The 55,317-nt window shown below is 68.0% G+C and carries 57 protein-coding genes and 2 pseudogenes; 34 read left to right on the top strand and 25 right to left on the bottom strand.

Going from position 1 to position 55,317, the window contains the following annotated elements:
• Positions 1-47 precede the first annotated feature (47 nt).
• The 4 genes from ACFQVD_RS00290 to ACFQVD_RS00275 all read right to left on the bottom strand — a co-directional run bounded on the left by ACFQVD_RS00290 (position 48) and on the right by ACFQVD_RS00275 (position 2,578).
• A complete protein-coding gene (locus tag ACFQVD_RS00290; RefSeq protein ID WP_343961937.1) occupies positions 48-674 on the bottom strand; it encodes a dihydrofolate reductase family protein in 627 nt (208 codons plus the stop codon).
• Positions 671-1,147, bottom strand: a complete 477-nt coding sequence (locus ACFQVD_RS00285) for an SRPBCC domain-containing protein (RefSeq protein WP_343961935.1) — start codon at positions 1,145-1,147, stop codon at positions 671-673. The genes ACFQVD_RS00290 and ACFQVD_RS00285 overlap by 4 nt, the downstream gene beginning before the upstream one ends.
• On the bottom strand, positions 1,144-1,482 hold the full coding sequence (locus ACFQVD_RS00280; protein WP_343961933.1) for an ArsR/SmtB family transcription factor: 339 nt from the start codon (positions 1,480-1,482) through the stop codon (positions 1,144-1,146). Before ACFQVD_RS00280 ends, ACFQVD_RS00285 begins: the two co-directional genes overlap by 4 nt.
• A 430-nt stretch (positions 1,483-1,912) precedes the next feature.
• Positions 1,913-2,578 carry a DUF6461 domain-containing protein gene (locus ACFQVD_RS00275; RefSeq protein ID WP_343961931.1) on the bottom strand — a complete coding sequence of 222 codons (666 nt, stop codon included), beginning with the start codon at positions 2,576-2,578 and terminating at the stop codon, positions 1,913-1,915.
• Positions 2,579-2,684: 106 nt separating this feature from the next.
• Here ACFQVD_RS00275 and ACFQVD_RS00270 point away from each other — a divergent pair.
• Positions 2,685-2,888, top strand: a pseudogene (locus tag ACFQVD_RS00270) (zinc-binding dehydrogenase); the annotation flags it as partial.
• A gap of 71 nt (positions 2,889-2,959) precedes the next feature.
• On the opposite strand, the gene ACFQVD_RS00265 reads toward ACFQVD_RS00270, so the two are convergent.
• A complete protein-coding gene (locus ACFQVD_RS00265) occupies positions 2,960-3,904 on the bottom strand; it encodes a haloalkane dehalogenase (protein WP_343961929.1) in 945 nt (314 codons plus the stop codon).
• A 151-nt stretch (positions 3,905-4,055) separates the two neighbouring features.
• Here ACFQVD_RS00265 and ACFQVD_RS00260 point away from each other — a divergent pair, with 151 nt between their 5' ends.
• The 3 genes from ACFQVD_RS00260 to ACFQVD_RS00250 are packed head-to-tail and all read left to right on the top strand — an operon-like array spanning position 4,056 to position 4,821.
• Positions 4,056-4,214, top strand: coding sequence for a Scr1 family TA system antitoxin-like transcriptional regulator (locus tag ACFQVD_RS00260; RefSeq protein ID WP_386368341.1), 159 nt, complete (start codon positions 4,056-4,058; stop codon positions 4,212-4,214).
• A gap of 29 nt (positions 4,215-4,243) precedes the next feature.
• Positions 4,244-4,582, top strand: a complete 339-nt coding sequence (locus tag ACFQVD_RS00255) for a Scr1 family TA system antitoxin-like transcriptional regulator (RefSeq protein WP_386368338.1) — start codon at positions 4,244-4,246, stop codon at positions 4,580-4,582.
• On the top strand, positions 4,573-4,821 hold the full coding sequence (locus ACFQVD_RS00250) for a DUF397 domain-containing protein (RefSeq protein WP_343961927.1): 249 nt from the start codon (positions 4,573-4,575) through the stop codon (positions 4,819-4,821). The genes ACFQVD_RS00255 and ACFQVD_RS00250 overlap by 10 nt, the downstream gene beginning before the upstream one ends.
• Positions 4,822-4,914: 93 nt before the next feature.
• On the opposite strand, the gene ACFQVD_RS00245 is transcribed toward ACFQVD_RS00250, so the two are convergent.
• On the bottom strand, positions 4,915-5,163 hold the full coding sequence (locus ACFQVD_RS00245; protein ID WP_343961925.1) for a hypothetical protein: 249 nt from the start codon (positions 5,161-5,163) through the stop codon (positions 4,915-4,917).
• A 278-nt stretch (positions 5,164-5,441) separates the two neighbouring features.
• Here ACFQVD_RS00245 and ACFQVD_RS00240 point away from each other — a divergent pair, with 278 nt between their 5' ends.
• Positions 5,442-5,741 carry an NIPSNAP family protein gene (locus ACFQVD_RS00240; RefSeq protein WP_343961923.1) on the top strand — a complete coding sequence of 100 codons (300 nt, stop codon included), beginning with the start codon at positions 5,442-5,444 and terminating at the stop codon, positions 5,739-5,741.
• On the opposite strand, the gene ACFQVD_RS00235 is transcribed toward ACFQVD_RS00240, so the two are convergent.
• Entirely contained in the window at positions 5,696-6,070 is a 375-nt protein-coding gene (locus ACFQVD_RS00235) for a WD40 repeat domain-containing protein (RefSeq protein WP_364155767.1), read from the bottom strand. The genes ACFQVD_RS00240 and ACFQVD_RS00235 overlap by 46 nt on opposite strands.
• 9 nt (positions 6,071-6,079) lie before the next feature.
• Complete coding sequence (locus tag ACFQVD_RS00230) at positions 6,080-6,541, bottom strand: WD40 repeat domain-containing protein (RefSeq protein ID WP_364155750.1); 462 nt, start codon at positions 6,539-6,541, stop codon at positions 6,080-6,082.
• A 159-nt stretch (positions 6,542-6,700) separates the two neighbouring features.
• Between ACFQVD_RS00230 and ACFQVD_RS00225 the strand changes: the two genes are divergently transcribed.
• Positions 6,701-7,303 carry an HsdM family class I SAM-dependent methyltransferase gene (locus tag ACFQVD_RS00225; RefSeq protein WP_343962163.1) on the top strand — a complete coding sequence of 201 codons (603 nt, stop codon included), beginning with the start codon at positions 6,701-6,703 and terminating at the stop codon, positions 7,301-7,303.
• Here ACFQVD_RS00225 and ACFQVD_RS44830 read toward each other — a convergent pair.
• On the bottom strand, positions 7,278-7,970 hold the full coding sequence (locus ACFQVD_RS44830) for a response regulator transcription factor (protein ID WP_364155752.1): 693 nt from the start codon (positions 7,968-7,970) through the stop codon (positions 7,278-7,280). The two genes, ACFQVD_RS00225 and ACFQVD_RS44830, sit on opposite strands and share 26 nt — an antisense overlap.
• Before the next feature lie 87 nt (positions 7,971-8,057).
• A pseudogene (locus tag ACFQVD_RS44825) lies at positions 8,058-9,140 on the bottom strand (sensor histidine kinase); the annotation flags it as partial.
• Between the two features lie 313 nt (positions 9,141-9,453).
• Between ACFQVD_RS44825 and ACFQVD_RS00215 the strand changes: the two are divergent.
• Positions 9,454-9,804 carry a hypothetical protein gene (locus ACFQVD_RS00215; protein WP_343961919.1) on the top strand — a complete coding sequence of 117 codons (351 nt, stop codon included), beginning with the start codon at positions 9,454-9,456 and terminating at the stop codon, positions 9,802-9,804.
• On the top strand, positions 9,804-11,012 hold the full coding sequence (locus ACFQVD_RS00210) for an alpha/beta fold hydrolase (RefSeq protein ID WP_343961917.1): 1,209 nt from the start codon (positions 9,804-9,806) through the stop codon (positions 11,010-11,012). Before ACFQVD_RS00215 ends, ACFQVD_RS00210 begins: the two co-directional genes overlap by 1 nt.
• A 192-nt stretch (positions 11,013-11,204) precedes the next feature.
• Here ACFQVD_RS00210 and ACFQVD_RS00205 read toward each other — a convergent pair whose 3' ends face one another.
• Positions 11,205-11,597 carry a DoxX family protein gene (locus tag ACFQVD_RS00205; protein ID WP_343961915.1) on the bottom strand — a complete coding sequence of 131 codons (393 nt, stop codon included), beginning with the start codon at positions 11,595-11,597 and terminating at the stop codon, positions 11,205-11,207.
• A gap of 1,052 nt (positions 11,598-12,649) precedes the next feature.
• Here ACFQVD_RS00205 and ACFQVD_RS00200 point away from each other — a divergent pair.
• Positions 12,650-12,949, top strand: a complete 300-nt coding sequence (locus ACFQVD_RS00200; RefSeq protein WP_343961912.1) for an NIPSNAP family protein — start codon at positions 12,650-12,652, stop codon at positions 12,947-12,949.
• Positions 12,950-13,104: 155 nt separating this feature from the next.
• Here the strand turns inward: ACFQVD_RS00200 and ACFQVD_RS00195 are convergent, their stop codons facing one another.
• Positions 13,105-13,329, bottom strand: coding sequence for a hypothetical protein (locus ACFQVD_RS00195; RefSeq protein WP_343961909.1), 225 nt, complete (start codon positions 13,327-13,329; stop codon positions 13,105-13,107).
• Positions 13,330-13,585: 256 nt separating this feature from the next.
• On the opposite strand from ACFQVD_RS00195, the gene ACFQVD_RS00190 reads away from it, so the two are divergent.
• Both ACFQVD_RS00190 and ACFQVD_RS00185 read left to right on the top strand, forming a co-directional pair.
• A complete protein-coding gene (locus ACFQVD_RS00190; protein ID WP_343961907.1) occupies positions 13,586-14,560 on the top strand; it encodes an RNA-guided endonuclease InsQ/TnpB family protein in 975 nt (324 codons plus the stop codon).
• Between the two features lie 224 nt (positions 14,561-14,784).
• The gene (locus tag ACFQVD_RS00185) at positions 14,785-16,035 is read left to right on the top strand and encodes an amidohydrolase family protein (protein WP_343961905.1); all 1,251 of its coding nucleotides are present in this window, start codon (positions 14,785-14,787) and stop codon (positions 16,033-16,035) included.
• 112 nt (positions 16,036-16,147) lie between these two features.
• Here the strand turns inward: ACFQVD_RS00185 and ACFQVD_RS00180 are convergent, their stop codons facing one another.
• Positions 16,148-16,819 (bottom strand): enoyl-CoA hydratase-related protein, encoded by a 672-nt coding sequence (locus ACFQVD_RS00180; RefSeq protein ID WP_343961903.1) that lies wholly within the window; start codon positions 16,817-16,819, stop codon positions 16,148-16,150.
• Between the two features lie 423 nt (positions 16,820-17,242).
• On the opposite strand from ACFQVD_RS00180, the gene ACFQVD_RS00175 reads away from it, so the two are divergent.
• A complete protein-coding gene (locus tag ACFQVD_RS00175) occupies positions 17,243-17,536 on the top strand; it encodes a hypothetical protein (RefSeq protein ID WP_343961901.1) in 294 nt (97 codons plus the stop codon).
• 144 nt (positions 17,537-17,680) lie between these two features.
• Here the strand turns inward: ACFQVD_RS00175 and ACFQVD_RS00170 are convergent, their stop codons facing one another.
• Positions 17,681-18,025 carry an MmcQ/YjbR family DNA-binding protein gene (locus tag ACFQVD_RS00170; protein WP_343961899.1) on the bottom strand — a complete coding sequence of 115 codons (345 nt, stop codon included), beginning with the start codon at positions 18,023-18,025 and terminating at the stop codon, positions 17,681-17,683.
• Between the two features lie 381 nt (positions 18,026-18,406).
• Between ACFQVD_RS00170 and ACFQVD_RS00165 the strand changes: the two genes are divergently transcribed.
• The 4 genes from ACFQVD_RS00165 (at position 18,407) to ACFQVD_RS00150 (ending at position 21,377) form a co-directional block, all read left to right on the top strand.
• A complete protein-coding gene (locus ACFQVD_RS00165) occupies positions 18,407-18,772 on the top strand; it encodes a hypothetical protein (protein WP_364155002.1) in 366 nt (121 codons plus the stop codon).
• Positions 18,732-19,370, top strand: coding sequence for a tyrosine-type recombinase/integrase (locus ACFQVD_RS00160; RefSeq protein WP_343961895.1), 639 nt, complete (start codon positions 18,732-18,734; stop codon positions 19,368-19,370). Before ACFQVD_RS00165 ends, ACFQVD_RS00160 begins: the two co-directional genes overlap by 41 nt.
• 25 nt (positions 19,371-19,395) lie before the next feature.
• Entirely contained in the window at positions 19,396-19,692 is a 297-nt protein-coding gene (locus ACFQVD_RS00155; protein ID WP_343961893.1) for a helix-turn-helix domain-containing protein, read from the top strand.
• A 362-nt stretch (positions 19,693-20,054) separates the two neighbouring features.
• The gene (locus tag ACFQVD_RS00150; RefSeq protein ID WP_343961891.1) at positions 20,055-21,377 is read left to right on the top strand and encodes a hypothetical protein; all 1,323 of its coding nucleotides are present in this window, start codon (positions 20,055-20,057) and stop codon (positions 21,375-21,377) included.
• A gap of 641 nt (positions 21,378-22,018) precedes the next feature.
• Here ACFQVD_RS00150 and ACFQVD_RS00145 read toward each other — a convergent pair.
• Positions 22,019-22,162, bottom strand: a complete 144-nt coding sequence (locus ACFQVD_RS00145; RefSeq protein WP_343961889.1) for a hypothetical protein — start codon at positions 22,160-22,162, stop codon at positions 22,019-22,021.
• Between the two features lie 64 nt (positions 22,163-22,226).
• Between ACFQVD_RS00145 and ACFQVD_RS00140 the strand changes: the two genes are divergently transcribed.
• The 10 genes from ACFQVD_RS00140 to ACFQVD_RS00095 all read left to right on the top strand — a co-directional run bounded on the left by ACFQVD_RS00140 (position 22,227) and on the right by ACFQVD_RS00095 (position 38,241).
• A complete protein-coding gene (locus ACFQVD_RS00140; RefSeq protein ID WP_343961887.1) occupies positions 22,227-23,894 on the top strand; it encodes a hemopexin repeat-containing protein in 1,668 nt (555 codons plus the stop codon).
• 168 nt (positions 23,895-24,062) lie between these two features.
• Positions 24,063-26,843: a DUF6603 domain-containing protein gene (locus tag ACFQVD_RS00135; RefSeq protein ID WP_343961885.1), complete on the top strand. Its 2,781-nt coding sequence runs from the start codon at positions 24,063-24,065 to the stop codon at positions 26,841-26,843.
• 5 nt (positions 26,844-26,848) lie between these two features.
• On the top strand, positions 26,849-29,113 hold the full coding sequence (locus ACFQVD_RS00130; protein WP_386274056.1) for a hypothetical protein: 2,265 nt from the start codon (positions 26,849-26,851) through the stop codon (positions 29,111-29,113).
• Entirely contained in the window at positions 29,113-32,874 is a 3,762-nt protein-coding gene (locus tag ACFQVD_RS00125; protein ID WP_343980102.1) for a hypothetical protein, read from the top strand. The genes ACFQVD_RS00130 and ACFQVD_RS00125 overlap by 1 nt, the downstream gene beginning before the upstream one ends.
• Positions 32,875-32,887: 13 nt before the next feature.
• Positions 32,888-34,030 carry a hypothetical protein gene (locus ACFQVD_RS00120; RefSeq protein WP_343980099.1) on the top strand — a complete coding sequence of 381 codons (1,143 nt, stop codon included), beginning with the start codon at positions 32,888-32,890 and terminating at the stop codon, positions 34,028-34,030.
• A gap of 21 nt (positions 34,031-34,051) precedes the next feature.
• Complete coding sequence (locus ACFQVD_RS00115) at positions 34,052-35,164, top strand: hypothetical protein (RefSeq protein ID WP_343980096.1); 1,113 nt, start codon at positions 34,052-34,054, stop codon at positions 35,162-35,164.
• Between the two features lie 797 nt (positions 35,165-35,961).
• Positions 35,962-36,453 carry a DUF2975 domain-containing protein gene (locus ACFQVD_RS00110; protein WP_343980094.1) on the top strand — a complete coding sequence of 164 codons (492 nt, stop codon included), beginning with the start codon at positions 35,962-35,964 and terminating at the stop codon, positions 36,451-36,453.
• Entirely contained in the window at positions 36,453-36,674 is a 222-nt protein-coding gene (locus tag ACFQVD_RS00105; RefSeq protein WP_343980091.1) for a helix-turn-helix domain-containing protein, read from the top strand. The genes ACFQVD_RS00110 and ACFQVD_RS00105 overlap by 1 nt, the downstream gene beginning before the upstream one ends.
• Positions 36,675-37,049: 375 nt before the next feature.
• Positions 37,050-37,574, top strand: a complete 525-nt coding sequence (locus tag ACFQVD_RS00100; protein ID WP_343980089.1) for a tyrosine-type recombinase/integrase — start codon at positions 37,050-37,052, stop codon at positions 37,572-37,574.
• 172 nt (positions 37,575-37,746) lie between these two features.
• On the top strand, positions 37,747-38,241 hold the full coding sequence (locus tag ACFQVD_RS00095) for a peroxiredoxin-like family protein (protein WP_343980108.1): 495 nt from the start codon (positions 37,747-37,749) through the stop codon (positions 38,239-38,241).
• On the opposite strand, the gene ACFQVD_RS00090 is transcribed toward ACFQVD_RS00095, so the two are convergent.
• On the bottom strand, positions 38,192-38,986 hold the full coding sequence (locus ACFQVD_RS00090) for an ArsR/SmtB family transcription factor (RefSeq protein ID WP_343980086.1): 795 nt from the start codon (positions 38,984-38,986) through the stop codon (positions 38,192-38,194). The genes ACFQVD_RS00095 and ACFQVD_RS00090 overlap by 50 nt on opposite strands.
• Positions 38,987-39,078: 92 nt before the next feature.
• Entirely contained in the window at positions 39,079-39,273 is a 195-nt protein-coding gene (locus tag ACFQVD_RS00085) for an amidohydrolase family protein (protein WP_343980083.1), read from the bottom strand.
• A gap of 88 nt (positions 39,274-39,361) precedes the next feature.
• Between ACFQVD_RS00085 and ACFQVD_RS00080 the strand changes: the two genes are divergently transcribed.
• Complete coding sequence (locus tag ACFQVD_RS00080) at positions 39,362-40,306, top strand: RNA ligase family protein (protein WP_343980080.1); 945 nt, start codon at positions 39,362-39,364, stop codon at positions 40,304-40,306.
• A gap of 79 nt (positions 40,307-40,385) precedes the next feature.
• Here ACFQVD_RS00080 and ACFQVD_RS00075 read toward each other — a convergent pair whose 3' ends face one another.
• The gene (locus ACFQVD_RS00075) at positions 40,386-41,279 is read right to left on the bottom strand and encodes a slipin family protein (RefSeq protein WP_343980077.1); all 894 of its coding nucleotides are present in this window, start codon (positions 41,277-41,279) and stop codon (positions 40,386-40,388) included.
• A gap of 541 nt (positions 41,280-41,820) precedes the next feature.
• Between ACFQVD_RS00075 and ACFQVD_RS00070 the strand changes: the two genes are divergently transcribed.
• A complete protein-coding gene (locus ACFQVD_RS00070) occupies positions 41,821-42,321 on the top strand; it encodes a MarR family winged helix-turn-helix transcriptional regulator (RefSeq protein ID WP_343980075.1) in 501 nt (166 codons plus the stop codon).
• Positions 42,322-42,415: 94 nt separating this feature from the next.
• On the opposite strand, the gene ACFQVD_RS00065 is transcribed toward ACFQVD_RS00070, so the two are convergent.
• Entirely contained in the window at positions 42,416-43,027 is a 612-nt protein-coding gene (locus ACFQVD_RS00065) for a histidine phosphatase family protein (protein WP_343980072.1), read from the bottom strand.
• An 817-nt stretch (positions 43,028-43,844) separates the two neighbouring features.
• On the opposite strand from ACFQVD_RS00065, the gene ACFQVD_RS00060 reads away from it, so the two are divergent.
• The 4 genes from ACFQVD_RS00060 to ACFQVD_RS00045 all read left to right on the top strand — a co-directional run bounded on the left by ACFQVD_RS00060 (position 43,845) and on the right by ACFQVD_RS00045 (position 47,136).
• The gene (locus ACFQVD_RS00060) at positions 43,845-44,546 is read left to right on the top strand and encodes a hypothetical protein (RefSeq protein WP_343980069.1); all 702 of its coding nucleotides are present in this window, start codon (positions 43,845-43,847) and stop codon (positions 44,544-44,546) included.
• A 250-nt stretch (positions 44,547-44,796) separates the two neighbouring features.
• Positions 44,797-45,495, top strand: coding sequence for a class I SAM-dependent methyltransferase (locus ACFQVD_RS00055; RefSeq protein WP_343980066.1), 699 nt, complete (start codon positions 44,797-44,799; stop codon positions 45,493-45,495).
• A 13-nt stretch (positions 45,496-45,508) separates the two neighbouring features.
• Positions 45,509-46,309, top strand: a complete 801-nt coding sequence (locus ACFQVD_RS00050; protein WP_343980063.1) for a ThiF family adenylyltransferase — start codon at positions 45,509-45,511, stop codon at positions 46,307-46,309.
• On the top strand, positions 46,306-47,136 hold the full coding sequence (locus ACFQVD_RS00045) for a pyridoxal-phosphate dependent enzyme (RefSeq protein ID WP_343980060.1): 831 nt from the start codon (positions 46,306-46,308) through the stop codon (positions 47,134-47,136). Before ACFQVD_RS00050 ends, ACFQVD_RS00045 begins: the two co-directional genes overlap by 4 nt.
• A gap of 252 nt (positions 47,137-47,388) precedes the next feature.
• Here the strand turns inward: ACFQVD_RS00045 and ACFQVD_RS00040 are convergent, their stop codons facing one another.
• Together ACFQVD_RS00040 and ACFQVD_RS00035 are read right to left on the bottom strand one after the other, a co-directional pair.
• Positions 47,389-47,994, bottom strand: coding sequence for a hypothetical protein (locus ACFQVD_RS00040; RefSeq protein ID WP_343980056.1), 606 nt, complete (start codon positions 47,992-47,994; stop codon positions 47,389-47,391).
• 186 nt (positions 47,995-48,180) lie between these two features.
• Positions 48,181-48,969, bottom strand: a complete 789-nt coding sequence (locus ACFQVD_RS00035) for an NPP1 family protein (RefSeq protein ID WP_343980053.1) — start codon at positions 48,967-48,969, stop codon at positions 48,181-48,183.
• 480 nt (positions 48,970-49,449) lie between these two features.
• Here ACFQVD_RS00035 and ACFQVD_RS00030 point away from each other — a divergent pair, with 480 nt between their 5' ends.
• Positions 49,450-49,806: a helix-turn-helix domain-containing protein gene (locus tag ACFQVD_RS00030; protein ID WP_343980050.1), complete on the top strand. Its 357-nt coding sequence runs from the start codon at positions 49,450-49,452 to the stop codon at positions 49,804-49,806.
• Positions 49,807-49,831: 25 nt separating this feature from the next.
• Here the strand turns inward: ACFQVD_RS00030 and ACFQVD_RS00025 are convergent, their stop codons facing one another.
• Complete coding sequence (locus ACFQVD_RS00025) at positions 49,832-50,422, bottom strand: ClpP family protease (protein WP_343980047.1); 591 nt, start codon at positions 50,420-50,422, stop codon at positions 49,832-49,834.
• Entirely contained in the window at positions 50,419-51,045 is a 627-nt protein-coding gene (locus ACFQVD_RS00020; RefSeq protein WP_343980044.1) for a ClpP family protease, read from the bottom strand. Before ACFQVD_RS00020 ends, ACFQVD_RS00025 begins: the two co-directional genes overlap by 4 nt.
• Before the next feature lie 363 nt (positions 51,046-51,408).
• Here ACFQVD_RS00020 and ACFQVD_RS00015 point away from each other — a divergent pair, with 363 nt between their 5' ends.
• Positions 51,409-52,296, top strand: coding sequence for a sulfurtransferase (locus tag ACFQVD_RS00015; RefSeq protein WP_364154975.1), 888 nt, complete (start codon positions 51,409-51,411; stop codon positions 52,294-52,296).
• 497 nt (positions 52,297-52,793) lie between these two features.
• Here the strand turns inward: ACFQVD_RS00015 and istB are convergent, their stop codons facing one another.
• A complete protein-coding gene (gene istB / locus ACFQVD_RS00010) occupies positions 52,794-53,573 on the bottom strand; it encodes an IS21-like element helper ATPase IstB (protein WP_364159275.1) in 780 nt (259 codons plus the stop codon).
• The gene (istA, locus tag ACFQVD_RS00005) at positions 53,570-55,099 is read right to left on the bottom strand and encodes an IS21 family transposase (RefSeq protein ID WP_386274280.1); all 1,530 of its coding nucleotides are present in this window, start codon (positions 55,097-55,099) and stop codon (positions 53,570-53,572) included. Before istA ends, istB begins: the two co-directional genes overlap by 4 nt.
• Positions 55,100-55,317 lie beyond the last annotated feature (218 nt).

Genomic DNA, 55,317 nt, shown 5'->3' with positions numbered 1-55,317 from the left:
TTCGGCATGATCAAACCCGGTGAACGTATCCGGTCCCGGTCACCGCACTAGACGAAGGCCGTGACGCCCTCGTATTCCGCTACCGGGGCAGCGCCGACGGTCTCGTACTCGAGCAGCAGCAGGCCGTTCGCCGTCACCTCGTGGCGGACGAGTCGGAGGCCGGCGGGTGCGCCCGGGTGGTCGAGCAGCCGCCGCCCGGAACCGGTCACGACCGGGGCGACGACGAGCCGGAGTGTGTCGACGAGGCCCGCCGCCAACAGGGCGTTGCCGAGTCGCGCGCTCCCGTGGATCTGGAGTTCCCGTCCTGGCCGCGTCTTGAGTTCCCCGACGGTCTGGATCGGGTCACCGCGCAGCACGGTCGTCGGATGCCAACTCCCTTCGGTGCGGGTGTTGGTCACCAGGTACTTCGGTAGTGAGTTCATCCGCTCGGTGTACGGGTCGTCCGGGTCGGTGATCCGCGGCCAGTCCCGAGCGAACGCTTCGTAGGTTCGCCGCCCGAGCAGCAGACCGTCGGCGAGGTCCAGCCAGTCGGAGGTACGCCGGACGAAGAGTTCGTCCAGGTGGGGCACGAGCCAGCCGCCCCGGGTGAAGCCGCCGCTCGTATCCTCGGTCGGCGAGCCGGGGCCCTGGCTGACCCCGTCGAGGGTGACGAACTCGGTGAGAGCGATCTTCACCGCGTGGTCCGGCTCTCCGCGACCACGGCGAGTTGCTTGGTGACCGAATCCCAGCCTTCGAGGAAGCCGAGTTCCTCGTGGCGGGCGCGGGCGGCCGGATCGCCGTGCCGGACGACGATCCGGTAGTCCGTGCCGTCCGGATGGTCGCTCAGCGTGATCTCGGCTGTCATGGGCACCGGCGCGGGATTCGCGGGGCGCCAGGCGCTGTCGATCGCGTTCGTGAACACGATCCGCTCGGACTCGTCGACGACGAGGAAGGTCGCGTCGATGTGCGGGACGAAGTCCACCCCGTCGTCGCTCAGTCGCGTCACGAACGCGCCGCCGGACCGGACGTCGAGGCGGTCGACGCGGCACACGGCCGGCGCCGGGACCCACCATTTCTCGAACAGGGACGGATCGGTCCACGCGCTCCACACGGCGGCGCGGGGGGCGCGGATGACCCGCTGCAGGGTCAGGTCAAGGTCGGGGTTCACAGTTGTGTCTCCTTCGGGTCGGTGACGAGGTGTTCGAGCCGGTCGGTGCGCTCTTCCCAGATCCGGCGCTGCTCTTCGAGCCAGCCGTCGACGAGAGCGAGACGGTCGCGGTTGAGCACGCAGGTGCGCACCCGGCCGAGCTTGACCGTGCGGATCAGGCCGTTCGCCTCAAGCGTCCGCACGTGCTTCATGAAGGAGGGAAGGGTCATCGGGAACTCGCGGGCGAGATCGCCCACGCTCGTCGGGCCGCGGCCGAGGCGTCGGATGACGCCGCGTCGCGTCGGGTCGGCGAGGGCGACGAACACGCCGTCGAGCTCGGCCGAATACTGTGCCATGCAGCTAAGTATTTCCCGCCGAAACACTTAGCGCAAGGGCAAAGTATTCAGGTCGCCCCAGATCCCCACCCGGCATGCGAGTGTCCGCGCCCGCAGGGCTATGGGCACGGAGCAGGCCGATCAGATGGTTCCAGGTCTCGCGGTCCATGCTGCCCTCGGTCGGCGGAGCGATCGTGATGGGCCATCTGATCATGCTCGTACATAGGCTGCGTCCGGGAGCGGAGGCGGCATGAAGCCGGTGAGGCCGTCGCCGGCAAGTTCTCGCAGCCAGTCGGTGGCACTGGAGGGCACGACCGGCCACCGGGCTGAAAGCGAGGTCGATGGCTGGGGCATCTCGCCATTCTCCTAGGTCGGGGAGATACCCAATCGCAGGTCACATCCAGCGAAGGGGTGTGCGTAAGCCGATGGGTCTCTGGATGACTTTGGGCGTTCAGTACGTAACAGGGCCTGAGAAGGTCAGGTAGGGATGTTCCGCATTCAACCATCTGCGGTCCAGCCGCACCCCGGTAGCCAGCTCGATGCCCGTCAAGAAGCCCGCCTTCCAGTCCCAGTTGTCGTCTCTCCCGATCCAGGCGGTGTCCTCGTAGTCGAGGAAGAACCCGCTGATCGCCGTCAATTCCGGCCACCATGCCAGGTTCGGGTGGTCCTCAGGGCGTCCAGGGAACAGCCCGTCGATCGACAGGAGAACCTCGCCGTCGACGGCGAGGGACAGGTAGTTCACGGAGTTGACGTTCCACCAGGCGTTGTAGACGCGGGCATTTGTGCTCAGGGGCCGAGTCACCGCCGGAGGCACCCCGAGATGGTCGAGTCCGTACAAGACGATCGCCGACCCGGCCCGGTCCACGGCCACCGGAGGCGGATTCAGGCGGTAGTCGGGAAGGTCGACGACGTCAAGGCCGGCCGCTTCGTGGACCTCGTGCCCGGCGCCCCTGCTCAATCGGGTACCGATGTCCTCCACGGTGAGAGGCACCGCGCCGGCGTTGGGGACGACGACCGTCCAGCACAACGCCACATCCAGTGCAGGTGGTACGGGCTCGCCGACAAGCCGCCGATAGTGCCTGTACACCTCATCGGCCGCGGGCCGTCCGTCATCCACGTGATGGTCTCTTTCGTCATTGCCGAGTGGGGCGAGGAAGATCTTCGCGGAGGACGGGACAGCGTGACCACCCGTGCCGATCCGGGGAGTGGGCGGGCTCTTGCGCGGCGTGCCGGCCGGTGACACGGCGGCGGCCGTTGGAGCCGCCGATCCGCTGGCGGTGCACGGCCTCGGCATCGTGGTCGAGCTCGCCGGGCAGGGCCGGCTACGGGTGCCGGTCGCGGCGGCGTTCCCGCTCGCCGAGACCACCGCCGCGCACGAGCTGAGCGAGAGCCGTCACGCCCGCGGGAAGATCGTGCTGGTGAACTGACCACACGCGGCATGGGGCGTGCAGATCACTTCGGCCATTCGTGTACTCGACCTCGGAAACCGACACATGGATCAAGCGTTCGCCCGAGCCGGCGAGAGGAGGTGGTGCCGGTTCAGCCAGCCGGCGATGGCCTGCCCGATGGCGTGCGGCTGGTCCTCAGGGGCCTGGTGTCCGGCGGGCCCGATGCCTTCGATTTCGAGGGCGGCGATGTTCCGGCGGGCCCAGTCCACCATCTCCGGGGAGGCGATACCAACGCCTTCCTCGACCGTGAGGAGCAGTTTGGGCACCTCCGGGCTGGTGGCGAGCCATGCGCCGTAGGCGTCCATGCGTTCGGCCACATCGGCCGGTTCACGGTCGTAGGGGATCTCGCGCGGCCACTGCAGGAGCGGACGGCGCGACGCCGGCTCGCGGTAGGGCGCCCGGTAGACGTCGTGGTCGTGCGGGCTGAGTCCCTTCTTGATGGCGAAGGGGTGGGGCAGGGCGTACTCGATGGCGGCGTTCTCCTCCAGCAGCAGCCGCTCGCCGAGCCCGGGGGTGCGCAGCGCCTGGGAATGGTCGATCACCTCCTGCGGCAGTTCCGCCCACATCTGCGGCCGCAGGAACGTCTCCAGGAGGGCGACGCCGCGCACCAGGCCGGGGTGGCGGGCGGCGCGGTCCATGGCCAGTGCGCCGCCCCAGTCGTGTCCGACCAGGACGACCTCCTCCAACCCCATGGCCTCGAACCACGCGTCCAGGTAGCGGGCATGGTCGGCGAAGCGGTAGCCGATGTCGGGTTTTCCTGAGGCGCCCATCCCGATCAGGTCCGGGGCCAGGATCCTGGCGCGATCGGCGACGTGCGGGATGACATTGCGCCAGATGTAGGACGAGGTGGGGCTGCCGTGCAGGAACACCACCGACGACTCCCCCTCCCCGGCCTCCGTGTAGGCGAGGTGGGAGTCCATGACGGCGACAGTACGCATGATCGTTATGTCCTTCGATGAGTTGTGTGCCAGGACTCTAAATCCACATGTTTCCAACTGTCAACTTCCCAACCAATTCTGATACAACCATCATTGAGACAATCATCAGGGCGCCGGCATCACGCCCGGAGGCGAGACCCGTGCCCGAACAGGCAAGGAACGTCGTCAACGACGAGGCCGGCCCCCACCCCTACGGCCAGGCCGCCAGTTGGAACCAGACCGACTTGCCGTACGGGTTGTCGCCGTCACGCTCCGGACCTACGAGCCACTGATGGTCCCCGGACTGCTCCAGACCGAGGCGTACGCATACGCCCTGCTGGGCGATGACGAGGCGTCGCGGCCCGCCTGGGGCGTCAGAGCATTCTGACCCGCGAGAACCCGCCGACCCTCCGCTGCGTGATCAGCGAGACGGTCCTCAACCTGCTGGTGGGAGGTCCCGATGTCATGCGTGCCCAACTGGAGCACATCGCCGCTATCGCCTGCCCGCGAATCAGCGTGCAGGTCGTTCCCTCCGGTCACGTCCGTTCCGGCCTGCTGGCCGGATTCGCGATCGCGCCCCTGGAAGACGGCGGCGAGGTAGCGTATTTGGAAACGGCCATTCGCGGACTGACGACCGGCCACCGGGACGACATCACAATGGCCGTCCAGCGGTTCGAGGCCATTCGCATCCAGGCCCTGCCGCCGAACATGTCGACGGACCTCATTAAGAGAACGGCGGAGGAGAAATGGACCTGAGCAAGGCACGGTGGCGCAAGTCAAGCCTCAGCGGCAACAACGGCGGAAACTGTGTCGAGGTCGCGGAGCTCGAAAACCTCACCGAAGGCCCCGCCCACAAACCCGGACACCCCCAGCTGATCGCCGTACGCGATTCCAAAAACCCGCACGGCCCCAACCTCTTCTTCACCCCCGCCGAATGGACCACCTTCATCAACGGCATCAAGGCCGACGACTTCGACCTACCCCGCCGAACCTGAGACCTCGGTGTCACCATCCCCCTCGCTGTAATCCGGCAGTGCGCCGTGAGAGCACGGCGAGGGCGATAGGTCCTCTCCCCACCTCTTCATTTGTCACCGGAAGCGCAAGTTCTCCATGTCTCTCATGATCGCTTCTATCTCGGCCCTGTCGGCGGGGTCGTCTGCCAGTCGCTGGGCATCGGCGCTGGCCTGCTCCATCCAGCGAACACGGTCCCGCTCCGCCCTGCGGAGCCCTGCCGCGAGGCGGATCGCCTCGCCGATCACATCGGCGGCGGACCTGTCGTCGGAGGTCAGCTCGGAGAGGATCCACTCCGTGTCCGAGTAGATCTCAACAGTCAACATGCCCACATCCTCGCCACAGGGTGACCCATCCCGCAGGACGACGCCCCAATCAGCCTTGGGAATCATCAAGTCCTAAGCGTCGGCAAGGCCAAGCGTCAGCCAGGTCCCATCGCGCGAGGGGTGGACAGCGCGATCAACACACATCCCTGGTCGAAGCGCCACCGCCTGTCTTCGACCGGCTCAGCCATCTCCTGATCCATCCTCACGGCGGCCTCGACAGCCATACGATCTTCAGCGCACTGTGGCCCCACGTTCACCCCGAGATGAAAGGCGATGACATGGCCGGGACCGTTCAGCATCGCGTCTACACGATCCAGGAGGGCCTGCTGGAGGAGTGGGCGGAGAAATGGCGATCGCAGATCGTGCCGCTCCGCCGTGAGTTCGGGTTCGAGATCCACGGCGCCTGGCTGGACCATGAGCGCAGCCAGTTCATCTGGGTGCTCTCGTACGACGGATCCGAGAGCTTCCAGGAACGGAACCAGCGGTACTGGGACTCTCCCAAGCGCGCCGAAATGGGCTTGGATCCGTCGCTCTACCTGGTGGACCGGGTGGTTCGCGAGGTGACCGCCGTCTCCTGACCGTCGGTGAGGGGCAGCATGTGACCGCGTTGTTCTTCCACCGTCAGGCTCCGGTAGACGCGGCCTCGTGCCAGGGCTTGTAGCCGGTCCAGGTCCGGCTCGGCCTGCCAGATTCGCGCCGTGCCATCGAACGACGCGGTGAGCAACTCCTGCCCGTCAGCGGACCAGGCGATAGAGCTGATCTTTCCGCGATGGACACCGGCGATGGTGATCTCCTCACAGCGCTCGGCATCCCAGACCCGTACGGTGCAGTCATCGGATCCGGTGGCTATCCGGGTGCCGTCCGGCGACCAGGCAACCGCATGGACGCGGCTTTCATGGCCGTACAGGACACCTGTCTACCTGCCGGAGGCGACGTCCCAGATGCGGGCGGTTCGGTCCGCCGAACCTGTGACCACACTGGTCCCATCAGCGGACCAGGAGACGCAGTCGACCCAGCCGTCATGTCCGCGCAGAACCGTGTGCTGCTCTCCGGCGGCAATGTTCCAGATGCGGGCAGTGCGGTCGTCGGAGGTGGAGGCCAGCATTTGTTGCGTCGGGGACCAGGCAAGCGAGATGACCCAGTCCTGGTGAGCGGTCAGGGTGGTGAGTTGTCGTCCGTCGGCCGCGTCCCAGACGCGAATGACCCGGTCGTGACCGTCGGTGACCAGCCTCGTCCCGTCATGTGACCAGGCGACACACTTGAGGTACTCCAGAGATTCCGGACAGATCGCTCGCTGAATCCTCCTGCGAAAACCTCGGCAAGCGATCACCGAAGGCCGGCGGGGAACATGACGGGCCTTTCCCACGGCACTGCGCATTGACCGAGTCGTCCGGGGAGTTTCTGAGCGAGAGGTTCCGGATGATCACATTCTGGACATGCGTGAACAGGCCCTTCTCCGCGGGGTCGCAGGTGTCGCCGCCCCAGACGACCTCCGCAGGGCCCCAGCCGTTGACGTCGAGCCCGATGGGGTAAGCCGATCTTCTGCCGCGCCTGGGGGTACGAGGAGCTGACCGCCGACCCCCGCTGGGAGTACGGCCTGCCGCCCCGGATGGAGTCGGAGCTCGCCTGGATCCAGCACGCCCTCTCCCACCTGAAACCCGGCGGCACCGCCGTCGTACTCATGCCGCCCGCCGTCGCCGGCCGCAGGTCAGGGCGCCGCATCCGCGCCCAGCTGATCCGCCGGGGGGCGCTCAGCGCGGTGATCACACTCCCGCTCGGCAGCATCCCCAACATGGCGGTCGCCCTGACCCTGTGGGTGCTGCGCAGACCGCAGGACTCCGGTACGCCCGGCCATGTCCTGATGGTCGACACCTCCGACCGCCCCGAGGACTTCGCGCGGGTCGCCGCGGATGCCTGGGAACGCTTCGAGGCCGGCGCGGACGCCGACGAGCCCGGCGTCGAACTGCTCGACGACGACGTCGACCTCACCCCCGCCCGATACCTCGCGCCGCCGCCCGCGGACCTGTCGCCCGAGCGCGTCACCGGGCAGCGGAACCGGGTGGCCGACCTCCTCCGCCGCACCGCGGAGCTGGTACCGGCCGTCGGAAAGGTCGTCAGCGGGGTGGTCTTTCCCCTCTGATCAGGTTTGCCTCCCCCGGGCGGATCAGGCCGCACTCGTAGGCGAGGACCACGGCCTGGACACGGTCGCGAAGCCCAAGTTTGGCCAGCACCCGGCTGACGTGGGTCTTGACGGTGCCCTCGGAGAGAAACAGATGGCCGGCGATCTCGGTGTTGGACCTGCCGGTGGCGATAAGGTCGAGCACCTCTCGTTCGCGGTCGGTCAGGATGTCCAGTTCGGTGGCGGAGCCCGGCGGGGGTCCCTCGCCTGTTCCAATGAACCGTTCGAGCAGGCGGCGAGTCACGGTCGGCGCCACAATGGCCTCCCCGCGTGCCACGACCCGGATCGCCGAGAGCAGGTCGGCGGCGAGCGTGTCCTTCAGCAGGAACCCGCTCGCCCCTGACCGCAACGCCGCGTAGACGTATTCGTCGAGGTCGAAGGTCGTGAGTATCAGCACCCGAGGCGCGTCAGGGCCGCGGCGTATCCGGCGGGTGGCCTCGACCCCGTCGACCTCGGGCATCCGCACGTCCATCAGCACGACGTCAGGCCTGCTCTGATCAGCCAGCAGCGCCGCTTGCGCTCCGTCACCGGCCTCGCCGACGACCTCCATGTCGGGCGCGTTCTCCAAGATCATCCTGAAACCGGTCCTGACCAGGGCCTGGTCGTCGGCCAGCAGGACGCGGATCACCTGGCTGCCCCGTCGAACGGCAGTCTGGCTCGCACGATGAACCCACCTCGGCTTCCCGGACCGGCGAAGAGGTCTCCGCCCAGTGTCTCCGCCCAGTGTCTCCACCCGTTCACGCATGCCTCGCAGGCCCTGCCCGGCACCGTCGTTCCCGGCACCGTCGTTCCCCGTGCCGTCGCGGCCGTCGTCGCTGATCTCCAGCTGCACGCTCGACTCGCGGTAGGACACCAGCACTCGCGCCCGGGCCTGCCGACCGGCGTGCTTCATGGTATTGGTCAGCGCCTCCTGCACAATGCGGTAGGCCGACAGGTCCACGGCGGGCGGCAGCGACGTGGGACCGCCCTCGATGCGCAGGGTGACCGAGGTGGCGGCCTCGTTGACCCGGTCGATCAGCCGGGGCAGCTGGGCGAGCCCAGGCTCGGGGTGCAGGGAGGCACCGAGCTGCCCGGTCGTGGTGAGCACCCGGCGCATGTCCGCCAGGGACGCCCGGCCGGTCGTAATGACCGCCTGGAGCGCGCTGCGGGTGTCGTCCGGCCGGTTGTCGAGCGCGGCCTCGCCGCCCTGAGCCTGGACGACCATCACCGACAGGCCGTGCGCCACCACGTCGTGCAACTCGCGGGTGATCCTACTTCGTTCGGCGGCCACCGCCATCTCCGCCCGCTGATCGCGTTCCCTGTCCAGGTCCGCGGCCCTGGCGCGAAGCTGCTGAAGATAGGACCTGCGGTTGCGCGAACTGGATCCGATCGCCCACGCCGCGACCAGGACGGAGGCGATGACGAGCAGGCCGCTCGCCGGGCCCGCGCCGGATTTCCGCTCGATGTTCAGGGTCACCGGATCCGTCGGGGCCGCGCCAGGATCCGCCTCCACCGTGGTGATGGTCTTGAGCGCTCCGGGAAGCCCACCGGCCGGCCGGGCGCTCAGCGCGCCGAACGTGCTCCAGCAGGTCACGATCACCAGCAGCCCGGTCAGCATGAACAGGGAGACCTTGCGGTGAGTGTCGGAGGCGACCGTGTACAGCAGGATCGGCGTCGCCAGGTCGACGACCACCAAGGGCACCACCAGCGCCAGGTGCACCCCGGCGGACACCGCGCAGAGTGCCAGCATGGGCACAGGCCGGCGACGCAGCGCCACGCCCACCACGGCGATCAGCGTGGCGCCCCACCAGACCCACAACTCAGGCGGGCCACGTCACAGCGAACAGGCTGCCGGTGTACTTGCGAACCATCGTGTTCGGATCGTTCAGCAGCACGCAGATCGCCAGCAGCGTGAAGGCCAGGGCGGTATCCCTCACGCCCGGCCTGCTCCACCATGTCCTGAGGGTGTCCGTCGCGCCGCGCCCCATGACAGCTCAGAGTACGGCACGGCCAGCCGCCACCGGATCAGCCTGAAGTCACATCCGCCTGCGACCAGAGACAGACGTCCCCACCGCACGGAACGGGCCCGTAGACAGACGCACGCGCAGCTCGCCCGCCCAGAGGCTGAGCAAATGACTGGACGTAGATCTCTTCTCGGCGTGTGGACGGCGGCGGCCCTGATGGCGATGGCGACGCCGGCCCCCGCGTCCGCCGCCCCCACGCCCTCGATCAACTGGAAACGGTGCCCCTCCTACTCTGAGGCTGTCCTGCGCGCACGCGGGATCGAGGGCGACCGGATGGCGGAGTTCCGCACGCTGATGGCACGCACCGATTGCGGGACCCTCAAGGTCCCCTTGGACTACCGCAGGCCTGGCGGCAGGCAGATCACCATCGCGGTGACCCGGCTAAAGGCCGCCGACAAGGCGAACAGGCTGGGCAGTGTGGCGGTCAACTCCGGCGGCCCCGGGGGGCCGGCTATCTGATGCCGATCGACCACGTGATGATGAACGCGGCGAACGCGCGGTTGAACCAGCGCCATGACCTGATCGGATTCGACCCGCGAGGCGTCGGATACAGCACCAAGGTCGACTGCCCCGAGCCGGACAGCGGCGCGGGTCACGGCAAGGGCAACAAGCGCGGGCCGGGGGCGCTGACGGAGAGCGAAGCCAGGCAGATCTACGACGATCAGGTGCGCGGCAACCGCGCCTGCTCAAGCTTCGACCCGGCCTTCCTGGGCGGGCTCACCACAGTCAACATCGCCAGGGACCTGGATCGCATCCGGGCCGGGCTGGGTGAACGGAAAATCGGCTTCCTGGCCCTGTCCTGGGGCACCTGGCTGGGCGCCGTCTACCGCAGCGAGTTCCCCGACACGGTGGGCCGCATGTGGCTGGACAGCGTCGCCATCCCGCACTTCAGCACCCTCGCCTTCGAAAAGGGGCGCGCCGAGGCCACCGCGCGCAACTGCTCACGCATGGCGGGCTGGATGGCCAAGCGCGACAAGACCTACGGCTTTGGCACCAGCCGTAAGAAGGCCGAGGCCGCGCTGCTGGCGCTGCGGCGCGACTACGACGCCAAGCCCAGGACCTTCACCGACCTCGACTTCCCCGTCGCCGGCGCGACGGTCGGCATGCTGTGCGCGCAAACCGGCCCAGACTGGCCGCTGACCGCCAAGGCGTTGAGCGGGCTGCGGGACGTCACGGGTACAACCGCCCCGCACGAACTCAAGCAGATCTACTCCGGCAAGCCGATCGACATCCCTCCGGGCGCGCCGGAGGACTTCAACCAGACCATGAACCGCGCCACCTTCTGCAATGAGGACACCGGCCCGCGCGACTTCGCCTCAGCGTGGTCCGCGTGGCAGCAGCGGCTCAAGAACCACCCTCTCACCGGCGACTTCGGCAAGTTCTCCGCCGTGGCCGGGTGCGCAGGCTGGACCCTGCCGGTGACCACGACCCAGGTCCGCGACAGCGGAACGTCGTTGCAGCTGTCCGGCCACCGCTACGAGAGCATGTCCCCCTACGAGTGGACGACCCGCATGCAGCAGATCATCGGCGGCGCGGTGCTGACCGTCGACGACGACGTCCACGGATCGGCCCTGATGGATCCCACGTGCGGTGCCAAAGTTGCCACCTACTTCGAGACGGGCCGCCTCAGCAACGGTCACTGCCGGGGCATCCAGCCATCAGCCTGACCGGATGGGCGTAGAGAACGGTCCGCCGGACCGAACGGCCGGCCGTTGACTGGACAGCCCCTGTCCCAGGCGAAGACCACACGCTGTGACAGCCGCCAGATTCAGTTGCATCGAATAGGCGGCACCTGATTACGCGAGGCCGCCGGCGCCGGGACCATACTTGGTCCCGGCGCCGGCGGCCCGACGGGCTCCTCAAGCCAGCCTTCTGTCTACTGGCCTGAAATACCATGACGCTATCGTGAGCGCTAAAAGAAAGAGCGCCGGAAGTAGCTGATACCAGGCATCACCTGAGGCGATATGCGAGAACATCCCTCCCGTGAACAGGAAGAAGAGGCCCGCATACGCCCACTCCTTGAGTAGCGGATATTTAGGGAGAAGAATCGCCGCCACCCCCAAGAGTTTCCACAGGCCAAGCACCGTCAGAATATAGGTAGGGTATCCCAGCTCCACGATGCCCCACGCGTAGGGCGGCGCCAGCGCCCCTTCGCCTTCCGTCCTCAACAATTGCTGAACCCCGGAACCGACCAATCCCGATGCGAGCCCAAGAGTGGAAAACCAGTATATGATCTTATACTTGTTCGCCATATCGCATTAACTCCTTGTCGACTTGATCTCCATGGCCACATACGCTGCCGCTCGTGCTCGGACAGGCGTTTCGCTTGTCTTGATGCGGCGCATTCGTCAAGCTATCGCGAGCTTTTTGGTCCGCGCTTCTCGATTCTTGATCGATCCGACCGCGGCCGACCGGCGCTCGCGGAGGCCGAGCCGTCCAGCGCGTTCGGCCATGTTCCAGCGGTTCCTACGGTCGATGCCGGCCGACGGCCCTGCCTGCCGAAAACTACATCCGTGCGGTTCAAGCGGCATGTGAGCGTCTGCCCTCCGGCCGGGGACAGAAAGGGCGAAGCGTCCGTATGACGGTCGGCCGATGCAGTCACAGCGGAACCCGTCAAACCTGCTGAGACATCAGGCCACTTCTTCTGGGAGCCTCGACCGGCCGATCGCCGAGGAGTGGTCCGTGAGGGAACAGCGACGTCCATTGACATTGGAAGATCGCGAAAAGATCCCGCGATGCCCGGCCCTCAATCCCTCGAACAAGTAGACAGCGCGGCACATCGACCGGAGCGAGTCGATGGTATGCCGGGAAATCCTCCACAACGGTGGCCGTGAAACGTATCGTGCTCACGCGGCGCAAAGACGCGCCGAAGTGGGAAGCCAGCACCCAAAAGATCGGAGGTTAGACGGGCTGTCTTAAACTGGCGGCGGTGTCACGGTTGCGGCATGGGATCGCGGAACCAACAAGAACACGAACGGACTCATTCGGGAGCACCTTCCCGAAGGGACAAAGATTCGGACTTCGAAGGCTCACCCGAGGCCGCGGGAAGTCGCTCCATGGCAGTCGACCCGGCGGGTCCGCCCGTCACGGATCTCGCGAGCGCAATCCTTTCAGGTACTCGCCCGGCCCTTGAGAACGAACCTTGTCCCACATCAGCCCGCACGCTCGGGCCCGGCCTTCATCGCTCCTGACCTCGCATCGAGTCCGGGCCAGGCCGGAGTGGCCAAGCGTGTGATCCGGCCCGGTAGTCGTACGATCTTCATCGCAGGCGGCCCGTATCCGACCCGACACGGAAGGCGACGACATGGCCAGGACCTTTCAGCATCGCACCTACACGATCCAGGAGGGCCTGATGGAGGAATGGGTGGAGAAGTGGCGATCGAAGGTCGCGCCGCTCCGCCGTGAGTTCGGGTTCGAGATCCATGGCGCCTGGGTGGATCACGAGCGGAACCAGTTCATCGTGGTCCTCTCGTACGACGGCCCGGAAAGCTTCAAGGAGCGGAACCAGCAGTACTGGGACTCTCTCAACCGTCTCGAATCGGGCGTGGAGCCCCTGCTCTACCTGGCGGGCCGGGTGATCCGCGAGGTGACCCCCGCCTACTGACAGATAACTTCACCGCCCACTATGTGAGGCGTATCTGCCACTCCGGAACAAGTGAGCGATCCGCTACATTTCCCGGCAATTGCAGCACCACTGCGAAACGTTCGCCGCGTTGTTCATGGCCGACCGTGTCGCGAGCAGCACGCATCCGGTAGACATCACCACGCATCCGAATCACCGAACTCGCGCTGGATCTCCCGGATCTCAGCCAGATCATCCGGATCGTTGGCCAGTCTCTCCGCATCGGCACGGGCCTGTTCCAGCCAGCGCAGTCGTCCTGCGATACGGATCGCCTCGCGGATCACATCGGTGGTGGACCTGCCCTCGGAAGTCAGTTCGAGGAGGATCTTCTCTGTGTCTGAGTCGATCTCAACAGTCAACATACCCATATCTTCACCGGAACCTCCCGAGGATGCTCCGGCCTTCAGGCAGGGGAGGAAACGGGGGCGGGAGGGCCGCCCAGGCCCGAGTGTGCCCTGACCGGTCGGTCATGTCGATCGGCTTCTTTCTGAGTTGTGTAGCGGAAACACGGAACAGAAGAAGCACTGAATGTCATGCTCATTGCGTGCTGGTGACGGAGATGCTGAAGCTCGCCCCGAGCGCTGAGCAGCGCGAGGCGCTGGCGGCGACGATGCGGGCATGCAACGCCGCCGCCAACCGGGCCGCCGAGGTGGCGTTGAGCACCACACCGCCGGCAAGATCGCTGTGCAGAAGCTGGTGTACGCCGACCTGCGGGCCGGGTTCGGCCTGTCGGCGCAGATGGCCATCCGGTCGATCGCCAAGGCATGCGAGGCCTACAGGCGGGACAAGAAGATCAGGCCGGTGTTCCGCGAACTGGATGCGGTCGCCTACGACCAGCGGATTCTCACCTGGAAAGGCCGCGAGGCGGTCAGCGTCCTCACCCTCACCGGCCGCATCATCGTCCCCGTCGTCTACCAGGGCCGTTGGTCGACGACCGGCGGGGCCACCGTGCGGGGACAGGCCGATCTCCTCTACCGCGACGGCATGTTCTTCCTCGCCGTCGTCATCGACGTTCCCGAAGCACCGCGGGGCGATGAGCCGGACGAGTGGCTGGGGGTGGATCTTGGCATCGTGAACCTGGCCACCGACTCCACCGGCGAGGCACATACCGGCAAGGGTGTACGCGCCGTCCGGCGGCGCAACGTCCGTCTGCGGGCACGCCTGCAGGCCAAGGGCACCAAGTCCGCCAAGCGGCTTCTCAAGGCGCGTCGCCGCAAGGAGTCCCGGTTCGCCCGTAACACCAATCACGTCATCTCCAAGCATCTGGTCGGTAAAGCCAAAGACACCCGGACCGGGATCGCCCTCGAAGACCTCGAAGGCATCCGCGAGCGGGTAACGGTTCACAAGGCTCGGCGTGCCGACCTGCACTCGTGGGCGTTCCACCAGCTGCGCACGTTCGTGACCTACAAGGCGGCCATCGCCGGTGTGCCCGTGCGTCTGGTCGATCCCCGTAACACCTCCCGCACCTGTCATCGGTGCGGGCACCGCGACAAGCGCAACCGTCCCAGCCGGGACGACTTCAAAGCCTCGGCTGCGGGTTCGCCGGCCCCGCCGACCACAACGCTGCGATCAACATCGGTCGCAGGGCAGTGAGTCACGCTGCCGACGACGCGGCCTGAACCGTGCACCCCATGCACGGCGAGGAGCTGCAAGCTCGGTCCCTTCAGGACCGAGAAGCTGACTGTACGATCAGGTAGCCCGCAGGACTTCGATCGATTTTGGTGAACGGCCGGATACTCCGGGTAGCCGCTCGTAGTACGCGGCTTGGCAGGTCTGGCCGTCACGGGTCTCGTGGTCGCGCTTCTACCGTGCTTCCCATGGACACTCCAGATCTCCTCATCCGCAACGCCTCCCTCCGCGGTCGTCCCGGCAGATGGTCACTGGCGGCGACGGGCGGGCTGCTCAGCCTCGTCGCCGAGGACGACCCCGACCTCGGCCCGGCGACCGATGTGACCATCGACGCCGACGGCGCCCTGGTCACCGAGCCGTTCGTGGACGCCCACCTGCACCTGTGCAAGGCACACACCCTCGACGCGGCCGGCCCCGCCGCACTGTCGGAGTACACCGGCCGCGCCATGGGGGCCGCGATGGGAGCCATCGAGACGGCCGCCGCCGTCAAGGCCGGTCAGACGCGGGAGGCCGTCCTGGAACGGGCCCGGCCGGTACTGGTCGAGTCCGTGCGGCACGGCGTCCGGGCCGTGCAGGCCTTCGCCGACATCGATCCGGCAGCGGGGCTGACCGGGGTGGAGGCGCTGCTGGCGCTGCGCGAGGAGTTCCGCGGCGTGGTCGACGTGCGGGTGGTGGCGTTCCCGCAGGACGGCCTGCTCCGCGAGCCCGGCACCGAGGAACTGGTCGCCGAGGCCGTACGGCTCGGCGCCGACGTGGTGGGCGGCATCCCGTGGATCGAGTGGACCGACGCCGACGCCGCCGAGCACGTACGGCGCATGGTCGATCTCGCACGGCGGCACGGGCTGCGCGTCGCCATGCTGGTCGACGACGCCGGAGACCCGGGGCTGCGGACGACCGAGATGCTCGCGCGGGAGTTGCTGGAGCGGAACATGATCGGGCGCGGCAGCGCCCAGCACGCGCGGGCGATGGCCCTCTATCCCGAGCCGTACCTGCGGCGCCTGGCCGGACTGTGTCGTGCGGCGGGGCTCGGTTTCGTCAGCGACCCGCACACGGGACCGCTCCATCTACCGGTCTTCGAGCTGGCCCGCGCCGGGGTTCCGGTCGCACTGGGGCAGGACGACGTCGAGGACGCCTACTACCCGTTCGGGCGGCACAACCTCCTGGAGGTGGCGTTCCTGGCCGCGCACCTGCTCGACGCCCGCACCGACGCCGCCCTGGAACGGCTGTACGACATGGTGACCGTCGACGCCGCCCGGGTCGTCGGCCTGCCCGCCCACCGCCTGGAACCCGGGGCTCCCGCAGACCTCGTCGTCCTTGAGGGGCGGACCCTCCGCGAGGCCCTGACCCGGCACGCACCGCCCCGCCATGTCGTCGTCGCGGGCCGGGTCGTGGCCTCGTCCACCCGACACACCGTCTTCGGAGCCGGTGTCCCCCGCTGAAGGACACGCGTGCCCATTGACCCGTCCCCGCAGGCCCGCCCGGGTGAACAAGCGCTGAGAACCGCCGCCCTGGCGGCGATATCCGTGCCAGGCGGGCCTGGACCTCGACCGCTCAGCCGAGCGGGTTGTCCTTCTCCCGCAGCCTCTCCAGGGCGGGCCCGTACATGCGGGCCTTGATGGTGCCGAGGGTGGGGCCGCCCTTGGCCGTCTGGGCGCGAGCGATCTCCATGGCGGTCTGCCGCACGGCGTCCTCGTCCACCGCGCGGTCGACGACGGCGGCGGCCAGGGCGTCATGGCCGCCGTAGCGGCGCGCGGTGGTCATCGCCTCGTGCGCGGTCTGCGGGGCCAGCCGAGCCTGGATCAGCGCGGACATGCCCGGAGTGAACGGGATGTTGATGTCGGCTTCCGGCAGGCACCAGTAGCCCCGGTCGGCGCGCATCACCCGGAAGTCGTGGGCCAGGGAGAACATCGCGCCGGCCGCGAAGGTGTGCCCCTGCAGGGCGGCCACGGTGACCATCGGCAGGGTCAGCACCCGTGCCAGGAGCTCGTGAACGCTGACCACGTAGTCCCGGTGCAGGTCGGCGTGGGCGAACAGCCAGTCCAGGTCCAGGCCGTTGGAGAAGAACTTGCCGGTCGCGACGGTCACCAGGGCACGGGGGCCCTCCGCCTTCTCCACCTCGTCCAGCGCGGCGTTGACGGAGGCGATCCAGTCGGGGTGGAAACGGTTCTCGGTGTCCCCGATGTCGAGGATGAAGACGTCGTCCTGGCGGTCGAGCGTGGGCATGCCTGATTCCTTTCGCGGTTGTCGCTCATGCACACCTGGCCCGGCCGGGATCGGCAGCCGCGCCCACGACGAGCGAGCCGCCGAACATGAGCGCCTTTCTGACGTCGAAGACCGGCAGGAACTTGCGTCGGCAACGATGCTACTAGCGAGTAACTACGGCGAATCGCATATTACATCGAAGTAACTCATTTGTCCGCAGGATCAACTCCGGGCGGCAAGCCCTCCGCGTCCTGTTTGCTACCGGCGGGTCATCGGACCGCCCCAAGGTTTTGAAATCCTGTGGCCGACCACCTCGGGTCCCTTCGCCTACCGTGGGAGCAGGTTCCCTGCCGTGCCGACCGGCCGGCCCGGCACACCGCCGGACACCGTGCCGCGCTTTCCGCCAGAGCCGGAGTTCGAGATCTCCGCCCGCGAGGAGATGTGATGACCAAGGTCAGGAACGCTCTCGTAGCCGGTGCGATGACGGCCTCCGCCCTCCTCGCACCCATGACGACGCCGGCTCCGTCCGCCGTCGCGGACACCGCGGCCTCGAACGCCTCGCCCACTCTCGGCTCCGCCCAGAAGCCCTGCCGCGAGCACAGGCACCCCGAGAGGTGCCGCGCCCGGCGCGGTCACCACGGCATCATCGGCGGTGGCGATGGCGGTGTCGGCATCGGCGGCGGCATCAGCGACAACAGGGCTCCCGGCAACAGAGGCGGGGCGGGGATCGACAACTGACAGGACCGCGGGCGGCTCGCGAGGCACTGCCGCGTTCCTCGGCGCGGGTCACGAACATGCGGCGCCCCGGGCCGGTGTGGACCGGTACTTCCGCCGAGGAACGTCACGACATGATCACGAACCGGCCCCCGGCATGTCGCAGGACTACCGCCCGGCCTCGTGCGCGTCGACCAGCCGCTTGGGGGCCGTCAGGCACCACGCCTCGGTGACCAGCTCGAACAGCTCATCCGGATCGATCTTCGCGAGGTGCACCACGACCCAGCCGAACCGGCCCGCGGTGAACTGGACCTCGAACACCTCCGGCCGCTCCGCCACCAGCGCGATCTGCTCGTCGATCGTCGCCTTGAGACCCACGGTCTCCGTGTCTCCCCACAGGTAGCCGAAACCCTTGCCTCGGACCTTCAGCGAGGTCCAGCTGCCGGAGTCGCTCTGCTGCACCTCGGGAAGCCTGTCGAGCATCTCCAGGAATTCACCAACACTCACACCCATGGGCCACGTCTATCAGAACGCTCCGACAATCCCCGCGAAACCACCCTGCCCTCGAAGGCCACCGCGGGCCCGGCCCGGCCGGTACCTCTCACGCCAGGGGATCTGTAGGAACTCCCGCGAGTTCGTTCTGAGCCTGAGCCTGCACACCATGGTAGGAGTGCCATACCGAGAGTAGTGAACCGCTTGACGCTCCGTCGGGATTCCTGAAGCATTGCCAGCAATTGAGGTGTCCGGTCGGAGGCAGTGAGCTGGGGTGTGCCGATGAGCCTTGGTGTGGTGCGATCACTGGCTACTCCTAGGCGTCTAACGAGCTCGCAGGACTTCGAGGACTACGAGCAGGAGCTCGTCGACCAGTACTTACTGGCTTGCGTCTGCGCTGGAATGAGCGACGATTCGATCACCGATGATAGGCAGGCGATCTTCGAGTTCGTCCGGTTTCTGAGTGGCCCGGTATGGACGGCCGGCCCGGAGGACGCCGATCGGTTTCTGACAGCTCAGCGGAAGCTCGGCAGGGCCAAGAGCACCGTCCAGCACAAGGCCTGGACGATCGCGCAGTTCTTCGACTTCCTGATCATCCGCTACCAGGGCGACGTGCACGCCCTGACCGGGCACGTGCTCTGCCAGCCCCATCGACGAGTTCAACCGGCCGGCCAAGGCCGACTACGGAACCCCGCGGATCCCGCCACCCAGCAGCGAGGTCGAGGCGATGTTCGCCGCCTGGCGGGAGTCGCTGCCCGGAGCCCGTAAGTACCTTCCCGCTGCTCGTGACTACTTCGCCGCGTCACTGTGGCGCCGGGTGGGATTGCGGATCACCGAGACGGTGAAGCTTGACATCCGAGACTGGCGGCCAGACCTCGGCGAGGTCGGCAAGCTTCATGTCCGCTTCGGTAAGGGAAGCCGCGGCCGCGGGCCCAAGCCCCGGCTCGTCCCCGCCATCAACTCCGTGGACATCTTGATCAACTGGTGGCTGACCGATGTGCGACACCAGTTCGGCGACGACTGGAGTGACCTCGATGCCCCGCTGCTGCCTAGCGAGCGGCGCGACACCCATACTGGCCGCAACAGGAGAGCCGGCGACGACACCCTGCGAAACGGGCTGACGGCTGCGGTCCAGGCGTTCTTGCCGTCCTGGAGCGGCAGGATCACCCCACACGTCCTGCGGCATTTCTGCGCCTCGCACTTTTACGAGCAGGGCATGGACCTCAAGGCCATCCAGGAAGTCCTTGGCCATGAATGGCTATCGACCACGACCCAGTACATCCACGTCCACGCCGACCATATCGAGCGAGCCTGGGCAACAGCCAACCAGCGCGTCGCCGGCCGGCTCGGCCCCAGGGGAGGGTGACGACACCATGCGCTGGAATATGCGGATGAAGGCCGCCGAGCGCGGCATCTGGAAGTCGACCGAACTTCGGCGCCTGCTCGCCGAAGCAGGACTGGAGATCAGCGCGGGGAAGATGTCGGCGCTGTGGACCGGAACGCCGACCACAATCCGGCTCGACGATCTGGACGTGATCTGCTCGGTCTTGGAATGCGCGCCAACAGACCTGTTGATCTGCGAGCCGGAGAAGGTCCACGCGCGGCGGCCCCGCCAGGCCGAAACCGCTACCGGCGCCTCACCAGTGGCACCTCGCCTTGGCCGTAACCGAACAGTGCCTCCAGCGTGACCGCGCCGAGGATGTGCCCGGGTTGCCAGGTCAAACCGGTCAGTACCTACTCGGCGAAGTACTGCTTCGACTGCCGGCCGGTGCACCGACGGCCGCCGCCACCGTGTCGCAAATGTGGCTCTGCGGACTATTACACCGCTGGTCTCTGCCAACGGTGCCACCCCTTGGCACCGGCACTTCCCGACTCCTGCCCAGACTGCAACGCCTGGGGCCTGCTACGGAGCAGCAGCGGGATTTGTCTGGCCTGCCGCGCCTGGCGAAAGGCCTACCCCCGCCAAGGGGCGTGCCAATTGTGTGGGTCCGTCGCCTACCTGCACACAACCATGATGATCTGCAGGCTGTGTCGTTGCCAGGCCCCGTTGGTGCGCAAGAAGGCCATCCCCCTGGCCGTGAAGGCGGCCAACCAGGGCGGTCAGCAGCTCTTTCTCGCAAACGCTGACCAGCGCCTGCGGCTCAGCACCACGCGCCGTTCGCCGCCCCCGCGCCCACCTCAGCCCGGCCTGTCGCCGATCCGTCCCGTCGACCACCGCCAGCTCACCTTGATCGACCCGCCCCGCGATCTGGCCGCCGGTCTTCACGCCGGCCTTCCGTCCCCACCGGACGTGGCCCTGGCCGAGGCCTTCGAGCACTTCGTCGCCGAGCACGCCGAACGGTACGGCTGGACCCCTGCCACCTGCCGCAATGTCCGCCGCGGCCTGCGCATCGTCCTGACTCTTCAGGAAACACCCGGCGCACGGATCAAGGCCAGCGACATCCTGCTCCTGGGCCAAGTCCCCAGCGCGTTCCAGGTCGCCCGCACGATCGAGATCGTCGAGCTCGCGGGCATGCTCGACGACGACCGGATTCCAGCGATCGTCAACTGGTTCGACACGAAGATCGCTGGCTTACCCGGCCCGATGCAGGAAGAACTGCGCGTCTGGTTCGAGGTGATGCGTCATGGCAGCACGAAGCCACCGCGGCGACGGCCTCGCCGCGAGGGCACCATCAGGATGAAACTCTCCAGGGCGCTGCCTGCCCTGCGCCGGTGGGCCGACCAGCACACCTCGCTCCGGGAGATCAGCAGAGACGACGTCCTGGCGGTGCTGCCCGCCAGTGGGTCGCCCCGGGTCGGTGCTGTGCAGGGCATTCGCTCGATCTTCACGGTGCTCAAGGAACACAAGCTCGTCTTCACCAACCCCACCGCCCGGATTCAGACTGGCCCACCGACGCCCACCATCCCCCTGCCGGTCGACCTCGACGCGCTCCGCGCCGCGATCCACTCCAGCAATCCGGCCCGCGCCGCGCTCGCGTCTCTGCAAGCCTTCCACGCCCTGCGCTCACGTCAGCTGCGTCAGCTGCAGCTGACCGATCTCCTTGATGGCCGGCTGCACATCGACGGCCGGGTGATCCCTCTGGCACCCGAGGTGCGAACACGCCTGGTGGCCTGGCTGGATCACCGCAACCAGCGCTGGCCACGCACCGCCAACCCTCATCTGTTCATCACCACCGACACCGCCATCCGCACGGGCCCGGTCAGCCATACGTGGATCAATGAGATCATCGGGATATCCCCTCAAGCCATTCGAGAGGATCGCATCCTCGACGAGGCGATCGCCACCGGTGACGTACGCAGAATCTGCGACCTGTTCGGCCTCACCGTCGAGGCCGCCCTCCGCTACACGGAGCGAGGGGGACCGGCACGGTAAGCACCGGTTGGGCTACATCCTGACCTGTACGACCCAGCAGCGCCGGTACCGTCTTGGGAAGCCCACGTCAGGATGCGCGACGAGCACCTCGCCGCGGGCCAATGTGCGAGTGCGAACGTGGCCGCGTGGGGCTTAGGCCTACCAGACCAAGCGATCTGTCGGCGCCGCACTTGGCCCTGGCCTGCCCGCGCCCCGGCAACTGCTCCGCCAGGCGGCGACGTTACCGGGCGCGGTGTGCTGCAGCTGCACGCGGACGGCGTCGACCAGCTGCGCGGCGCGCTTCCACGCGTCGACGTCGACGGCGCGCTCGTCGGGACGGGCCGAACCCGCGACCTCGGGGGAGCGCCGCCATTCGGGGTGTCGGGTTGGGTCGGACCGGGGCGCCCTGCCGTGATTACTCACGGTGGGTTTCCCCGGCCCACCCGCCGCACCCGGCGTGCGCGTCTCCACGCACCGGGCGCTCCACGTGCCTTGCCCGCTGGTCAGGTTCCCGCGGGTTCGGAGGACCAGGGGGTCGGAATGTTGCCGCCGCGATAGCGGTAGCGTTCGATCTTGACCTTGGACGCGCCGGCGAAGGCGGTCCCCTGGTGGGCGATCCTCCAGCCCTGGCGCCCGGCCTGCTCAGGGCGTGCGGCCTCGCATCAAGCTCGATTTTCGGCGGTCAATTCTTCGCTTTTCGGATACCTCACCACTTCGACATAAAGGATACGCAGCCATTTTGCGGCTATAAATGACATTTGCTGATCTAATTCCCCACCTTCATCTCTAGTATTGACAGTGGTCACGGCGCCTTTCATAGTCGATAAAGGATTTCCCGCTCTTTCGATTCTTTCCAGCGAAAGGATTTCTGTGCCCGCGGAATTGGTGGACGCGTTTTTCTCGGTAACAGACTCCGGCGCCAAGGTCGGGTTCGTGGTCCAGGGCGGGCAGGCGGCCCGCTTCGGGTGGGCCGAAGAGCGGATGCTCGATCACTACGCTCCCTTGCTGGGGAAACGGTGGCCGGCGCTCCCGGCGGCCTTCACCGGCGGATTCGACGCCGCGCTCGCCACGCCCGCGGACGACCCGTGGACGATGGTGTTTCGCGGGAGCCAGTGCCTGCGGCTGCACCCGGTGGACGGGTCGGTCGGCCAGGTCGGCTCGATCGACGGCCAGTACCCGGGACTGCCGGCCGCATTCCGCGCCGGGATCGACGCGGCGCTGCCGGCGGCCACCGCCGGAGAGGCCTACTTCTTCAAGGGCGGCCAGTGCGTGCGCTACGACCTGCGCTCGGAGATGCCGGTGGAGACCATGTCACTGGCCGACACCTGGCAGGGGCTGAGCGCCAAGGCCCCCGCCTTCGTCAACGGGATCAGCGCCGCCGCCGTCAACCCCGTGACGGGTAAGGCCTTCTTCTTCAAGGGCTCACAGTTCGTGCGGGTCGCGTTGAGCACCCGGACCGTCGAGACGGCCGCGGCCCCGGTCGACGAGGGCAGCTGGCCGGGGCTGCGGCGCACCTTCAGCCCCGGCCGCGTGTACGTGGTGCAGAGAATAGGGGAATCTGGCGACCCCATATCAGCGGCTGTGGTGGACCTTGCGACGCGCACCGTGACCGGGACGCTCGACATGCCCCTCAACGTCACCCGGAGCATCAGCCCCACCCCGGACGGCCGGTTCCTCTACGTGGCAACCATGTCCGGCTACGTCTGCGTGGACGCAGCGAACCATCAGGTCGTGGCGACCTTCCCCCGGCTGATCTCGTATGACCCAGCCAACGCCTACAGCCCCGACGGGACGCACTACCACTTCACCTCCTGGCAACAGAACGGCGACTCCTCCTACTCCAACTATCTGGAGACGGTGCAGGTCGGCACGTTCAACGAGGTAAGCCGGATCGAGCTCAAGGCAACGGTTTTCGCCGGGGCCACGACGACGGAGAACTCCAGCCGGGCACCGGTTGTCCTCGGAGGGCCGTACCGGATCGCGCCGCACCGGGATGGGCGGTTCGTCTACATCAGCGGGGGGGTGATGGGCCGCGGCCCGATGGTGGCCGAGGTCGATCTGGAGCAGAAGCTGGTCCGCCAGCTCTTCCCACTGTCCGGACAGACCGCGCCTAACGACCTGGCGCTCTCCCCGGACGGCTTGGTCGCCCACACCGCCGCCGGCGGGCGCACACTGGCATTCAGCACGCGCACCGGAGAGATCCTCCTTCAGGGCGTTCTGCCCGCCTCCAGGGAGCTCGCGCTCACTCCGGACGGCAGCACCCTGCTCTGCCTGCCCAACGCGGACGGTGAGGGTGTCCTGGTCGCCGACCCGGCCACACATCAGCTGCAAGACCGCATTCCGATCGAGGCGACCGGCGGGCGCGGCACCGGCTCGGGCCTCTCCCTCAGTCACGGCGGCGCGTTCGCCTACGTCGCCGAGGTGTCCGAGGATTCCGGGTACTCGCTTGCCGTGATCGATGTCGAGGCGCGCCAGAAGGTCGCTTCCATTTCTCTGCCCGGAGACCGTGTGTTCTGGGCGATCTTCGCCCCGTTCTGACCTGGGCGGCTCGGCGCCGCCCTTGGCGATCGCCGGGTGGCAGGAGCCGCCATGGGCCGCGGACCTGGCCGCCGACGGTCGCCGCACGTGCCCTTCCCCTCGTTCGCTGCGCTGCCCGAGGCGGCATGCGGCCCTCGATCGGCGGGAAAAGCGAAAAAGGAGAGCCTGATGTCCCTGCCTGAGCGCATGTCGCTCGTCGAGCTGATCAACGAGTTCTTCGGGGAGCCGATCGAGTTGCCGGCCGCGCTGGTGCCGATCCTGGAAAACGTCCACCAATACCAGAACCTGCCTGCCGGGGAACGGCTGGTCACCGCGCGGTCCCCGGGGTATGACGATCCGGCCCAAGGCAGCCCGGTGGACGCGGTGTTCATCCAGACGAAACGAGTCGGCGGCTCGGGTGCCATCGGGCTGCTGCTGGATGTGCAGCTGCGCTTCGACGGCTCGAGCCTGGCCCTGGTGGGGGAGGTGGTGCCCAAGGGCGCGATCGTCTTCCCCAGCCTCAAGATCCTCTGCCTGGACCGGACGCTGAACGTGGGCGAGGTCAACCAGCTCAACGGCCTGCTCGCCGGCTACGGTGTGGCGGCGCGCTTCCCGGTGCCGAACGCGATGAGCGCCGATGTGTGGCCGAAGTACTTCGCCGCCGCGATCACCTGGCAGCTGGGGGGCGGCGAGATGCCCGCCCTGTCGATCTGGCTGGACAAGGACAAGGACGACGATGACGAGGCGAAGGAGGAGGAGGAGGAGATCTCCTTCCCCGGGCTGCCGAAGTCCTTCGGGCCGCTGACGATCTTTGGGGTCAAGCGCGGCCGGGACAAGGCCAAGGACTACCTGCGGGTGCTGCTGGTGGCCGAGCTGAAGGTCGGCGGGCAGGTGTTGCAGCTCGACGGGCTGGGCTTCATGATCCCGCTGACGGCGAAGGGGTTCGTGCCCAGACCCGAGCTGATCGGGGCCGCGCTCAGCATCCGCCGTGACACGCCGCCGCTGACGATCAACGCGGCGCTGCGCTACACCGGCCTCGGCGATGACGCGATCTCCTACGGGCTGGCCGGGCTGGTGCGGGTGGAGACGCCGGCGCTGTCGGTCATGGGGGCCGGAGCCTGGTCACGCACGGCCGACGGCCACCAGATGATCTTCCTGTACGCGGAAGCGCTGCTGACCTCGGGCGCGTCGCTGTTCGGGCCGCCGCCGTTCACCGTGACCGGGCTGGCGGCCGGATTCGGCGTCAACAGCAGGATGCGCCCGCCGGAGGTGGCCCAGCTTCCCAGCTTCCCGCTGCTGGCCCGGCTGGAGGAGGCGCCGAAGGTCCCCGGCGAGCCGCCGCCCCCGCCGCCCGAACCGCTGGAGGTGCTCAACGACCTGACCAGCAGGACCGGCTGGGTGCGGCCGGAGGCGGGCTCGTATTGGATCGCGGCCGGGCTGACGTTCACCTCGTTCCGGTTCATCGAGACCCGCGCGCTGGCGGTGATCGAGTTCGGCAACCGGCTGAACGTGATGCTGCTGGGCCGCACCTCGATCACGCTGCCGAAGAACGCCGACGCCTCCAAAAAGGTGCACGCCCAGCTCAACATCGACCTGCGGCTGGCGTTCCTGTCGGAGGAGCACAAGCTCAGCCTGGAGGCCGCCGTCGGCCCCGGCTCGTTCGTCTTCACCCAGTCGGCCGAGCTGACCGGCGGCCTGGCGTTTTGCGTGTGGACCGGCGGCGGCCGCGGCGGCGACTTCGTGATCACTCTCGGCGGCTACCACCCGCAGTTCAACGCGATCAAGCCCGCGTACTACCCGAACCCGGCGCGGCTGGGGTTCCGGTGGCTGCCGTGCAGCCGGGTCGTGGTGCAGGCGTCCGGATACACCGCGCTCACCCCGGGCGCGATCATGTTCGGCGCCGCGCTCGCCGCCCGGTACGAAAAAGGCGTGCTGAGCGCCTGGTTCACCGCGCACGTGGACGCGCTGATCCAGTGGCGGCCGTTCTACCTCGACCTGGCGCTGGGCATCTCGATCGGCGTCGCCGCCACCATCAAGGTCTGGTTCGTCAAGGTGCGGGTGTCCATCGAGGTCGGCATCACTCTGCAGTTCTGGACGCCGCCGACCGGCGGCCGGGTCTCGGTGAAGGTCTGGTTCATCGGATTCAGCTTCGACTTCGGCGCGGGCCGGGCCGGGGCGCCGCCGGTGCCGTGGAGCGAGTTCCAGGTGCAGCTGCCGTCGCCGCTGCGCACTACCCCCGTCAAGGGCCTGCAGCCGGATGTGGACAAGGACGAGAGCGAGGCGCGCACCGCCCGCGAAGCCCCGCTGCTGGTCTCCACCGACGGGTTCGTCTTCGAGACCGAGGCGGTCATGCCCTCCTCGGAGATCTCGATCAACGGCGAGGTCTACGCCACCGGGCCGACGGTGACCATCCGCCCGATGCGGCTGACGAACGTCACCTCCAAACACATCGTGACCCTCACCCGGTTCGAGAACGGCGCCGAGACCGAATTCGACCCCGGCGCCAACGACTGGCTCCTGGAGAAGATCTACCGCGACGTGCCCCGGTCGATGTGGGGGCGGGTGCTCGACAAACCAGGCGACGCGGCGACCGAGCCGGGCCTGGAGCCGGGCCGCCTCAGCGGCGTGCGCTTCACGGTCTCGCCGCCCGAGCTGGGCGCGGGCGTCGGCCCCATCAGCTCCCGCGTGTTCAAATACGAGCCGCTGGAAGACGGCGACATGCCGCTACGGGACGGTGCGGTCGCCGGCCCGGCCCCGCGCCCGGACGAGGCCAGCATCACTACGATCGCCCGCACGCTCGCGGCGGAGGCGACCGCGCAGCGGCGCACCGCCGTCCACGATGCATTGGCCCGGCTCGGGGCGGCCCCGGGTAAGGACACCGACGGCCTGCTCGGCCACTACGCCGAACTGGTCGGCCGCAGCATGACCAGCTCGCCGCTCATCACCGACGCCCCGGCCTCCGCGAGGTGAAATCCATGCCTGAGGACAACTCCCCCGAACTGCACGTCACCTTCAACGACCACTTCACCCCGCACGCCACGGCCGGGATCTACACCGTGCGCGCCCGGCAGGAGCTGTACAAGGAAAACGGCGAGCGCATCGACACCGGCGAAGAAGCGCTGCCGGAGTCTGCGCAGCGGTTCGAGATCCGCCCGGTCCGGTTCGTGCTGAAAAGCGCGTCCGTGCACGCCCTCTACCCTCCGGCGGGCAGCGCCGGCCGCTACGGCACCGTGCTGCCGCACATCACGCTGAGTCGCGCTGTCCTGCCGTGGGAGCGGGAGCTGACCGGCACCCGGGCACGCGAGCACGCGCCCTGGCTGGCGCTGCTGGTGTTCGCCGAGGGTGAGCTGCCCGGCGACGAGAGCGCGATGGGCCAGAGCGCCCGCCGCACCGTCGCCGACCTGATCGACCCCGCCGAGGCGGGGGTGATCGGCCCGAATCTGGGCGGTCCCTCCCTCACCCCGGAGGTGCTGAGCAGCAAGTGCGAGACGATCGACGTGCCAGCCGGGGTGTTTCGCGCGGTCGTCCCCTACCAGGACGAGCTGTACTACCTGGCGCACGTGCGCGACGTGAACGTCCCGACCCGCCGCCAGGGCGGCGAGGACATCGTCGAGGGCCGTTATGCGGTGATCACCGCGAACCGGTTCGCCCGCGTGCCCGGCCGCTACGCCGTCCACCTGGTGTCGCTGGAGGGCTATGAGCCACACGCCGCGCCGAACCCGCCCACCGGCCACGACGCTGTGCGGCTGTGCGCCCTGTGGTCGTGGTCGTTCCACCACGCCCCCGACAGCGTCCTGGACATCCCCGGCCTGATCACGAACCTGGTCGCCCCCAGCCGCACCGACCGCGAGAACCTCGCTTTGCGCGTCAACGTCCCCGCGCCGGAGGGCGAACCGGAGGCGGCCGAGGCGTATGCGCGAGAACGGCTGAGGCTGGGGTATGCGCCGGTGCCGTTTCGGACGCTGTCGGGCGAGGCGACCTACGCCTGGTACCGGGGACCGTTCACCCCGGTCACCGCGCCGCAGGTGCCGGATCCCGGTCTCGCGCCCGGGCACACGACGGCCGACCACGCCCTGATCTACGAAGAAGAACACGGCCTGTTCGACGTCAGCTACGCCGCTGCGTGGACGCTCGGCCGCACCCTCGCTCTGGCCGATCCGGACTACGCGGCGCAGCTGGCGCGGGCCCGCCGCGAGATCGCCAACCGGGCCGCGGTGCTGCGCAAGGTCGCCGCCGACCTCACGCGGGCCGGGCGTTCGCTGGAGACCGGGCGGAGCCTGCGGGCGCTGCGGGAGCTGGCCGAGGCGGCGGGCGGGCAGGCGCTTGCCGAGGCGCTGGCCGCCCCGCAGGCGGAGGAGCCGCTGCCGCTCCGGCCGCGCCGCCGGTCCGGGCGGCTGACGACGCAGGCGATCCTCGCCGACGAGCGAAGCGTCTCAGCGCTGCGCGAGGCGGCCGAGGAGCACGTCGGCTCGATGCCGGAGTGGCTGGAGGGGCTCAGCCGTTTGGCCGGTGTCCCGTTCGCCTACCTGGTGCCGGATGCGCGGATGTTGCCGCCCGAATCGCTGCGCATGTTCCGGATCGACCCGGCCTGGGTGCGGGCGATGTTGGCGGGCGCGGCCGACGTCGGCCTGCACACCTCCCAAGACCTCGCGCTCGATGCGCAGATTCGCAGCGCCGTGGGGCGGCGGCGCAATGCGGCCCTGCCCGCCGCCGGGCTGCTGATCTACTCCACACTGGTCCGGGCCTGGCCCGACTTCCCGATCTTCGCATTCGCCGGCGGCACCGACGGCGCGGAGGGCGCGCAGCCCGCCGAGCTGCGCCGCGAACGGCTCGCCGACGACGTGCTGCTGTGCCTGTTCGACGCCGTCCCGGACCGCCTCGAGATCCGCGAACCCGGCCAGGGCATCCACTTCGGCCTCGACCAGGGCGACGTGATCGGCCTGCGCAGCCTCGGCGGCACCGGCCGGCCCCCGCTCGGCACACCGCTCGAAGGAGAGACCTTCCCCGAACGCGGCGACGGCGCCGATGACGATGGCGACACCGTGTTCACCCGATACCTGCGGCCCCGCCCCGCCGGGCAGATCCCGGACGTGCTGCGGCTGCGCGGCACCGATGGGTTCGTGCCGGGCCTGGCGGCGGCCTTCGACCGGCCCGACCTCGCTCCGGGCGAGTTCGCCCTCCAGCTGGTGAACGCGCCGCTGGTTCAGGAACTGCGTCCCCTCTCCGATGGGAGCCTGTGATGTCTGACACCGACCTGATCGTTGCTGTCCAGGTTCACGCGCTGGTCGTCAACGACCCGGTGCGCCAGCAGGAGAGCTTCCAGCGCTGGGCGCTCAACTTCGACGCGATGCTCGGCGAGGACAAGCAGGCCGCCGAGCCGCCGCCCGGCCACACCGACGACTTCGGCGATGGCGTGTACGTGCAGTGGCAGCTGCCGGAGGCGCTGACGTCCGGTCACTACGATCCCGACACCCAGGAGACGACGTTCCCTCTGGTGCCGAACCGGTGGCTGGTGGTGCGGCACTACACCGTGCCCGGCGGGTTCCCCGGCGAGGGGCAGCGGCGGGCCGCGGCCTGGCTGGTGCACAGCGACTATCTGGAGTTGGCCCACGGCGGCGAGCACTGGGGCACGGTGCAGTTCCCCTCGCCCGACCCCGACTCCGACACCGGCGGGCTACGGGTCGACTTCCTGGGCCGCGTCCACGACCTGCGCGAGGGGCCGTGGATCGAGCCGGAGCCGGTCGAGCCGTTCCTGACCGCGGTGGGCCCGGGCGTGCTCGGCTTCGCCGCCTTCCAGCCCTACCAGCAGGATGTGTTCTCCTTCCACGACGACTTGAGCGACCTGGTCGGCTACGGGCACAACCAGCCCGCCACCACCGCGCTCGGCTATCTGGTCGTCGGCTGGTATTCCGCCGACGACATCGACATCCTGAGCAAGGCCGCCGACATCCCCGGGCTGATCCCGCCGGACGCACCCGGCCTGGCGGGCGTGCTGGCGGGCCTCGGCTGGCACCTGCCCGGCCTCACCGACGACCCGCCCATCCCCGCTCCGCAACGCTCGGTGTATGCCGGGACCGCGCTGGGCATCCCGTGGGAGTACTACGCCCTCGAGGCGCCTGTCTCCGCCCGGCCCGGCCACGATGGCATGAAGGTCGCGTTCGGGCACAGCACAGCGGACGCGCTGGAGAAACTGGCCGCCCACCAGACCCGCTCGGCCCGGACTGGCGAGCTGCTGAGCGCCCTGTACAGCGGGACCATCGACCGGCTGGACGAGGGCGACGGGGACGTCGACGCCGACGATGTCACCAAGCACGCCTGGTTCTCCTCCCGCGCCGGCGGCTACACCTGGCTGGTCGTCCCCCGCGGCACCGACGGGCCGCAGCCGGCGCGCGCCGCCCCCGCCCAGCCGGTCTGGCTGGATGAGCTGAACGCCGACCAGGCCGAGTTCGAAGCGCACGCACTGGAGCTGGATCACCTGCAGGAACGGCTGCGCACCCTGTGGTGGATGAAGGACCTACCCAACCGGCCGGCCGGCTTCACCGAGGCGGCCGAGCAGCAGCTTCAGGAGGCCACGCCCGGCACCCTGGCGCACCGGGCCGTGACGGCGGCGGCAAGCATGCGGCGGATCCTCGAAGACAAGAAGCTCCCGCACGCCACGACGCCGGAGGAGCTGGAGCCGCAGATCGCCCGCTACGCCGCCGACCGCGGCCTGCCGGCGACCCTGGAGTTGCGCCGCGCCGCCCGGGAGTCCTACTACCGCACCACCGACCCCGCCATGGTCATCGCGGGGGGCGGGGTGAACCAGCCGCTCACCCGCGCTCCGGACGACCCGCTGCCCTGCCGGCTGGAATCCACCCTGGTCGAATCCATCGTGATCAACGGCGTACCGGTCGCGGCGCCGCAGCCGCCGCCGCTCGGCCTCATCCAGGCCGTCCCGGCGCGCGCGAGCCGGGAGGCGGCGCGCCCGCCGGTGACGCTCAACGGGCACAGCGCGCCGCTGGACCTGGGCGAGCTGGCCGGGCCGGTCGCCGCGCTGTTGCGCGAGTTCACGCTGCTCGACCTGGCCGCGATCACCCCCGCTGACGACGGCTCGGGGCGATCGGCGCTCGCGGTCGCCCTGGCGGATCCGAGCTTGGTGACCGGTACGATCGCCGAGTACACCGCCGTCTGGAAGCAGCCGTGGCTGCCCATGTACGTCCAATGGGACCTGCGCTATCACGCGGTGCCGTACATGAGCGACGGCCAGGCGAACTGGGCATTCAAAGACGACGCCTATGAGTGGCTCGGCACCGGCGCCGACCCCGGCGACGGCTACACCGGGCCGACCTGGCTGCCGTTCGCTGGCCGGGCGTTCGTCACCCCGGCCGCGCCCTACGTCGTCTCCTCCCAGATCGACCGGCTGCTTCAGACCTACGCGGCCGACGACGCCGGGGCATTGCGCACCCTGCGCGCCGACTACGGCGCGATGGACCTGCTCTCGCAGACCCTCGACGGCTTCAACGACCATCTGCTGATGCGCGACACCGGGGTGCGCGCCCGCATCCCTGAGGACACCGTGCGGCTCACCGGCGACGCCGGGCACGTCGCCGACCCCGGCGCACCCGGCGACGACTCCCACTCCCGCTTCCAGCCGGTCCGCGCGGGCCAGTTCTACTTCCGGGACCTGCGCATCATCGACCGGTTCGGCCGCTGCGCGGTCATCACCAGCACCCCGGACCGGTTCAAGACGTTCCCGCCGCTGCCGGCGACCAGCATGACCCCGACCCGAAAGCTCGCGGACGACATCGAGAACTCCCAGCGGTTCATCCAGCTGCCGCCCCGGCTGCTGCATGAGGCCCGGGTCCGGCTGGAGCTCGCCCGCGGACAGGACGACACGGCGCTGCTCGCGGGCCGGGCCGCGCCCGCCGGGCCGGACTCGCCGCTCACCGGCTGGCTGCTGATCAACCACCTCGACGACAACCTGCTCATCTACGGCCCCGACGGCGACCCGGTCGGTGAGCTCCGGATCATCCGCGGGACGGCAGGCGAGGAGGCTGTGGAGTTCACTCCGTTGCCCGGCTCGCCCTACCGGCGCGAAGACGATCCGGCGTTCGAACAACAGCATCCCCACCTCGCCCCGTTCGTCCGGGAACTGGTCGGCCCGCCCGGCCGGTATGCGGCGCTGCTGGCCACCATCGACCAGACGCTGGAGACCATCGTCGCCCCGTCCGCCGAAGACGACCGGACCCCGGCGCGGCTCACCGGGCGCCCCGTCGCGATCTACCGCACCCGGCTCAGCCTTCAGCTGCGCGGCCGGCCACTGCCCAATCCCGGCTGGGACCAGGCGCTGAAGCCGGACCCGGAGGAGGACCCGAACTCCGACCAGCAGGAGTACCTGACCTACACCTGGCCGATCCGGCTCGGCGAACCCGACCAACTGTCGGATGGGCTGATCGGCTACTACGCCAGCGCCACCGGCCCCGGCGGCCAGAGCGACTACACGCGCCTGCACGTGGCCGCCCCCGCCACAGACGACCCGTACCTGGTGAAGATCGGCAACGGCGAGCATCTCGCGCTGCCGGCCCGGCCGCCCGGCCAGGAGGTCATCCACCACCTGACGATCCTCGCCGACCCGCACGTGCCCGTGCACGCCACCACCGACATCCTGCCGGTGACCGAGCTGCGGCTCCCCGGTGACCTGGCGCACCAGGCGCTGCGCCGGATCCGCGCGGCCTTCCGCCTCAACCCGCTGCTCGCGCCCGTCCGCGTCCCCCCGCCACCGGAGCAGGAGAACCGTTCGGAAGGACAGGAGCATCTCGTCGTCGTGCAGCCCGCCGCCTACCACGGCACCTGGACGTGGGCGCAGCCGCACACCGACCCCGGCGACGGCGCCCTGAGCTGGACGGAGCTGCCGCTGCTGGCCGCTGATGCCGCCGCCCACCCCGGCGATGCCGTCCCGCACGCGCGCGCCGGCTACCTGCTGCTGCACCCGGCCGTGACCGACATCCCCGAACAGCCCTGAAGGGAGCACGTTGATGGCCATCCACGCCCGTTCCGCCGGGACGCTGCTGCGTTACACCCTCAAGACCGTCCCGGCCCCCGTGCCGATCAGCGGCGAAAATGACCAGGATCTGCGGCTGGAGTTCAAGATCGAAGCACCCCCCGGTCAGAGCGTGTACTGCAACAAGATCCAGATCCGGTTCCTGCACGGCGCGGCGCCGGAGGCGTTGTCGCAGACCGCGCCCGCGGAGGTCTACACAGGGGTCGAGGCCGCCAGCCCGCCCGCGTTCGGGCAGAACTGGACCCGCAAGGCCGAGCTGGTCGACAAACAGGCCGTCTTCACGTTCACCAACTCGCGCAAGCTCGAATTCAAAGGCGCCACCACGGTCACTCTGGTGCTGTCGCGGCTCATCGTCAACAAGACGCAGGGCTCGGTCAAGATCGAGGTGTCGGAATGGACAGCCGCCGACAACTCCGCCCCCCTGACCGAAAAGCCGCTCGACCCGCCCTTCCCTATCGACAAGTGGCCCTCGGAGTTCACCTTCCAGAATCTGCGCCCCGACCGGATCTCCGTGCCGCGCGGTGAGAAGGTCACACTGACCTGGGAGGCCAGCCGCAAGCCCATCTACACGATGCACTGGGACGACCAGCAGCAGTCCGTCACCGGCGACCTGAGCTGGGAGTCTCCGGCGCTGGAGCGCACCACCGGGTTCATGCTCATGGCACAGGACGACTCCGGCGGCGCGCCGCTGATCTACGCGCTCACCACCGCCGTCACCGTGACCGAACCCAATCTCACGGTCGGCGACCTGGAGGCCAACGGCGTCGTGCGGATGCAGGGGCCCCGGGCGGCGATCGCCGCGCCCCCGCGCGGCCAGGCCCGGTATTTCAAAGCCGGCACCGACGGCACCGTCCTCGGCTACCTGCAGGCCGCCAGCGGGCAGCCAGCCGCCACGCTGGCCGCGACCGTCTACCGGGCCGCGACCGGCGAGTACACCATGCGCTTCAGCTCCGACAACAGCGCCGGGACGACCATCGAGACGCCGATCAGCATCCCGATCCCGGCCGACGCCGAGGTGCGCCTCTACCACGCCGGCAACGACGGCGACACCCTGAACCTGGCCTGGCTGCCCCGCGGCGCCGGCGCCTTCGACGAGATCACCCCTCCCACCGCCTGACCGTCCCTCCCGGGAGCCCGCATGCTGCTGTCCTACGACCTGGCCCTCGATCCCGACCCGCCGCAGACCGGCCGCCCCTGCCTGCTGCGACTCACCGTGCGCGCCGCAGCCCCCGCCTTCTGCCGGAAGATCACACTGTCCCTGCCGACCGGCACCGGAGCCGCCCACTTCACCAACGCCCCAGCCGCCATCACCCCACGACCGGTGCAGGGCGGCGAGGACGCCGACCAGGGCGGCGGCTGGCGGCTCACCCGCGCCGACGCCGCCGACGCGGTCACCTTCACGGCCCTGCCCACCCGCCCCCGGGGCTGGCTGCTCGGCGTCACCCCGCTCACCCTGGAACTGGCCGGCGTCACCGCCAACACCACCCCCGGCACCGCGACCCTGCGCATCGAGGAGGAAACCTCCTCCGACGGCCTCACCTGGCAGACCCAGACGATGGAGCTGCCGCTGCCGAAGTTCCCCGACGGGTTCTTCTTTGGCGACCTGCGGCCCGAACTCCTCATGGTGCCGAACGGCGGGCACGCCGAGCTGACCTGGCGCGGCTCCCCGGCTGTCTACACCCTGACCTGGGCGGGCGAGCACGGCGGCTCGGGCGGGCAGGCCGACGTCTCCGACGTCACCACCTGGCTCTCCCCGCCGCTGCACGACACCACCGCGTTCCGCCTGGCCGCCCGCCTGCCCGGTAGCACCGCCGAACGCGTCCTGACCACCCTGGTCACCGTCGCCCTGCCGCACCTGCGCACCCACGACCTGACCGCGACCGGGAAGGTGCGGCTGATCGGCGCCGGCCATTCGATCGAGATCGGGCGGGAGCGGCCGCACACCTTCCAGTCCGACACCGACGGTCTGCTGATCGGCCGCGTGCAGGCCGTCGCGGGTGCGACGCCCGCTCAGATGGAGGTGACCGCCCTGGCCGACGGCGGCGGCCAGGAGTACCGGGCCGTCTTCACCTCCGACAACGCCGACCCCAGCAAAATCCCGGCCGAGACCCCGTTCGACGTGCCCGTCCGCCGTGGCACCGCGATCACGATCACCTGCCGCTACACACGGCCCCCCGACGGGCCCGAGCCCATCGAACCGTTCTTCTCCCTGCTGTGGCTGCCTTACGGCAGCACCAACCGCATCATGTGAATCCCATCCCCAGGCGCCCAGCCCAAAAAGCTTCTGCTATTACCCGATATCAGAAGCACAACCCGGGTTTTACTTCTGATATCGCGGATCCCAACTACGCTTAGCCCCGGGAAACCGCTTCTGATGCGGGTTCCTCGCCTTCGTCGCCGAGGCATCGGCTGATGGCATGCTGGACGGCGACCCGCTCGCCGATCCCACGACCGCGACTTCGCCGTCCGCGACTACAAGACCCACATGAAGACCGTCCTGCACCGGGCAGCGAACACCGTCAACGCCCACCTCACCGCCCTGGACCACTTCTTCACCCAGCTCGGGCTCGGACCTGCGCTCGTCTGCCGCGACGACGCCCCGTGATTTCGTTCGTGAGAAGTGACCGCGAATGCTCGCCACTTCCGACCGCACCGAGGTGGGCCAGCGTTCGTGAGAAGTGACCGCAGTCATGGGCTCAGGTCGTTGACATCGACGAGAGGCGGGGTGGTTGTACCAACGGTTTCTGGCCCCGCCCCAACGTGGATGGCCCCAGCCAGCCGGCGACCGGAACGGGGACCAACGAGTTTGGCCCCACCCGGCTGCCCCCGTCGGCCGCAGGGCTTCGGCGTAGTCGGGTGGCATCCGATTTGCGCTCAAGCAAGGCCGACTTCGACAAGATCAAGACGGTTCGCGCGCACGCCATGCCATGGGCGGGGGCGACGGCGTCCCGCCACGGTGCGAAACCGTCGCCGGCCCTCCGCCCCAACTCTTGCCCCGCCTATCGAGATTCGATAGGTTCTCATCGCAACTCGATAGAAGGATGGGTCATGGGAAAGCTGACAGTGCGTGCGCTTCGCGCCGTGCTCGTGGTGGTGCTCGCCGGCACCGTGTTCGTACAGGCATTTATGGTGTGGGCGTTGGCCAGCGGGAGCGACCCGGAGGACGGGTCGCTCCCGCTGGCCCCGCTGCGCGTGATCACGATCCTGGGCATGGTGTCGGTCCAAGTCGCCCTGGTCAGCGTATGGCGGCTGGTGACGATGGTCCGACGCAAAACCGTGTTCTCTTCCGCCGCCTTCCGGTACGTGGACGCCGTGATCGGCGCGATCGTGGCGGCTGCCCTCCTGTGGTTCGCGGTCACGGCCCTCAACGCGCCGGGCCAGCGGGCCGACCCGGGCGTCACCGTCATCATGGGCGTCGTCGGCCTGGCCATCCTGGGGGTTGCGCTCATCGTGCTCGTGCTGCGGATGCTGCTCGCCCAGGCCGTCGCGCGCGACGTCGAAGCGGCGCAGATGCAGGCCGAGCTGGACGAGACGATCTGATGCCGATCGTCGTCGACATCGACGTGATGCTAGCCAGGCGGAAGATGTCCGTGGGCGACCTCGCGGACCGCGTCGGGATCACACCCGCCAACCTGGCGGTACTCAAGAACGGCCGCGCCAAGGCGGTGCGCTTCACGACACTCGCCGCGCTCTGCGAGGCACTCAACTGCCAACCGGGCGACCTGCTGCGCTGGGAGGCCGAGGACGCCGCGGGCGGATGACGTGCCCCAGAGCGGGCGTGAAAACGCCTGGCACCACCGGCCTGACACGGCACGTCGACCGCATGGACGTGGATCGCCGATCGCCCGAAGCACTGTCCCGACCTCGTTGGGTAGATTCTGGTTGACGTGCACCGCACCGTCTTGGTCGACGACCGCGACCTGCGAACGTGACCTCCCCACCGAAATCCCCCGTCCTTCCAGCGTGGAAGGGCGGGGGTTCGTCGCTGGGCGGGCAGCCAAGGCTTCGCCGTAGACCCTCAGGGGTGGGGCCAACTCCCACGCGAACTTCGCACCTACCGAAGATCCACAAGTGGGGCCAGTTGCCGCTGGTGAAATCAGGCAGGGTGTTGGCCGAGGTCAGCGGCACCTGCTTGTGTGACGACCAGGTGCGGTCAGAACTGGCGAACATCGACCACACCAGGTCGGAGGTGCGGTCGTCGGTCGCGAACAACTGCGGCCGGAACTGGCGAACAAAACCAGCCCCCAAACTCGCCCCCCGCGCCCTGGGCGCCCGCCAGCAGAAGCGCTACCTACGCGCCGTCGAACGCCGCCCCCCTGGCCCGCGATCGCGCCATCGGCCGGCTGCTGTTCTACTCCGGGCTGCGGATCGCCGAACTCGTCGCCTTGGACGACAACGACGTACCCCTGTCAGCCCGCAAGGGCAAGATCATCGTCCGCTCCGGCAAAGGCGAGTCCTCGCACGAGGTCCCGCTCCTGGACACCACCGCCCGGACCTCCGTCACCAAATGGCGCACCGACCGCGCCTCCTGGCCCGGCCCCGGCACCCCGGCCCTGTTCCTCAACCGCCGCGACGGCCGCCTGCCCACCCGCGCCGTCGATCAACTCATGGACGAACTCGCCACCGATGCCGACATCGTCGACGTCCCAGTGCAGGCGTAGCTCGCAGGCCGAGAGCGTGCTGCCGCCGGTATGTCACGGAATGGGTGCCTCAACTCCTGTTCCGGCATGGCCGGGCTCGTGCAAAGGAACGGCTCCTGTTCGCAAACCCAAGGCCTAACATGTCACTATCAGAGGTATCTCACCTTGAGTTCCGCACGATGCCCCCTTCAGAATTCACGAACCCTCGGGGAACGCACATCCCGCGCAGCACGATGGCGAGGCCGCCGGAATCCGCGAGGTGGTGGTGTTCCACTCCTCCGCCGAGGAACTGGCCGAGCACGCCACGGGCCTGCCGTTCGCCGTCATCGCCGATCCGGACAAGAAGCTGTACGCGGAGTTCGGCGTGGAACAGGCGCCCCGCGCGCTGCTCGCCCCCCGGGTCTGGCCGACGATCGCCCTGGCCGTCGTACGCGACCTCTGGGCGATCGCCCGCAGGCGGGAGCGTCCGCCGTCCATCCGGCCGCACGGCGGGCGGCTCGGGCTCCCCGCCGACTTCCTGATCGCCCCCGACGGCCGGGTGGTCACCTGCAAGTACGGCGAGCACGCCTACGACCAGTGGCCGGTCGACGAGGTGCTGACCCTGGCGGCCCGCGCACGCCGGGCGGAGACCCGCCGAGTCAGCCGTCTTCGCCGGGGAGGGTCTCGCCGGTCTCCAGCAGCGTCTTGAGGCTGGACAGGATCTGCGGCCACCCCTCGCCGAAGTTCTCCGGCAGGGTGCTGCCGGGGTCGAAGCCGTCGTGGACGACCGTCAGCTTGACCATCCGCCCGAGCGGCTCGATGTCGAAGGTCACCTTCGACCTGCGCTCCCCGGCCCACTGGGCGGCGACCTTCTCGTCCAGCTCCCAGGCCTCGGCGAACTCCGGGGTGAAGGTGTGCCAGGAGTAGGACAGCCTGCGGTAGGGATCGGATTCGAGAACGACCTGCTCGGGGTCGGCGATCCTCACCCCCCGCTCCTCCCAGACCATCGGCGACCCCACCTTCCAGTCCGACTCGAAGCCGACCCCCCAGTAGCGACGGGTGAAGGCGGGGTCGGTCAGCGCCTGCCAGAGCCGTTCCGGCGTGGTGCCGATGTAGGTCGTGTAGACGAACTCGGGGTTGCCCATCGGTTCCTGCTCCAATGCTCTCTTCAGATCGGCGAGCGTGCGCACCCGGCCACGGTCGTACCGGTCGATCCAGCGCTCGGCGATGGCGTTGATCGGCGCGGCGTTGAGGTAGTGCAACTTCTCCCGGCCGCTCCGCACCGTGGTCACCAGGTCGGCCGCCTCCAGCACCGCCAGATGCTTGCTGACGGACTGCCGGGCCATGTCCAGCCCGGCGCACAGCTCGCGCAGGCTCTGCCCGTTGCGGGCGTTCAAACTGTCGAGCAGCCGGCGGCGGCCGGCATCGGCCAGCGCCTTGAAAACCTCGTCCATCCTGTACCACCCCGAACATGCAGCCATCTGGCTGCCTTAAAAAATAGGCAGCCAGATGGCTGCATGTCAACGATTCCCCGAAGACCTGTTCGTCAGCCTCCCGCCACCGGCGCGGCCGGGCCACCGGACAGCCGGAAGACACGCCGGGCGGCTCCCCCGAGGAAGTCGGCCCTGGCCTCGTCGCTCAGCCCGAGCTGCTCGACCTGCGCGAGGGCGCGATCATGCGGAAGCCGCGGCCAGTTGGTGCCGAACAGACCTTCCCTCGGCTGTAACCGGCGTCCGGTCATCCCGTACGGCGTCCGCGAGGCGGGGCAGGCGGCCGCCCGGCTCGGTAAATCAGGTGCCCGCCGAACTCGTCCTGGTCATACTGCTCCAATGCGACACCTCGCCTACCCCAAGATCCCCGTGGCCGAGCGGTCCGGCGGGACGGTCGCAGGCGGTCCCTGGGTGGCGACCGAGAAGGTGCACGGGGCGCAAATGGTGATCGCCCACGATGGCCGGAACACGTTCGTGGGCAAACGCAAGGCGTGGCTGCGCGACGACGAGCCGTTCTTCGGCTGGCAACTGCTCCGCGGTCACCTCGAAAAGGCCGCGCGGGCCGCCCTGAGCCGGGGCGGCGCGGCCGTACGCGTCTACGGCGAGCTGTACGGCGGCCACTACCCCCACCTCGACGCCTCGCCGATGCCGGGCATCACTCCGGTTCAAACGGGGGTCTGGTACAGCCCGGAAATCCGCTTTGCCCTTTTCGACGTGCTACGCCATCAGGATCCCGGTGATCCCGGCGTCTTCCTGCCCTACGCGGACGTCGCCTCGATCGCCGCCGACGCCGAACTCGACGTTGTGCCGCTTCTCGGCAGAGGGACCAGGTCGGAGCTCGACGCTCTGCCGGTCCGGTTCCCCAGCCGGGTGCCGCAGGCGCTCGGCCTGCCCGGCCTGCCCGGCAACCTGGCCGAAGGGATCGTCCTGCGGCCCGATGTCCCCCTGCCGCCCGACCGCAGGCCGACCGTCAAGCTGAAGATCGAGGAGTTCGACGAGCAGCGTTTCGACCAGAGCCGTCCCTGGGACCCGCAGGTGATCCTCACTTCCGGGGAACTGCGCCGGGTCGCCCGAGCCATGGTCAACGGGCCGCGACTGGCCGGCGCGCGATCCAAGGTGGGACCGTCGAGCCTCGAAGGGCTCCTGGACGAGGTGGTCCTCGACATCATGGTGGATCTGTCCGCGACCTTCCCCTCGGCCATGGCGGCGCTGGGCGACGAGGAGGAGGCCGAACTGCAGGCGTCCATCCGCAGGGTCGCGCTCAGCGATCACCGTCAGGCGTGAGCACGGATCGTCGCCGCGGTCCCGGTGGAGGCCGGCCGGCCCTTCGGGGACGACGCCCGGCGGCGAAGCCGGGTACGGCCTACCGGCCGGTTTCCGCGGCGTTGGGTGCGACCTGGTTGGGGATGCGGGTGCCCGGAAGGTGTTGGCCGACCGGTGCCGACAAGCCCCCGGCCAGCGTCGGGGTGGAGTTCGCGGTGGCCTGGCCGGACTCGGGGGGTGTCGCTCGTTCCAGGAAGCGAAGCAGTTCGACGGGGAAGGGCAACACCAGGGTGGAGTTCTTCTCCGCGGCGACTTCGACGACGGTCTGGAGTAGGCGCAGTTGCAACGCGGCGGGGTGCAGGGCCATCGTCTCAGAGGCTTGGGCCAGCTTCTTCGAGGCCTGCAGTTCGCCCTCGGCGGTGATGATGCGGGAGCGCCGCTCACGTTCCGCTTCGGCCTGCCGGGACATGGACCGCTTCATCGACTCGGGGAGCACCACGTCCTTGATCTCGACCCGGTCGATGTGCACGCCCCAGCTCACGGCCGGGCTGTCGATCATCAGCTCCAGGCCCTGGTTGAGCCGCTCCCGATTGGACAGCAGGTCGTCCAGTTCGCTCTTGCCGATGATCGACCGCAACGAGGCCAGCGCGACCTGGCGAATGGCGGATTCGTAGTCCTGGACGCCGACCACCACGCGTACCGGGTCGACGACCCGGAAGTAGATGACGGCGTCCACGTGAACCGTCACGTTGTCCCGGGTGATGGCGTCCTGGGCGGGCACCGGCATGGTGACGACCTGCATGTTGACCTTCTGCAGACGGTCGGCGACCGGCATTATCAGGGCGAGTCCTGGAGCGCGGAGCTCGGAGCGGACCCGTCCGAACCGGAAGACGACGCCCCGCTCGAACTGTTTGACGACCCGCACACCGGCCTTCAGCCACATCGCACCCAGCACCACGATGGCGATCAGCACATAGATGACGGTAGTGATCATTTCACCCTCCTGAGTCTCCCCCGGTCCCGCCGTTCCAAAGACCTCTCCCGCTCGCGGCGGGCAGGGCGGCCACGGGGCGGCGGTCATCGTCGCCTCCGGCACCGTTCCGCCTTGATCTCGCCACCAGGCCGGGCCGTCCGGAGCGGCACCCCGGACGCGGGCGATATCGGATCGGGCCGGACGGCGCGCGGTGCGGGCGCCGGGCGCCGGTGTCAAAGGGCCGCGCAAGGCCCGGATCCTCGACCGGCGACCGGCACTGGATCTCGCGTGCCGCCTCGCGTTCACGGTCACTGGGCACGACACACCTCCCGGAGGTGCCTGTCCGTCAGGCCCGGCCACACTGCCTCCCCGTTCGGACCTTTCTATCGTAGCGCGATACAAACTGTCCGATATGCACCTTTTTGCCGAGCGGATTCAGCTTCCTTCCACCGAGGTCACCCCCGCATCACCCGCATCACCGCGCCCGCGACAGGCCGTGATCGCCGCGAGGCGTGTTCCAGGAGGGCGGCACGAACATGTCGCATCACGATACGTTTGTGACATGGCGGACCCTGAGACCGAGAGGCCGTCGCGTCATGGCGCGACGACCGCCGAGGACGACGGGGCGGGACTCGCCCCCCTGACGAAACGGGATTTCGAGGTGCTGGCCCGGTTCCGTTTTGAGATCCGCCGCTATCTGCGTTTCAGCGAGGAGACAGCACGGAGAAACGGCCTCACCCCGCAGCAGTACCAGCTGATGCTGGCGCTGAAGGGGTTTCCCGGCCGCGAGTGGGCGACCGTGCGAGAGCTCGCCGACTCTCTCCGGCTACGCCACCACAGCGTGGTCGAACTGGTCGATCGTGCACAGGCACAGGGACTCGTGGAGCGGAGCGCGCACCCTAGCGACGGCAGGGCGGTGCGGGTGTCGCTGACACCGGAGGGGGAACGGGTCCTGACCCGCCTGAGCGCGCTCCACCGCGACGAATTGCGGCGGATGGACGCGATACTCAACGTCCCGGTCTGGAACGGCACACCGCAGGAAGGACACGAGCCCGCTCCATGATCCCTCAGCGCGTCTCCGGAAGCCACCGAGCGACACGCGAAAGATCATCGGAAGTCAGGTCCACCGCCGACACCACCGGCCTGCCCCGCCCCGGTCAGCGGTCTCCGGGCCGGGCGGCAGGTGAACACGGTGACGTCTCGTCCGAGGCGCGGATCGCGTCTCCCCACCTCTCGGACAACTCGTAGACCCAGCCCTCCCGCCAGGCGAACGGCGCGTCCACCAGATCCTCCAGCGCCTGCCCGCCGAGCAGATGGCCCAGTGCCCACCGGTTGGCCGAGTGCGCGATCAGCAGCACCCTCCTGCCGTCCCAGAGCCCGGCAAGGTCCGTCAGGAAATCACGGGTGTGTTCGACGACCTGCCGGTAGCTCTGCCCGCCCGGCCACGGCACGTCGACATGCCGGGATCTCTCGGCGGCCAGCCGCGCCACGGGCATTCCGTTCCACTCGCCGTAGTCGCATTCGCGCAGCCGTTCATCCTGATGGATCGGAATGTCGATGCCCGCGAAAGCGAGCTCCGCGGTCTGCACGGCACGACGAAGGTCAGAGGTGAACACCGCGGCCAGGCCATCGTGGCGACGGCGTTCGCCAAGCTCCCGAGCCAGCTCACGACCTCGCGGTGACAGCTCTCCCGGCAACCAGCCGGTCGCGATTCCGGCCTCGTTGTCGGTCGTGATCGAGTGCGTCTCGTACACGATCGTCGTTGCCACGTTCAGCTCCAGAGTTCTAAGGAGAACGCGGTCCCGGGAGGTGGTCGGCGTATCCGGCGAACACGATCTCTTACGGACCAGGTGATCGGATCGCACCAGATCGACCGGTACGGCCGGCCCCCGGATCTCCACGGTATGAGGGGGAGCCACGCCCGACAACCCCGCAGGCGTGCGACCCCGTCCCGCGGCCCCGCCTCACCCGTCCCCCTATGACCAGGGCATACGGAGTCTCTCAAGAAGACTCCAAGTCTTCCTCAACCAGGGCTGGATAATCTTGTCGCGAAGTGACCGGTTTCACGCCACGGCAAAGCCGATCGAAATTCCGATGCATATCAGGCCACCGCGGCAGGTAAATCGATTATTGCAAGAAAGAAAATGATGACGGCTTTCCTGCACGAAGAACCAGACAGGCCCTGGAAATGATCGCCACCAAGCGAGTCAGGGGAAACCCGGGATCCGCCACGTGGAATTTCGGCGAGCTCCGTGACGGAAGATCGCGCGGTGTCGGAAAGGCGCCTGCACAGTGTCTCCCGACAATCGACGATACGCGCGCCGCGGGGCCCCGCCGGGGAGCAGGCCAAAGCCCACGGGGAACTCATGACGGTCCTGCCGTTGTGCGGGTCCCCGGCCGGGAAACCTCACCGGGCCACCTCAGCACGTCACCGGTCCCGCCAGGTCACGGAGCCTGGCGGAACCGCATGGAACGTTGACCTGCCCGGTGAAAGCAGTCCGTCGAGCCATATCCCGGTCGGAGGTTGGAATCTTGGTAGGCCAGGTCCTTGAGATAGGTCGCAGTTCGGCTGCCGTCGCCGCCACATTGAACGAGTTCCTGAAAGTGTCCACAGAATGGCTGGATCAACGGGGCCTGACTCTGGACTACAATACGGATATCTCAAGTTGGGTCCGCCACATGCGGACCGCCGTTCACTCCGACGGCATCAACCCGACTTTTGACCCGGCGCACAGTCCCGTCTCCGCCCAGAACAGCTACTGGTTGGACATCAGGGACCGCGACGGATCGACGGTCGCGTGCATTGCCGTGCGAATGATATACACGGCGGACTTCAGCCGTCACATAAGCTCCCTGCGGCTGTGGTTCGATCCGCCGCCCCCCGAAGTGAAACAGTCGCTGGATCTCGTTCTGCCGGCGGAGACACCGATCATATCCGGCAGGGTGGCGCACTATGGCGGGCACTGGGTGCATCCGAACTGGCGGGGAAGGGAAATCCCCGGCCTTCTGCTTCCGCTGGCCAAGATACTCACCCTTGACCTGTTCAGAAGCGACTGGGACACCGGAATCGTGTTCTCGAAGAACGCGGTCAGGAAAAGCCTCGTGGACTCCTACGGTTTCGCGAACACAGTGTTCTGCTGTTCCGGCTATTTTCCCCCCGCCAACCGTGACGACACCCTTTTCCTGGCCTACAGCAGCCGGGCGCAGACCCTTTCCCTGATGCCGCATGCGATCATGAAGCTGCGCGGGGGCTGTCGGGAGGAACGGGCGGCCCACTCACGGAACTGACCCGCCGGGCGCGCCGCGGCCGTTTTGCATCCCGTCACGAACCCGCCCCGTCGCGTGATCCGCGACTGGAGTGCGAACGAGGACCCCGAGGTGACACTCTCCGGGCGCGACCGCACCGACCTACGAGAAGCCGTGACCCCGCATGCCCCGCAGACGACTTTCCTGCCGACCGGTATGCCGAAATCACTTAGGCGTCGGCGGAATCCTCTCCGTCGCCCATGAAGAAAGATTTTAGGGAGTTGAAAGCGACATGAACGAAAACATCTGGACCGAGTTCGCCAAGAGTTATGACCAGATGATTCCCGAGCTGAACTGCTACCAGCGGATGCTCAGCAAGATCCTTCGCGACACGGAGGGCCGGCGGATGGTGATCGACGCCGGGTGTGGAACCGGCCTGGTCAGCCAGGCGCTGATCGACCGCGGTCACCGGGTCGTCGGTTTCGACAACAACTCTGCCATGCTCCAGCGGGCTCACGACAAGAAGGCGGCCGCGTCGGGCGAGGCTCGCGACCGATGGACGGTCATGGAGGGAAGTGTGGAGCACTTTCCCTCCCAGGTTGTTTCTGACGCGGATGCGGTCCTGCTCAACAACGTCCTCTTCTACGTCCAGGACGTCGAATCGGCGCTGCACGAGGTTCTCTCCCACTTGAAGCCGGGGGGCGTGATGATCGCCACCGGCCCGAAACGCCGGCCCGACCTGCAGAAGGTGCTTCGACACTCCATCGCGGAGTGGCAGGCGGAAGGGCGTTTCACCGAGGCTCTCCAAGCCGCGCTGGCCCATCATTCGACCTGCGCTCAGAAACTGACCACCGACCCCAATGAAATGGTGACGTTCTTCGAGGTGGACGAACTGGTGGACACCCTGCGATGCCTGGGTTTCTCACGCCCCCTGGTCGCGGATGGCGACGATTACTTCGGCGAGAATTATTACGTCTGCATGCAGAAGTGAAGTGAGGTTTCCGATGGAAGGCTCCAAAATCAACCCCAGATTCCAGCGCAACCTGGGGATTCTGGACGAAGAGTCAATGAAGAAGGTCGCGGACACCCATGTTCTCGTGGCCGGAGTGGGCGGCGCCGGCGGGCAGTGCGCGGTGGACCTGGCCCGCCTGGGCTTTGGCTGGGTGACACTCGCAGACTTCGACGTTTACGAGGTGCACAATTCCAATCGCCAGGTCGGCAGCTTCGACAGCACCGTCGGTCAGCTGAAGATCGAGGTCGTCGGGAGGATGTGCCAGGACATCAACCCGGAGCTGCGGATCCGCAAGGCGACCGAGGGTGTGACGGAGGACAATATCGATTCCTTGCTTTCGGGGTTCGACGGAAAACCGGTGGACTACGTCGTGGAAGTCATCGACATCGCCGGCCTCAGAGCGAAAGAATGGCTGCATCAAGCGTGCCGGGAGCAGGGCATCGTCATCATGACCGGCTTGATGCTGGGCTTCGGGGCCGCTTTGCATGTTTTCCAGCCGGAAGCACCCCGCTATGAGGATCTCTACATGCTTCCGGACGGACGCATCGATTTACCAAAGATCATCCCCCGGCTCGGCAGCTATGTCGTGCAGAAACACTGGGATGCCTGCTTCGCCGGTCGCGGGCATGCTCCCACCTGCGTGATCGGAGCCACCACCGCAGCCGGAATGATGGTGAGCGAGATCATGCGTGCCATCCTCCTGGGGCGGGATCAGATGGTGTCCCACCCCGAGTATCTGTACGTGGATTTCTTTGACCACCACTATGTCCGAGGCTCGGTCGTACCCGCATGAGCGCCATGGATGCACCTTTCACCCTCATCCGACCTGACGAGAACGGCCCGGCCGTGCTCTGGGGCGGTGTGTACGAATCGGGAAGCCTCAAGTACCTGACGTACGAGCTTTTCCTTGAAGAGGCTCCGAAAGATGTCCGAGGATTCGTTGAGATCTCCGGTTCGTCCACCGCGCTCGCCCTGGATCTGCTCGGCAGAAAAAAAGGACTGCCGACCGTCGCCATCACGGACGCCCCCGGCCGCGATCATCTCATGAGGCGCGGCTTCCGCGGCGAGGTGCAGACGATCACGAACCTCGACGAGGCTCACCGGCTCTGCCTTCAGTACGAGCAGGAGGGCTGGCTCTGGCCGAGGCAGTTCACCAACGTGGCCTTGGTCAGGTACGTGGAGCTATGGGGACTGCAACTTCTGCGAAAGGTCCGCAAGAATTGGCCGGAAATTCGCTACCTGGTGTGCGGATTCGGCACCGGCGCCACTGTCGCGGGACTGTACCGCGTCTTTGCCCCCTTCGGGTATTCGGTCATGGGGTTGCAGGCCAGGCCAGGCGATCCCGTTCCCGGCTGGAGGAACTATGCCCTCCAGAATCTGGGTGACCAGGATCTTTTCCATTCCTACCAGGAGAAGATCCCGCTTCCCATCCCATCCGAAACCGAAGGCTCCGGCGCGGGTGCTCTGGATTCACTCTTGAGGTACGCGAACACCTATGCCAATCCGGAGCAGGTGCTGGTGATCTCCCACGACGGCCGCCCTCGGGACCGGGGCCTGTCCGAAAGGGTCACCTCGACAACCGCCTCAGCCTCGCCGGCATACGACGAACTCCGTCGTTGAGCCGGCAGGTCGTACGGCCTACGGTACTCGTCACGGTTCAGCCGTGATCGGCTGGACGGCGTCGAGGCACCGACGTGATCGGCCGCGTGCTGAAGGAGTGACCCGCAGGCTGCCTCGAACGAACAGGCCATCGCCGACCAAGTGCGTGGCGTCCCCGAGGCGGCGACGCGGACGATCAGCGGTGCGGTCGCCGAGGAGTGGGAGGGCGAACCCGGCGGGGAGCAGGAGGTCCGGCCCGCTCCCCTTCTCGGGTCAGCCCCAAGTGGCGTTCCTCAGCAGGCCCGGCAGCTTCTGGTCGCCCCATACGTCCACTACGACGATCTTCGACTCGGGCAGGAACCACTCTCGCTGGATGAAACTCTTCGTCTGCCGGCCGCTCTGCTGCTTCACGCACCGGCCGGCCCAGGCGGTGTACCTCGCCTTGTGCCCGCGCCCGACCTGGCGCAGCCCTGTCGAGGTGGCCTTGCCGATCACCTGGATGCTTCCGTACTCGAAGGGACAGCCCGCCGGCGCCCCACTCGCCGGGACGAACGGCTTCGCACCGGTGTAACGGCTGCCCTCGGCGCCGTAGGCGATCACCTTCGGGCCGTACAGCCAGAACCCCCGGCAGTTCGGGGCGAAGGGCTCGGGAACCTTGCAGCTACCGGTCGCCACCAGGACCCGGTCGGTGTAGTCGTACACCTTCCAGGTGGTGGGGATCTTCAGGTTCATCCCCCGGAAAGAGAGGGTCTTGGTCCCGGAGGCCGACGCGACCGCCGGAGCCGCCGCAGGTGAGTTCGCCGCGGCCAGGGCGGCGGTGGGAGCGGTGAGCAGGGCGGCCATGGCCGACACGGCGAGGACAGAAGATCGTTTTCTCATTCCGGGCAAGTTACCGATCATCACTTGTCGCCGGCTTGGATCCCACTGTGCACTGTCCTCGAACAAGACCTGGAGCGACTCCTCCGTCTCAAGGCGGGAACAGCCGGTGCGGTCACCCGATCAGGCGGCCGAGCCACGGACACCCCGGTGGGAGAGATCGGCCGCCCGCGGGCGATGGCGGGCTCGTCAGGCCCAGGGGTCAAAAGGGATGCCGCTCGGCTTGGCGCGCGAGAGGAGGTCCCCGAACCTGCCGTCATTGATCTTGATAGTCGCGGCGCCGAAGTCCGCGTTCATCAGCCTGTCGCGCAGCCAGGCGCTGGGCCAGCCGTTCCAGTCCACGAGCGGGGGATAGCGCCAGTTGTGATAGTGGTTCTCCGGCGGCTCGTCATTGCCGTTGGCGAGCCGGAAGAAGTGCGTGGACACCCCGTCCTTGTGGTAAACGACCTTGGGGTGCGACCCGTCGAAGCGCACCTGCGAGCGCGTATAGGTCACGACGCTGCTGTGTTGCGTGGTCGAAAGGTACTCCACCTGGTTGGACGCCTGGTTGACCCAGGAGATGACGTGTTCCCAGTCGTGACGGTGGCCGCCGAGGCTGATGCCGGGCAGCGCCTGATCCTTCTCGAAGTAGCTGGCGTACACGACGGCGCACCAGCCGTTGTTGCACTTGGAACGGGCATAGGTCTGCGCGTTGTCCAGGTCTGACTGGTCGCGGCAGTTGCCGTTGACCGCGCCGGTCGGGTTCAGCCCCGAAGCGAGGGTCCCGTCCGGCCCGATGGCGGGGGTGGCGTAGCAGCCGTCGCCGTCGTAGTCGTAGGCCGGCGAGAACGAAGCCTCGTACCCTCCGGCCGACTGGGGCAGGTTGTGCGGCGGAGCGGCATAGGCCGCCGACGCGGGGACCACGACCCCCAGAACGGTGGCCCCGAGCACGATCCCGAGCCGGGAACGCTTGCGCGTGAAGAACGTAGGGGAGGACATGCTCCTCTCTGACACGGTCGCTGACTTCGATGCCCTCGCGATGTACGTGAATGACGACAGTTTTCGCATTCTTCCGCTTTCTCGAAGGACTGGCTCCATGACCTGACAGCGCGTCGGCGTGGTGGGGCGTCGGCGGCGTTCTCCGCACCGATGTGAGCACGCCTCGCACTTTCACGGCACCACGGAACCGATGCTTGATCAAGGTCCTTAGATCAAATGACGCCAACATGTATCGGCGACGGTCGAAAGGTGAACCACCAGCGAAAGCTCATGAATCGCCTCCCGGAGGAGCAGCGTCGCCAGGGTGGCGTTCAGGCGGCGTCGACAGACGCGCGTACGACGTGCTGCTCGCCCTCCGGTGATGTCAGTTCGGCTCGCACATCATCACCGACCCCGAGGACCGGGACGGAGGAGGCGGGGACGGTTCCGCTCTGCGCGAAGCCCGCAGAACTCGAACGCGTCGTCTACCTATGCTGAGGCATGGCCTCCTCTGTCCCGCCGCTACGTCCGGCGATCGATCGGACCGATCCCAAGCCGTCTCCGGCTCGCGAGCCGCTGTGGCGGCACGCGCTCGGTGAGCGTCTCAGAGGTCTTCGTCACGAGCGGGGCGAGAAGTTGAGCGAGACGGCGCGTCGCGCCGGCGTCTCGCCGCAGTATCTCTCCGAGATGGAACGAGGCGTCAAAGAGCCATCGAGCGAAATGATCGCTGCGGTCGCCGGCGCGCTGGATGTCACCCTGGTCGATCTGACCCTTGCCGTTGCCGAGAGCTTGCGGTCTGCTCAGAGCGGCACGTCGAGAGGTGCTACCTGCTCGGCGGCGTATGCTCTGGCCGCATAGCGCGGCCTGCCGAAATCATCCGAGCCTATGCATGCTCCTCGATGATCTGATCGAGGATCCCGTACTCCAAGGCCGCGGTCGCGGTGAACACGCGATCGTGATCGGTGTCGGCGCGCAGGGTCTCGACAGTCTGGCCCGTGTGCCGTGACAGTATGCGTTCGATGTCCGCTCGGACACGTACCACCTCATCGGCCTGCAAGATGAGATCGGGGATCGTTCCGCGCCCCTGAGCAGCTGGTTGGTGCAGGATTATTCGTGCGTGCGGGAGAGCGGCACGTTTTCCTTCGGCGCCCGCGGCGAGAAGGACGGCGCCCACCGCGATGGCCTGCCCAACGCAGGTTGTCTCAACCCGCGGGCGGATATAGCGCATGGTGTCGTATATCGCGAGCATTGCGCTCGGATCCCCGCCTTCACAGTTGATATAGAACTGTATGGGGGCATCGGGGTTGTCCGACTCCAGAAAAATAAGCTGTGCGACGAGCGCGTTCGCGACGCCCGCATCAATTGCGGTTCCCAGGTAGACGATTCGCTCGGTGAGCAGGTGCGAGTAGACATCCATGATCCGCTCGCCACGAGAATCCCGGGCGATGACGTTAGGGATCGTGTACGTGGTCACTGACCGACTCCTTCGGTGACGCCGAATCCAAGTCGCGGGCGACTGTGTGGTGCGATTTCGTCGAAACTGCGGACGATTGTGTCTATGAAGCCGTAGTCCAGTGCCTCTTGCGTTGTGTACCAGCGATCGTGCAGAGAATCCTCGAATATGCGCTCTACGGGCTGGCCCGTGTCCTCGGCGATAAGGCCGAGCACCGTGTCGCGAGTATGCCGAAGGTCGCCGGCCTGCAGTTCGATGTCGACTGCGGTGCCGCCGATTCCGGCCGAGCCTTGATGCATCAGGACACGTGCGTGCGGCAGGGCGCGGCGCTTCCCTCGGGTACCCGATGACAGCAAGAATTGCCCGGCGCTGTAGGCGATGCCCAGCACGAGGGTCGATACGTCACAGGGAATGAGTCGAATGATGTCACGGATCGCAAGCATCGATGGAACCGAGCCGCCCGGGGAGTGAATCCACAATGCGATGTCGGTCGACGCGTCCTGCGTGGCGAGGGCTATCAATTGCGTGGCGAGCAACGTCCCATTGTCGTCATCGAGAGGGCCGTCGAGAACGAGAACACGCTGCTCGTAAAGCTGATGCCTTACCCGCGCGTTGAACAGTGGAAGTTTCGATTCTTCGCTCATGCGTCCATCATGTGGAGCGATCCGGGGCGGCGTCGACACGATCTGCCTGGGGCAGATCTGCTCTGAGCAGAGAGAACTCGGTTTCCGGCCCGGTTCGTAACGTCGCGGCCGGGAATCGACTGGGGCGAGCGCGCCCTTCTGCCTCCCGCCCCGCACCTCTTTCCCCTGCCCCCTCCATCTCCGCGGCCGGGCCGGGGTCGTTTTCGCTCAGTACGAACAGATGACCGATGAGGTGCCGCTCACCGCACGACAGCCGGTATCCACACTCCGGGGGATCCCCAAGGCCGATCTCTGTGGTCATATGCGATAGAGCACGGAGGCGCTCATGGGGTGCCGCCAACACCGCCAACCGGGAGAATCACCGTGGAGAAACTGCTCGTCTCGTGTGATGAGCTGGTCGGGTTGATCGGCGCACCGTCGGTCCGGATCGTCGACACACGCTGGCCGGTGGGCGATGGTCCGGCCGGGCACAACCTGTATCGCCGCTCGCGCGTGCCCGGCGCCGTCTACCTCGGGTTCGACGCCACCCAGGCGCCCGGCCCGCAACCACCGGGCCGGGCCGCCCATCCCGCGACGCTCGCCGCCGCACTCGCCGATCTCGGCGTCGGCACCGACACCACCCTGGTGGCCTACGACGACAACCACCAGTTCACCGCGGCGCGGCTGGTATGGCTGATGCGGGCTCACGGCTTCGAGCGATCGTTCCGCCTCGACGGCGGATGGCCCGCCTGGCTGCGGTCAGGCGGGCCCGTGGAGACCGGGCCGATCTCCCGGCGGCCCTGCGTGACTCACCCGCCGCTCCTGAGCCAGACCGGCTCCGCCATCGCCGGTCTGAACGACCTGCTCGCGCACCAGGCGGGCGGCCTGCCCATCGCCGACTGCCGCCGCGACTCCAGTTGGGCGGAGCAGCCGCAGCTCATCCCGGGCGCGACGAGACTGCCGATGCGCATGCTCGTCGACTCCTCGGGGCTGTACCATCCGCCGTCCCGCATCAGGTCGGTGGCCGCCGCAGCCGGGATCGACGTCGACACACCGGTTGTCGCGTACTGCGGCGCGGCGATCTCCGCCCCGGCTGTTTGGCTCGCCCTGCGCTCGGCCGGCGTCACCGGGGTACGGGTGTACGACGGCTCCATCACGGAATGGATCACCGGCGGCCGGCCTCTGACACCTGCGGCGGCGTGCCGGCCCGAGCACTCCCGGATGGCACAGCCTCGAACGGCCACGCCCGCGGGCCGAGAAGAGGATCGCTAGGGCACGATCCGGTTGCGAGCTTCCTTTGGGGGATGCGGGCCGGTAACGCCAGGTACCGCGATCCCGCGAACCCGTCCGGCGGCAGAGGTTCACAGGCGGCGTAGGTCGACCCGACCGGGTTCAGAATCAAACCCATCTCGCCCCACATGAGCCCTCATCAGCGCCAAGCCGCCCTCGGAAAGTCCGCCGGCATGGACGACAGTTGAGGCGAGTTCCGTCTGAGCGGTACAGCCAAAGGACAGGACACGAAACACAAAAGACCCCGACTCGTTTGCACAGGTCAGGGTCTTGCGGTGGGCACTACCGGGTTCGAACCAGTGACATCTCGCTTGTAAGGCGATCCGAGCGGGGGCGCGACCAGGGCCGCCTGGGCGTGCTAGCGGACACGCCGTTCTCCAGTTGAGCGGCCAGATTTCTCCTGGCTGATGGCCATCAAAATTCCTGGCGTGGCCACTGGGAATCCCGGTGGGTGGCCAGGTCGATCTCCGGGTGGGCGGTCAGGTCAGCGGGATCACTCCACGCCCGGACAGAGCCTCGGCCAGGCGATGGGAGTCGCCGCTGGTCTCCACCAGGTGGGCGTGGTGCATCAGCCGGTCGACGGTCGCGGTGGCGAGCGTCTTGGGCATGATGGTGTCGAAACCCGACGGGTGGATGTTGCTGGTGACCACGACCGAGCGGCGCTCGTAGGCGGCATCGATAACGCGGTAGAACGCCTCGGAGGTCTCGTGGCCGACCGGCAGCAACCCGATATCATCGATAACGATGACGTCGCTGCGGCAGATGCGGCCGATGGCGCGCGAGACCGATCCGTCGATCTTGGCCCGGCCGACCGTGGCACTGAGAGACTCCAGAGTGAACCAGGCCACCCGCAGGTCTTTTTCGATCGCCAGATGCGACAGTGCCTCAGCGAAGTGGGACTTGCCGGTGCCGGACGGTCCGGCGATCACCAGGTTCTCCGCGCGGCTGACCCATTCCAGCGTCATCAGCGCGTTCTGGGTGGCCTCGTTGATCGTGGAGCCCTCGCGCCGCCAGGAGGAAAAGGTCTTGCCGGAGGGAAAGCCCGCGCTCTTGCGCCGGTTGCGGCGGGTCGCCTGGTCGCGGCCGACGACCTCCTCATTGAGCAGGACGCGCACGACTTCGGCTGGGTCCCAGCGTTGCGCGCGGGCGGTCGCCAGCACCTCGGGCGCCGCTTTGCGGGCGTAAGGAAAACGCATCCGGCGAAACAGGGCCTCCAACTCGGCCGGGACCGGTGGGGCCGCAGGAAGGGTGACACTCACGAGTGATCTCCTTTGACGCTGTTGGTGTTACTGAAGGCAGCCCAGGAAGCGGTGCCGGGCTGGACCGAGTGAGCCTCGTCGACACGGGTGTTTTCACCGGCGTGCTCATGCAACGCGAGGTGGTCGCAGATGGAGGCCAGATCGGCTTCGGCGAACCGGCCGTTGATCGCGGCCAGGCCGAGCGCCTCATCCACCCGGGCCGCGCCCAGCAGACTGGCCAGCTCGACCGCGCGGGCCATTTTGGTGCGGATCCGCACCACTCCGGTGGCGGCGGCCTCGATCAGCCACGCCTGCGCACCCGGCCCGATCGCCAGGAACGCTTCTTCGGCCTTGGTCCGCGGGCGAGGCCGGGGCGCTTTGGGGCCGTTGCCGCCCTCGTGCTCGGGATAGTGGGCATCGACGATCCGCGGCCGGCCCGGAACCGACAGCCGATGCCGCCACAGTTCCCTCAGACCGTGCTGACCGTGCTGCTCATCGGTGCCGGAGCGGCCGACGATGACCAACTCGTCGCCGTGGACGCGGCACCAGACCGTCTGTCCCTCGTGGCCGGGCGGCACCGAGTAGCGCACATCGCCCCAGCGGACGGTCCGGTCGTCGCAGACCAGGCGCTCGGCGCCGAGCGCGAGCACGTAGGGATCGGCGGGCAGCACGTGCAGGCGAGCGCGTTCCTCGGCCAGCATCTCGATCGGCGGCCGGTGTGTCTCGCGATGGCGGCGGCCGTTGATGTGCTCACTCCAGGCAGCACACGCGGTCTCCAACTCGGTGAAACTCCCATAGGCGGCGCGGAGGTTGGCGTGGGTGGGCACCAGGTCCGCCTTGGCGATCTTCACCGTTGCCTCCACCCCGCCCTTGGACTCGGGATCGAACGGCTCGCAGGTAGTCACCACGCACCCGTAATGCCGCCCCAGCTCGACGATCTGCGGGTGGCGCACCGCGATGCGGGCGATGTGCTCGATCGTGACCGTCTTGGGGTTGTCGGTCAGCAGATACGTCGGCGCCCCGCCCAGCCGCCGCAGCGCCGCGTCCAGGCACGACGTCAACGTGGCCAGCGTCTGATCCCAGGCGGGGATCACCACCCGAAACCGCGACCAGGCCAGCCAGGCACAAAACAGCTGCGTGCGGCGCTCACCGATCCGCGGGCCCTCGCCCCAGTCCCACTGCAGCCACATCCCCGGCTCAGGCACCCAGGGCCGGTAGACGCGCCGCCGTCCGGCCTTCCAGGCCGCCTTGATCTCGGCGACCGCCCGCCGCGTGGTCCGCTCGGACCCGGCGAATCCCATCGCGACCAGGTCTTTGTGCACCACGTCCGCGCGGATCTTCCCTTTCGACCGGTCGACCTTCTCCTCGATCTTCGCCAGGAACGCGTCGATCGCCTTAGGTCGCGGCGCCGGCTGGTGCGGGTTGCCGCCCGCCGCGCGGATCGCGATATACCGGCGCACCGTCTTGGGGTCACACCCCGCCAGTTGCGCCGCCGACCAGGCGCACCCGGTCAGGTCGTAAGCCTCGTAAATCTCCATCAGCTCCATGCCAGACTTCGTCACGGGCCCCCTCCGCGGGTCTGGGGTGCAAGGTCTCGACAACCCGCAACCCAAGCCCCCGCGGAGGGGAACCCAAGCTGTGACACACGGACAAGATCAGGAGATCGGCCTGGCCATTGACCAAGACTTTTGGTGGCCGCCCACCAGGAACCGGTGTCCGTCAGCCGCGACTTTTCTGTCCGCCGATCAAGAGTTCCACGTGACCG

The sequence above is a fragment of the Streptosporangium amethystogenes subsp. fukuiense genome (assembly GCF_042665875.1).
GTDB classification, from domain to species: Bacteria; Actinomycetota; Actinomycetes; order Streptosporangiales; family Streptosporangiaceae; genus Streptosporangium; species Streptosporangium fukuiense.
This window is presented reverse-complemented; position numbering and strand designations above follow the sequence as displayed.

Bases quoted from the DNA above. Each gene is read 5' to 3' on its own strand.
- ACFQVD_RS00280 (WP_343961933.1), bottom strand. From the start codon at position 1,482: ATGGCACAGTATTCGGCCGAGCTCGACGGCGTGTTCGTCGCCCTCGCC.
- ACFQVD_RS00250 (WP_343961927.1), top strand. From the start codon at position 4,573: ATGGACCTGAGCAAGGCACGGTGGCGCAAGTCAAGCCTCAGCGGCAAC.
- ACFQVD_RS00245 (WP_343961925.1), bottom strand. From the start codon at position 5,163: ATGTTGACTGTTGAGATCTACTCGGACACGGAGTGGATCCTCTCCGAG.
- ACFQVD_RS00240 (WP_343961923.1), top strand. From the start codon at position 5,442: ATGGCCGGGACCGTTCAGCATCGCGTCTACACGATCCAGGAGGGCCTG.
- ACFQVD_RS00230 (WP_364155750.1), bottom strand. From the start codon at position 6,541: ATGCGCAGTGCCGTGGGAAAGGCCCGTCATGTTCCCCGCCGGCCTTCG.
- ACFQVD_RS00215 (WP_343961919.1), top strand. From the start codon at position 9,454: ATGACTGGACGTAGATCTCTTCTCGGCGTGTGGACGGCGGCGGCCCTG.
- ACFQVD_RS00210 (WP_343961917.1), top strand. From the start codon at position 9,804: ATGCCGATCGACCACGTGATGATGAACGCGGCGAACGCGCGGTTGAAC.
- ACFQVD_RS00205 (WP_343961915.1), bottom strand. From the start codon at position 11,597: ATGGCGAACAAGTATAAGATCATATACTGGTTTTCCACTCTTGGGCTC.
- ACFQVD_RS00200 (WP_343961912.1), top strand. From the start codon at position 12,650: ATGGCCAGGACCTTTCAGCATCGCACCTACACGATCCAGGAGGGCCTG.
- ACFQVD_RS00195 (WP_343961909.1), bottom strand. From the start codon at position 13,329: ATGTTGACTGTTGAGATCGACTCAGACACAGAGAAGATCCTCCTCGAA.
- ACFQVD_RS00190 (WP_343961907.1), top strand. From the start codon at position 13,586: ATGCAACGCCGCCGCCAACCGGGCCGCCGAGGTGGCGTTGAGCACCAC.
- ACFQVD_RS00185 (WP_343961905.1), top strand. From the start codon at position 14,785: ATGGACACTCCAGATCTCCTCATCCGCAACGCCTCCCTCCGCGGTCGT.
- ACFQVD_RS00180 (WP_343961903.1), bottom strand. From the start codon at position 16,819: ATGCCCACGCTCGACCGCCAGGACGACGTCTTCATCCTCGACATCGGG.
- ACFQVD_RS00175 (WP_343961901.1), top strand. From the start codon at position 17,243: ATGACCAAGGTCAGGAACGCTCTCGTAGCCGGTGCGATGACGGCCTCC.
- ACFQVD_RS00170 (WP_343961899.1), bottom strand. From the start codon at position 18,025: ATGGGTGTGAGTGTTGGTGAATTCCTGGAGATGCTCGACAGGCTTCCC.
- ACFQVD_RS00165 (WP_364155002.1), top strand. From the start codon at position 18,407: ATGAGCGACGATTCGATCACCGATGATAGGCAGGCGATCTTCGAGTTC.
- ACFQVD_RS00160 (WP_343961895.1), top strand. From the start codon at position 18,732: ATGTTCGCCGCCTGGCGGGAGTCGCTGCCCGGAGCCCGTAAGTACCTT.
- ACFQVD_RS00155 (WP_343961893.1), top strand. From the start codon at position 19,396: ATGAAGGCCGCCGAGCGCGGCATCTGGAAGTCGACCGAACTTCGGCGC.
- ACFQVD_RS00135 (WP_343961885.1), top strand. From the start codon at position 24,063: ATGTCCCTGCCTGAGCGCATGTCGCTCGTCGAGCTGATCAACGAGTTC.
- ACFQVD_RS00130 (WP_386274056.1), top strand. From the start codon at position 26,849: ATGCCTGAGGACAACTCCCCCGAACTGCACGTCACCTTCAACGACCAC.
- ACFQVD_RS00125 (WP_343980102.1), top strand. From the start codon at position 29,113: ATGTCTGACACCGACCTGATCGTTGCTGTCCAGGTTCACGCGCTGGTC.
- ACFQVD_RS00120 (WP_343980099.1), top strand. From the start codon at position 32,888: ATGGCCATCCACGCCCGTTCCGCCGGGACGCTGCTGCGTTACACCCTC.
- ACFQVD_RS00115 (WP_343980096.1), top strand. From the start codon at position 34,052: ATGCTGCTGTCCTACGACCTGGCCCTCGATCCCGACCCGCCGCAGACC.
- ACFQVD_RS00110 (WP_343980094.1), top strand. From the start codon at position 35,962: ATGGGAAAGCTGACAGTGCGTGCGCTTCGCGCCGTGCTCGTGGTGGTG.
- ACFQVD_RS00105 (WP_343980091.1), top strand. From the start codon at position 36,453: ATGCCGATCGTCGTCGACATCGACGTGATGCTAGCCAGGCGGAAGATG.
- ACFQVD_RS00090 (WP_343980086.1), bottom strand. From the start codon at position 38,986: ATGGACGAGGTTTTCAAGGCGCTGGCCGATGCCGGCCGCCGCCGGCTG.
- ACFQVD_RS00085 (WP_343980083.1), bottom strand. From the start codon at position 39,273: ATGACCGGACGCCGGTTACAGCCGAGGGAAGGTCTGTTCGGCACCAAC.
- ACFQVD_RS00080 (WP_343980080.1), top strand. From the start codon at position 39,362: ATGCGACACCTCGCCTACCCCAAGATCCCCGTGGCCGAGCGGTCCGGC.
- ACFQVD_RS00075 (WP_343980077.1), bottom strand. From the start codon at position 41,279: ATGATCACTACCGTCATCTATGTGCTGATCGCCATCGTGGTGCTGGGT.
- ACFQVD_RS00070 (WP_343980075.1), top strand. From the start codon at position 41,821: ATGGCGGACCCTGAGACCGAGAGGCCGTCGCGTCATGGCGCGACGACC.
- ACFQVD_RS00055 (WP_343980066.1), top strand. From the start codon at position 44,797: ATGAACGAAAACATCTGGACCGAGTTCGCCAAGAGTTATGACCAGATG.
- ACFQVD_RS00050 (WP_343980063.1), top strand. From the start codon at position 45,509: ATGGAAGGCTCCAAAATCAACCCCAGATTCCAGCGCAACCTGGGGATT.
- ACFQVD_RS00045 (WP_343980060.1), top strand. From the start codon at position 46,306: ATGAGCGCCATGGATGCACCTTTCACCCTCATCCGACCTGACGAGAAC.
- ACFQVD_RS00040 (WP_343980056.1), bottom strand. From the start codon at position 47,994: ATGAGAAAACGATCTTCTGTCCTCGCCGTGTCGGCCATGGCCGCCCTG.
- ACFQVD_RS00035 (WP_343980053.1), bottom strand. From the start codon at position 48,969: ATGTCCTCCCCTACGTTCTTCACGCGCAAGCGTTCCCGGCTCGGGATC.
- ACFQVD_RS00030 (WP_343980050.1), top strand. From the start codon at position 49,450: ATGGCCTCCTCTGTCCCGCCGCTACGTCCGGCGATCGATCGGACCGAT.
- ACFQVD_RS00020 (WP_343980044.1), bottom strand. From the start codon at position 51,045: ATGAGCGAAGAATCGAAACTTCCACTGTTCAACGCGCGGGTAAGGCAT.
- istA (WP_386274280.1), bottom strand. From the start codon at position 55,099: ATGGAGCTGATGGAGATTTACGAGGCTTACGACCTGACCGGGTGCGCC.